Source organism: Mesorhizobium sp. CA4 (assembly GCF_020165075.1).
GTDB lineage: Bacteria > Pseudomonadota > Alphaproteobacteria > Rhizobiales > Rhizobiaceae > Mesorhizobium.
This window is the reverse complement of sequence record NZ_JAIUHK010000020.1, coordinates 1-57,671: the sequence shown is the minus strand read 5'-3', so window position 1 is coordinate 57,671 and position 57,671 is coordinate 1. Positions and strand designations below refer to the sequence as shown.

Sequence of the window (57,671 nt, the reverse complement as noted above, 5' to 3'; positions counted from 1 at the left end):
GCTGCGCCTCGACCTTGAGATCGCGGTCGGCGCGCAGTTCGGCGACCAGTCCGTCGAGCTGCGGCGAGGTATGCCGGTTCATCTTGGCGTCGAAATAAGGGTCGGAGAACACCAGGTTCTCGGTGATGTCGCAGAGCTCGACATTGTCGGCGAACAGCGCCAGGTCGGCCTTGCGCTCCCTCGTTACCATCGACAGATCCGAGCCGCGGAACAGCGTGCGGGCCATGAACAGGCCGATGTCGCGCGCGATATTCGGCAATTCGCGGCCGTCGATCAGCGCCCGCCGCAAGATGACGTGCGGCGGCGCCAGATACTCCATCACGATCAACGCCTGGGTCTCGTCGAAATGGTAGATCGCCGGTACCGAGCCGGGCGCACGGCGCTCCTGCCTGGTCAGCGCATGATATTCAAAGAAGGAGCGTTTGAGCGGCAGCGGCCAGCTGTCGCCGACCAGCCGCACATAGGGCAGCGCCTGCTTGACCACCGCGGCACCCTTGTCGCCTTCGACGATGAAGACGAGGTTGAGATTGCCATCGCCGACCTCCTGTACCTTCCAGCGGCTGGTGTCCTTGCCGATGCGCTCCGTCAGGGCCGCGGTGTCGCCAAGGCGCTTCGGCAGCGTTTCCACCGATAATGCTTCGAACTTCCCGGTCATGCTCTCCCTCCTGCACGTGGTTTCCGACGATAGCGGAGCCACGGCGGCGGGGCCAAGCTAGGAAGCACGCTGGCAAATGTCAATCGTGTTGACAATTGCCGAATGAGCCCATAGCGTCATGATCCGGGAGGAACGGATGGGCGCAGATGCCGTGTTCCATGTGGACGGCCTGAGGAAATCCTTCGGCCAGAACGAGGTGCTTGGCGGCATCTCGCTCGACCTGTTTGCGGGCGAGGTGACCGTGCTCATGGGCGCCAACGGCGCCGGCAAATCCACCCTGGTCAAGATCGTCAGCGGCGTCTATGCGCGCGCTGCCGGCACGATGCGGCTCGCCGGCAAGGCCTTCGACCCGCAAACCCCCGCCGAAGCCATTCGCGCCGGCGTTGTCACCGTGCACCAGAACATCAATGACGGCGTCGTCGCCGACCTCGACGTCGCCACCAATCTGACGCTCGACCGGCTGAGCGGCAAAGGCGCGTCGTTGCTTTTCAAGCCTGCCAATGTCCGAGCCGAAGCCAGGGCTGTCGCCGACCGCATGGGGCTCGTCATCGACCTCAAGGCGCGCGTCAGCGACTTGTCGTTGGCGGATCGGCAGATGGTGGCCATCGCCCGCGCCATGGCGCATCGGCCCAAGGTCCTGATCCTCGACGAGCCGACCTCTTCGCTGTCGAGCGCCGAGGCCGACCGGCTGTTCTCGCTCATCGACCGGCTGCGCGGGCAGGGCGTTGCCATCCTTTATATCTCGCACCGCATGTCCGACATCAGGCGGCTGGCCGACCGCATCGTGTCGATGCGCGACGGCATCGTCTCCGGCGTCTTCGACCGGAAGCCGCTCGACTATGAGGGCGCGGTCAACGCCATGCTCGGCCGCAAGATCCATCTCGACAAGGTGGTTGCAAGAAGCTCGGCCCGAGCCGTCTTCACCGCCGAAGGCCTGCGGCTGGCGCAAGGTTCGCGGCCGATCTCGATGACGCTCGGCGCCGGGGAGGTGGTGGCGATCACCGGCCTGGTCGGCGTCGGCAAGACGGCTTTGGCGGAAACGCTGTTCGGCGTGCGCAGGCCGCTTGCCGGCACCATGCACATGGACGGCAAGCCCTACGCGCCGGGCTCGGCGCGCGAGGCGATCGCCGCCGGCGTCTTCCTGGTCGCCAAGGACCGCGCCGCGAGCGGCATCGTTGGCGGCTTCAACATCGAACGCAACATCAGCCTGCCGTTCCTCAAGCGCATGTCGGGCTTCGGCGTCATGAGGAAGCGCGCCGAGCGCATCGCCGCCCGCCGCCAGATCGACGAGCTCGGCATCGTCTGCCGCTCGGAGGAGGACGAACTCTCCGCGCTGTCCGGCGGCAACCAGCAGAAGGTGATGGTGGCGCGCTGGATGTCGCAGGCCTCGCGCCTCTTCATCCTCGACGAGCCTTTCCAGGGTGTCGACATTTCGGCGCGTCGCGACATCGCCGCCAAGCTGAGGGCAAGCGCCGACGGCCGCGCGACGCTGATCTTCGTCACCGAGCTCGACGAGGCGCTGGAGACCGCCGACCGCATCCTGGTGATGTCGGAACACACGATCGTCGGCGAGCACCGCAACGATGACATCGATCTCGATCGGCTGCTGGCGGAAGTGGCCGGCGGACCGCTGCACAGTGCTGCGTGAGATCGTGAGGATGACGAGACCCGGAGTGCAGGCATGAGTTCCAGTTTGGCGGGCAAGGCAACGGCGCGGGAGCGTTCGATGACACTGCGCGACTACGCCATCCGCTACGGCTTCATCGTCCTGCTGGTCGGGCTGATTGCCTATTTCGCAGTTGCCGCCGATGGTTTTGCGTCGCCTCAGAGCGCCGTCTTCATCTTCCAGTCGGTGGCCATCACCGGCGTGCTGGCGCTCGGCGTCACCGCGACGCTCGTCGTCGGCGGCTTCGACCTGTCGATCGGCTCGGTCGCCACCAGCGCCATGATGGCGGCATCCTATGCCATGGTCGTGCTGGAGCAGAACGCGATCGTCGCCGTCATCGCTTGCCTTGTCATCGGCGTCATCGTCGGCCTGATCAATGGCTGGCTGATCGTCTATATGCGCGTGCCCGACCTGCTGGCCACGCTCGGGATGATGTTCCTGCTACTCGGCCTGCAGCGCATTCCGACGGAAGGCCGCTCGATCGCCACCGGCATGACCATGCCCGACGGCTCGGTCGCCAACGGCAAGTTTTCGGAAGCCTTCCTGGCGCTTGGCCGCCACCGCATCGACTTCTTCATTCCGAACCTGATCCCGGTCTCGGTCGTCGTGCTCGTCGTGCTCGCGGCGCTGATCTGGTTTTTCCTCGAATACACCCGTTTCGGCCGCATGATGTATGCCGTGGGCAGCAACGAGAGGGCGGCCGAACTCGCCGGCGCGCCTGTCAAGGCATACAAAATCTGGGCTTATGTCATTTCGGGAGTTTTTGCCTCGATCGGCGGGATTTTGCTCGCCGCCCGGCTTGGACGCGGCGACATCGCCTCGGGTAATAATCTGTTGCTCGACGCTGTCGCCGCCGCGCTTATCGGCTACGCGGTGCTCGGCGCCGCCAAGCCCAACGCCTTCGGCACGGCCGTCGGTGCGGTGTTCGTCGGCGTCCTGCTGCAAGGCCTCACGATGATGAACGCCCCTTACTACACGCAGGATTTCGTCAAGGGCGCGGTGCTTGTCGTCGCCCTTGTCTTCACCTTCGCCCTTTCCGGCAGGGGCAAGAGATAGTTTCGACCGGGCATTAAGACAAAACGGAGGAAAACGAAGTGAGCATCACAAGAAGACTTTTGGGAAAGGCGGCACTCGGCCTCGCCGGCGCGGCGCTGCTGATGCAGGGCACGGCATTGGCTGCGGACCGCCCGGCGCCGTTCGACAAGCCCGGCGTCAAGATCGCGCTGGTGCGCTATCTGTCGACAGGCGACTTCTTCCAGGCCTATCTCTCCGGCGTCGAGGCGCAGGCCAAGGCGCTCGGCGTCGACCTGCGCGTGCTGGACAGCCGCCAGGATGCCGCGCTCCAGGCCGACATGGTCGACCAGGCGATCGCGCTTGGCGTGCAGGGCATCATCATCCAGCACGGCCTGACGGAATCGATGAAGGACGCCGCCCAGCGCGCGGTCGATGCCGGCATCAAGGTCGTCGCCTTCGACGTCAATGTCGAGAACCCGAAGATCCCGCAGATCGAGCAGTCGGACAAAGACCTCGCCAAGCTGGCGCTCGAGCAGGCGGTCAAGGATAATGGCGAGAGCTGGAAGGCCGGCTATGTCTATGTTGCCGGCATCGCTCCGCTCGACCGCCGCAACGAGACCTGGGTGGAGGTGAAGAAGAAATATTCGGGCATCAGCGAGGTCGCGCAATTCGGTACGCTCGACAATCCGATCGCCAACTCCGTCGCCAATCAGGCGCGCTCGGTGCTGCAGGCGCATCCCGACATCAACGTGATGTTCGCCCCCTATGACGAGTTCGCCAAGGGTGTGAAGATCGCCGTCGATGAGGCCGGGCTGAACAAGAAGATCAAGATCTATTCGGCCGACATCTCGACCTCGGACATCGCCGCGATGCGCGAACCGGACAGCGCCTGGGCGGCGACCGCCGCCACCAATCCCGCGGTGGTCGGCCAGGTCTCGGTGCGCGCGCTGGCGCAGCTGCTTGCCGGGGAGGATCCCGGCCACAACGTCATCGTGCCGCCGACGCTGATCACCCAGAAGGAGCTGATCGACAAGGACATCAAGAACATGGAAGACCTGTCGGCCAAGCTGCCGCAATTCGCCCATGCCGACGTCGCGATGCCTGCCTGGATGCCGAACCCGAACGCCAAGTAAGGTTCTGGCTGTTTCTGATGAAGAGAGCGGTCCAATGGGCCGCTCTCTGTCTTTTCAGCCGGTCCGAGGCGGTCTTATCGCTGCCAGAAGGGCAGCTTGGCGATCTCCGCCTCGACCTCTTTCCTCGTCAGCCCGATGTCGTCGATCAGATGCGGATTGTCTGTCGCCATGCGCTTGAGCTCGAAGCGGAAATAGGCCTGCTTGCGGCGCTCGGCGATGAGGCTGCGCAAAGCTGAGAGGCCGTAGCGCCGGCGGCCCTTCATCTCGGCTGAGCGTGCCGCCAAAGGTGCGCAAGGCGCAAGGATATTGTTCATGGCAACCTCCATGCGGTAGAGGGTTTGAGGACCCGTGACCTGATTGAGATTGCAGTGTGCCGCAGCCGGCTGGCGGCGTAATTAAGCCCTCCCAAATAGTTCTCAAAACTTCCAAATCGTTAGAGCGTTTCACCATTTCACGGAAACGGCGAACCGCTCTATCCCTTTGTTTTTACGCAATTCGGACGGAGGGTTACGGCGAAGTCGCCGAACTTAACCGCTTCACAATTTTCCTGGAATTGCTCTATAGATCGCCGCATGCAGGGATCGCGCTTCGCTTTCGGACCGTTCGTGCTTGATCCGGGCGCCGGAACGCTGCTCCGGGGCGATGTTCCCATCGCCGCCAGTCACCGCGGGCTGAAGCTGCTGGAAGCGCTCGTCGCGCGTCCGGGCGAAATCCTGGCCAAGGCCGAGCTGATGGATGCAGCCTGGCCGGGCACCGCGGTCGAAGAAGGCAATCTCACCGTCCAGATCGCGCAGCTCAGGAAGCTGCTTGGCCCGGCGACCGGTGGCGGCGAGTGGATCGCCACGGTGCCGCGCGTCGGCTATCGCTTCACCGGTACGGTTGAACAGCCCGACGCTACGCGCAAACCCTTGCCGCTGCCCGACAAGCCGTCGATCGCTGTGCTGCCCTTCGTCAATCTGAGCAGCGATCCCGAGCAGGATTCTTTCGCCGACGGCCTGACCGAAGACCTGATCACCGATCTCTCCCGGATCCCGGGCCTCTTCGTCATCGCGCGCAACTCGGTCTTTGCCTACAAGGGCAAGGCCATGGACGTGCGCGCCATCGCCGGGGAACTCGGCGTGCGCTACCTGCTGGAGGGCAGCGCCAGGCGTGCCGCTGGGCGCGTGCGCATCAACGCGCAGCTGATTGACGCGCTGAGCGGCGAGCATCTCTGGGCGGAGCGTTTCGATCGCAGCCTTGAGGACATTTTCGCCGTTCAGGACGAGGCGACGGCCAAGATCGTCGAGGCGCTGCTCGGGCGGCTGCGCGCGCTGCCGGAGCGCAACCGGCCGAAGAACCTCGAAGCCTATGATCTCGTCGTGCGGGCGCGAAAACTGTTCGACGAGTCACCGCAAATGGCGCGCGAAGCGCATCTGATGCTGACGCGCGCGATCTCGCTCGATCCCGACTACGCGGAGGCCTATCGCTGGCTCGCCATGAACCACTGGATGGACTGGGTGCATTGGGGCGAGCCATTCGAGCCCACCCGCAGCACGGCCCTGGAACTGGCGCGCAAGGCCGTGGCGATCGACCCGAACGATGCCGGCTGCCGCTGGGTGCTGGCTAATTTGCTCGCCTATGAACGCGATTTCGAACAGGCCGAAATTGAGTTCGCGAAGGCGATCGAGCTCGATCCGAACGAGGCCGATATTTGGGCGACCCTGTCCGACATCGAGGTGCTGGCCGGGCAGGTGGACTTGAGTCTCGAACACATCCGCAAGGCGTTCCGGCTGAACCCGTTTCCGCCGAGCTGGTATTATTTGACGCTCGGCCAGGCGCAGTATGCGGCTCGCGACTACGAAGCCGCCGTCGAGACGCTGCGCCGCGACGAGACGTACCGCACCTCCTCGCGCCGCTTCCTCGCGGCAAGCCTGGCGCAGCTCGGCCGTCTCGACGAGGCGCGCACCGAGGTCGCGCTGTTCCTCGTCGGCAATCCGCATTTCTCCACGCAGCGCTGGGTCGAGACGGAGCCGTTTCGTGACGACGCGACGCTTGAGCATTTCGTCGACGGCTTCCGCAAGGCTGGCCTGCCGGAGTGACGCGGCGACATGGCCAACTGGCCGCTGCGGAGATTTCGTATCCTCAGGTCTTTTTCACCGGCCGGCGCGCGCCAGCGCATGCGCCACCAGACGGTCGATGACCTCCGGATAGCTGACGCCGCTCGCCGCCATGGCCTTGGCGTACATGCTGATGTTGGTGAAGCCGGGAATGGTGTTGAGTTCGTTGATCAGAAAATTCATGTCCGGCATCAGGAAGAAGTCGACGCGGGCCATGCCATCGCAGCCGAGCGCCCTGAACGCCCTTGCGGCCATATCGCGCATGGCATCCTCGACCTCCTGCGGCAGCTCGGCTGGCACAATCAAGGCCGCGCCATTCTCGTCGATATATTTGGCGTTGTAGTCGTAGAAACCGTGGCTCTCCGCGGGCACGATCTCGCCCGGCCGCGAGACGAAGAGTTCGCCCGCGGGGCTCTCCAGCACGCTGTATTCGATCTCGCGGCCACGGACGAATTCCTCCGCCAGCAGCTTGCGATCATGCTGGAAGGCTTCGGTCAGGGCCCGATCGAATTCCTGGCTGGCGTTGACCTTTGCGACGCCGACCGACGAGCCCTGCCGCGCCGGCTTGATGAACAGCGGCAGGCCAAGCTGGTCTTCCAGTTCGGCGAGCGAAGGCGCCGCACCTTCACCGATCGTCACCGAGCGCGCCACAGGCAGTCCGGCCGCCTTCAGCAGCCGCTTGGCAATATCCTTGTCGAGCGCCGTCGCGGAACCCAGTATGCCGCAGCCGGCGAGCGGCACGCGTGCCACCTCGGCCAGGCCTTGCACCGCGCCGTCCTCGCCATGCAGACCGTGCAGGACCGGAAACAGGATATCAATGGCGGGCAGGTCGTGGGGTGCCCCGCCGGCCGGGATCGCCAGCATCCGCCCATGGCCGCCCGGCACCAGGCAGAGCTGCGTGCCGGCCGACGGCGTCGCCAGCGCGCCATCCTCGAAGCGGCTCTGCAGCCATTGCCCTTCGCGGGTGACGAAGATCGGAACGGCATCGTATTTCGCCGGCTCCAAGGCAGCCATGACGTTGGTTGCTGAAAGCAGCGATACTTCATGCTCGGCGGAGCGCCCGCCGAAGAGCACGCCAATACGAAGTCTTTTCGCCGCCATCTGGAGCTCCACCAATGATCAGGGTTGGAGCCCCGCATGCTAAACACGAGGCGCCCTTAAACTGGCTGAGCAATACGCGAAGGATTGGTGTGGATTTTGACGGGTTCGAGCAGTTCCTCAGCAGAAGCGTGAAAAGCCTCGATCCCAAACTGCGTCAACCAGGGACATGGAGCGGCTCTTCGTTTTCACGAAACGAAGGACCGCTCCAAGGCATGCCTAAATGTTCAGCGCAACGCTGCCGCGATGTTGCCGCCGTCCACTGTCGTCACATTCGCCGTGGTGCGCTCGGCCAGCGCCTGATGCAGGAAGGCCTGCGCGACGTCGTCGGCCGTCACTTCCTGCCCGAGCAGATTGCCGGACATGTATTCCTTTTCAGACACGCCGCGCGCGCCGGAACGGCTGGCGATCATCGCATCGGTCAGAAGACCCGAGCGGATGCGGTCGGCGTTGACCGCATTGGAGCGGATGCCGTAGGCGCCGTAGTCAAGCGCATATTGCCGCGACAGGAACAATGTCGCGGCTTTCGGGATGCCGTAGGCGCCGAATTTCGGGCCGGGATTGATCGCCTGCTTGGAGGTGTTGAAGAGGAGAACGCCGCCCGTGCCCTGTTCCAGCATGATGCGCACCGCGTTCTGCGCCGCCGACTGGTGCGCGAAGAAATTGAGCTCGAAGCTTTTGCGCAGCGTCGCGTCGTCCAATTCACCGATGCGGCCTTCCCAGGCGGCGCCGGCATTCGAGACCAGGATATCGACGCCGCCATAGACCGCGACCGCCTTGTCGAAGGCAGCGCGCATTTCGGCCGGCTTGGTGATGTCGGCGCCGACGCCGATCGAGTTGTTGCCGGCCGCCTTCGCCGCTTCCGCTGCCTTGGCTGGGTCGAGATCGACAATGACGGCATGCGCGCCATTGGCCGCGAACAGTTTTGCCGTCGCGGCGCCGATGGCGCCGGCGCCGCCGGTGATCAGCACGACCTGGCCCGTCAGCGGCTTCGGCTTGTTGGAAGCGAGCTTCGCCTGCTCGAGAGACCAGTATTCGAGCGGAAAGAGGTCGGCCTTGGAGAGCGGATGGAATTTGCCGATCGCTTCGGCGCCGCGCACCGCCTCGATCCACATCTCGCCGACATCCGACGCGATCTTGGCATCCTTCAGCGTGCGGCCATGGCCGAACATGCCGAGGCCCGGCACCAGCGTCAGGCGCGGCATCGGGTCAAGCATGGTGCGCTTGACATCGTCCAGCGCGTCATTGGTCTCGAAATAGGCGGTGTAGTCCTTGACGAAGGCATCGACATGGCTGCGGATGACAGCCTTGTAGTCGCCGAGCTTGTCGGCGTCGGGCGCCGGTACCGCCATCGGTCCGGTCTTGATGCGGATCGACAGGTCCGGGGTCGATACCCCGCGCCCGGCCAACTCGGCGATCTTGGCGGAATTGATGAAGTCGACGATCGCGTCCGAGGTGCGGAAGTCGCTGATCATGCGGTCGAAGCGGCCTTCGCCGCGCGCCACGGCAACGGCGCCGCGCAGCGTCGGCGCGATGTCGCTGGGCTTGGCGAGCTTTGCCGGCAATGCTGCCTTGGCCGGCTGCGGCTTGCCGTTTTTGGCGACATAGTCCTCGGCCATGGTCACATAGTGGATCATGCGGTCGTAGGCCTGTTTGGCATCGTCGCCGAAGGTGAAGATGCCATGCTTGTCGAGGATCAGGCCCTCGACTTTTCGGTCGGCGTCGAAGATTTCCGCCGCAGCCTTGGCGAGGTCGAAGCCCGGCTTGATGTAGGGCACGTAACCCATTTTGTCGCCGAACACCTTTTTCACCAGTGCCTTGCTGTCTTCCTGGTCTACGATGGCGAGGATCGCTGTCGAATGCGTGTGGTCGACGAACTTGTGCGGCAGGAAGGCATGAAGCAGCGTTTCGACCGACGGGTTGGGCGAGGATGGATCGATGAGGTTGGAGCGCTGCAGCGCCACCATGTCCTCGTCGGAGAGCTTGTCCAGGGAGCGCGCCTTGAGCAGCGCGCCCATTTTCACCGCCGGCAGGCCTTGCGGCTCGATGACCGCCATGTCCCAGCCGCTGCCCTTGACGCAGAGCACGTCCCATTCGTCGCCGACGAGATCGGTGGCTTTGGTCTTGCAGGAGGTGTTGCCGCCGCCATGCAGCACCAGGCGCGGCTCGCCGCCGAGCAGGCGGGTCGTGTAGACGCGCAGCGCAAGGTCGCGGCCGACGCCCTTCCTGGCATAGTCGGCAACCATCTTTTCCGCGTCGGCGTCATTCCAAAGGTTTTGCATGTCGATCCGTCCGATTCCGTCTTTTCTTGCTCATGAACAGAAGGCCGCGACGTCGTGATGACAGAAGCGGCGAGGGTGATTTTCTACGAGGCCTTTTTCGTTGCCGCGCCGGCGTGCTGAAGCAGGCGCTCGGCCATATGCGCGCCGACCACCAGATGCGTGCACAGCCCGCCGGCGATGGCCGCAAGCAGCGGCTCGAACTTGCTGTCTTCCTGCACCACCATCAGTCGCTTCTCGATGGCGCGCAGCGAGGCGAGCTCGGCTGAGATGACGCGTCGGTTGTAGCTGCAGTCTAGAATCTCGCCCCTGGCGTCGATGATCTGCCCGGCGATGACGCCGGCCGCACCCTGGCTGCGCAGCGCTTCCATCTCGGCCGGCGACAGCGCGCCGCATTTCACCAGATGGCTGTCGGCGTCGACCGCGCCGACGGAATAGAGCGCCAGATCGCAATCGGCGATGCCGGCCAGCTGATCGCGGATCACCGGCTCGGCGCGCAAGCTTTTCGCCAGCTCTTCCGTCGACAGCACCAGAGGTGCGTAGAAGTTCAGGCCCTTGGCATTGAGCCGGCGCGCGATCTCCATCGTGCACTGGTCGGGCCGATAGGAATAAGGCGCGCCGAGATTGCCGCAGAGCTGCACCACCGTGACGTCCTGCAGGTCGGCAAAGGACATGATGTCAGCGATAGTGTAGACGGTGCGGCCCCAGGCGACGCCGATGCGGTCGCCCTTCTTCGCCAGTTCGAGGAAGACGCTCGCCGCCAGCACCGCGATATCGGTCGAGGGATCGGCGAGATAGGCATTTTCCGGCGCGATCCAGACAGCATCCAGGCCGAAAGCATCCTCCAGCCGCCGCGCCATGGCGTCGTCTGTGAAGAGCTGCGTCGAGGTCGAGATGTTCACGATGCCGGTCTCGCGCGCCTTGCGCAGATACATGGCGACCGAGGCGCGTGAAATGTTGAGCTGGCTCGCCACTTCGTCCTGGCGAAGGCCGTGCGCATAGTAAAGCCAGGCGGCCTTGTGGATGAGCTGTTCTGCCGGTCTGATCGCCATGCCGCCTCCTCGGCTGACATTAGTCACGGCTCTCGACAAAAGTCAAATTTGCTTGCGCGCGTCGCAATCGCCTCGCGGCGCGGCTCAATCCGGATCGCCATTCTACCAAGCCGGCGCAGCATAGCATTTTCAGCCGCGGAAGGGGGATAGCGCGGCGGCGGGCCTACGGTTAGAAAGCTCGAAAAGAACATCGGGGAGAACGGGATGGCCAATCCTTACGAACAGGATCTCGCCAGGAACGCCGCCAATCACCAACCGCTGACGCCGCTCACTTATCTTGAGCGAGCGGCCAAGACCTATCCCGACCACATCGCCATTATTCACGGCAGCCAGCGCATAACCTATCGCGGCTTCTGGCGCCGCTCGCTGAAGCTCGCCTCGGCGCTTGCGAAACGTGGCATCGGCAAGGGCGATACGGTGACGGTGATGCTGTCGAACACGCCGCCGATGCTGGAAGCGCATTTCGGCGTGCCGATGGTGAAGGCGGTGCTGCATTCGCTGAACACGCGCCTGGATGCCGCCGTCATCGCTTTCCAGCTCGACCATGCCGACAGCAAGGTGCTGATCGTCGACCGCGAGTTCTCAGGCGTCGTCAAGGAGGCGCTGGCCTTGGCCAAGGCCAGGCCATTGGTCATCGACTATGACGATCCGGACTATGCCGCCGATGCGCCCTATCCGAAGGGCGAGCGGATCGGCACGCTCGACTACGAAGATTTTCTCGCCGGCGGCGATGAGGCTTTTGCCTGGTCGATGCCCGACGACGAATGGGACGCCATCTCGCTCAACTACACCTCCGGCACGACGGGCAATCCGAAGGGCGTCGTCTATCATCACCGCGGCGCGGCGCTTATGGCCTACACCAACACTATCCATGCCGGCATGGCCAAGCACGCGGTCTATCTCTGGACGCTGCCGATGTTCCATTGCAACGGCTGGTGCTTTCCCTGGACCTTGGCCGTGCAGGCCGGCACCCATGTCTGCCTGCGCTGGGTGCGGGCAAAGCCGATATATGACGCCATCGCCGATCATGGCGTCACCCATCTGTGCGGCGCGCCGATAGTCATGTCGGTGCTGATCAATGCGAAGGACGAGGACAAGCGCCAGTTCGCGCAGACCGTCACCTTCAACACCGCCGCAGCACCCCCGCCGGAGGCCGTGCTTTCCGGCATGGCCGATGCCGGCTTCGCCGTCATCCATCTCTACGGCCTGACCGAGACCTACGGCCCGGCCGTCGTCAACGAATGGCACAATGAGTGGGACGCGCTGGAGAAGGGACCGAGGACGGCGAAGAAGGCGCGCCAGGGCGTGCGCTATGCCGCGCTCGAGGGCCTCACGGTGATGAACCCGGAGACGATGGTCGAAACGCCGGCCAATGGCGAGACCATCGGCGAAGTCATGTTCCGCGGCAACATCGTCATGAAGGGCTATCTGAAGAATCGCAAGGCCACCGACGAAGCCTTCGCCGGCGGCTGGTTCCACTCCGGCGATCTCGGCGTCATGCATCCCGACGGCTACATCCAGCTCAAGGACCGCTCCAAGGACATCATCATCTCGGGCGGCGAGAACATCTCCTCCATCGAGGTCGAGGATGCGCTCTACAAGCATCCCTCGGTTGCATCCTGCGGTGTGGTTGCCCGCGCCGACGAGAAATGGGGCGAGGTGCCGGTCGCCTATGTCGAGCTGAAACCCGGCAAGACCGCGACCGAGGCCGAGATCATCGAGCATTGCCGAGGGCTGCTCGCCCGCTTTAAGGTGCCGAAGGCGGTGGTGTTCGCCGAAATCCCGAAGACCTCGACGGGGAAGATCCAGAAGTTCAGGTTGCGGGAAATGGCGAAGGGGGCGTGAGCGCAGCCCCCAGGACTCCGACAATTTTCGCCGGCCCCTGTGAGGTCGTCATCCTAGGGTGGAGCAGTCGCGACGCGACGCGCGGAAACCCTAGTATCGATTACGCTTCGCTCTTGCTCCGCCCGTGGATGACGACGTCACAGCCGCAGTATGCAACCGCCAACATCGCTCATCGCATGCTTGTTCTGTCACCATCTGTCACCAAATTATACGCGTACGTCGATTTCGCGTTGACTCCGCTCTGCTTTCGTTTTACGACTGACGAAAATTGAAATTCGTCACTCATCAAACGAAAGTGCCATGTCCGAAGCCGGCAACATCGTGGCAGACCCCGCCAGAAAGGAGAATGTGACCCGCATTCTCGACTGCGCCGAGCGGCTGTTCCGCCACTACGGCTACGGCAAGACCAACGTTGCCGACATCGCCCGCGAGCTTGGCATGTCGCCGGCCAACATCTACCGCTTCTTTGCTTCCAAGGTCGAAATCCACCAGGCCGTATGCGGCCGCATGCTCGGCGCCAGCTACAACATGGCCTACGAGATCATGCATCTCCCGGTCAGCGCCGAGGAACGGCTGCGCCGCTACATCCATGCCCAGTACAAGATGACGCTGGAGGTTATGCTGGACCAGGAGAAGGTGCATGAGATGGTCATTGTCGCGCTGGAGCGGGACTGGTCCGTCATCGACAAGCATGTCAACAGCATCCACGACCTCTTCGCCGAGGTGATCCGCGAAGGCATCGAGGCCGGCGAGTTCAGGCAGCAGGATCCTGCAACCGCCGCGCGGTGCTTCGGCGCCGCCACCGTCATTCTGTGCCATCCGCAGATGGTGGCGCAGTGCCTTGCCAAGACCAACCGGGCAATGCCCGACGAACTTATCGACTACGCCATCAGAGCCTTGAAATAGAAACCGTCCGCCGGGTGCGGTCGATAAATCATCTCCAGTTCGGGAGTGCTAACGTGTCTTTGTCCAGTTCCATCCTCCCTAGTTCCATCGTTCGAAGGCTGCCGGCCGCTGGCCTCCCAACCGCCGCCGTCATCGCAGCAGTGCTCGGCCTTGCCGGCTGCAGCCAGGAAAAGGCGGAGGTCGTCCAGGAAGTCCTCCGACCGGTGAAGGTGGTCGAGATCGGCGAGGCGCAGACCACGCGTCAGCTCGATTATTCCGGCTCGGTGCGCGCCCGCACCGAGATGAATCTCGGCTTCCGCATCGCCGGCAAGGTCACCGAGCGTCTGGTCGATATCGGGCAGCATGTGAATGAGGGCGATGTGCTCGCCCGCGTCGATCCTGCCGATTACGAGCTGTCGGTCAAGAGCGCTGCGGCCAGCCTCGACGCCGCCGAGCGCCAGGTCGAGACAGTCGACCTCGCCAGGAAGCGCGCCGAGCAACTCTATGCCAAGAATTTCGCGCCGAAGTCGCAGCTCGACCAGGCGCGACTGACCTACGACCAGGCGGTGGCAACCCGCGACGCCGCCCGCTCGGCGCTGGCCCAGGCACAGAACCAGGTTCAATACGCCGATCTGAAAGCCAGCAAGAACGGCATCATCACCGCCATCTCCGCCGATGTCGGCCAGGTGGTCGCCGCTGGCACCCCGGTCATAACGGTCGCGGTCGACGGCGAGAAGGAAGTATCGATCGCGGTGCCGGAAATGGACATCGCCGGCTTTAAGCCCGGCAAGGAGGTCAAGGCGAGCTTCTGGTCGGAGGAAGGGCTGACGCTTGACGGAAAGGTCCGCGAGGTCGCCGGCAGCGCCGATCCGCAGTCGCGCACCTTCGCTGTCCGGGTCTCGCTGCCCAACGACCCGCGCGTGCTGCTCGGCATGACCGCCAATGTCCAGGCGACCGTCGGCAGCAAGACGCAGCTCGTCTCGATCCCGCTGACGGCGATGGCCGAGAAGGACGGCAAGCAGATCGTCTGGACGGTCGATCGCGCCTCCGACACGGTGCATCCGCGTCCGATCAAGGTGGCCAATTTCACCGTCGACGGCGTTGCCGTTGCCGACGGCCTGAAACAGGGCGACGTCGTGGTCGCGGCCGGCACCCAGTTCATGACCGACAATCTGAAGGTCAAGCTTTCCGGCGACGCCCAGCAATCCGCCTCGGCGGAGAACGACGTCGCTACGACCGGCAGCCTGCACTGATGCTTGTCGCCCAAAAGTGCGAAGCGGTTTTGGGACAACGACATGCATCGAATTAAGACCTGAAGTCAGGCGCAACAGACGCCTTTCCCGCTCTCGCTGGCGTCAGCCGCGAGCCGGGGGAGGCATGGGTTCCGGGCGGCGGACGCCCGATCGTGAGATGCCGGCATGTTGGCTCCCCCGCAGCAGTGCCGCGTCCAGCGCGATTTGCGAGTCTCTCTCCGCTTGAGGGGTCTCGCCGCCCGGAAGCCCACCGAACTAGAAGCGGCATGCCAAGCGAGCGTGCCTTGCCGATCAATTGGACTGGACGTGTGCCATGACCACCACCGACAGCAGCACTGAAAAGCGGCCCTTCAATCTTTCGCGTTGGGCGATCGGACATCCGAGCATCGCGCGCTTCCTGTTCGGGTTGATCATCCTTGCCGGCGTGCTCGGCCTGATGCGCATGGGCCAGAAGGAAGACCCCGACTTCACCTTCCGCGTCATGGTGGTGCAGGCGATCTGGCCGGGCGCCTCGATCCAGGACATGGAGGACCAGGTCGTCAATAAGATCGAGCGCAAGCTGCAGGAAACGCCGCATCTGGATTTCGTGCGCTCCTACACCCGCGCCGGCAGCGCCATCATCACGCTGCAGGTCAAGGGCGACACCAATGCCGAAGAGGTGAAGGACGCCTTCTACCAGGTGCGCAAGAAGGTCGGCGACATTTCCAACGAATTGCCGCAAGGCCTGCTCGGTCCCTATTTCAACGACGAGTTTGGCGACACTTTCATCACGCTGCATTCGATCAGCGGCGACGGTTTCACCTATCCGGAGCTGAAGAAATTCGCCATCCAGGCGCGCGACATGCTGTTGACGACGCCGGGCGTCGAAAAGGCCGTCATCATCGGTGACCAGCCGGAGAAGATCTATATCGACGTCTCGTCCAAGGCGCTGGCCGAGCGCGGCCTGACCATCCTTGACCTGCAGAACGCCGTGAAGGGGCAGAACGCCGTCGATCCGGCGGGCTCAGTCGACACCGGTCTGCGCTCGGTGCGCATCTCGGTCGAGGGCGACGTGACCAAGGCCGCCGACATCCGCGAGCTGAGGCTGCGCTCCGGCAACCAGGTGACGCGCCTCGGCGACATCGCCACCGTCTCTTCCGGCCTCGAGGATCCTTATGAGCGAAAATACCGCTTCAACGGCCATGAGAGCGTCCAGGTCGGCGTCGTCATGGCCAAGGGCTTCAATGTCAGGGATGTCGGCAAGGATGTCGAGGCGACCTACCAGCGCTTCGAGGCCGGACTGCCCTATGGCGTTTCGGTCGACCAGATCTCCGACCAGCCGGAGGTCGTGAAGGACGCCGTCAACGAGTTCATGGAGGCGCTCGGCGAAGCGCTGCTCATCGTGCTTGCAGTCTCGCTGCTGTCGATCGGTTGGCGCTCGGGCCTGGTGATCGCCATCGCCATCCCGCTCGTCTTGGCCGCCACCTTCGCCATCATGTACGAGATCGGCATCGACCTGCAGCGCATCTCGCTCGGCGCGCTCATCATTGCGCTCGGTCTTTTGGTCGACGACGCCATGATCGTCGTCGAGATGATGGAGCGAAAGCTGGAGGAGGGACTGGTCAAGATCGAGGCGGCAAGCTTCGCCTACACCTCGACCGCTTTCCCGATGCTGACCGGCACGCTGATCACCACGGCTGGCTTCATCCCGGTCGGCTTCGCCGCCTCCACCGCCGGCGAATATGTGCGCACGCTGTTCTACGTCGTCGGCATCGCGCTGGTCGTGTCGTGGTTCGTCGCGGTCTATTTCACGCCGTGGCTGGGCTACATGATCCTCAAGCAGCGCAAGCATGCCGGCACCCATCACGACGTCTTCGACACTCGTTTCTACCGGCGCCTGCGCGCGACGGTCGCCTGGGCCGTGCGCCATCGCATCATCGTTTTGGTGATGACGCTGGTCACCTTCGCCACCAGCCTGTGGGCCTTCCAGTTCATCCCGCAGAACTTCTTTCCGCAATCCTCGCGCCCGGAAATCCTGGTCGACCTGTGGCTGCCGGAAGGCACCTCGATCAAGGATGTCGAAAACCAGGCCAGGTCGTTTGAGGGCAAGATGGCGGACGATCCGGACAAGCGCTTCATCGCCACCTATATCGGCGAAGGCGCGCCGCGCTTCTTCCTGCCGCTCGACCAGCAGCTGCGCAACCCGAACTTCGCCCAGCTGCTGGTGATGGCCAAGGACGAGCCGGCGCGCGAGCGGCTGATAGTCAAGATGCGCAAGATCCTGGCGCAGGACTTCCCCTCGATCCGGGGCAAGGTCGACCGCCTCTTCCTCGGTCCGCCGACCGGCTGGCCGGTGCAGATGCGCGTCATGGGCCCGGACCGCAAGGAGGTGCGCCGTATCGCCGACGAGGTGAAAGCGAGGTTCCAGGCCAATCCGCTGCTCGGCGCCATCCACGACGACTGGCTGGAACCGGTGCCGGCGATGAAGCTGGTGATCGACCAGGATCGCGCCCGCGCGCTCGGGGTTACCTCGCAGCGCATCCGCCAGATGCTGCAGGCCACCATGTCCGGCGCGCCGCTAGACGATTTCCGCGACGGCGAGGAGACGGTCTCGATCGTCGCCCGCGAGCCGGAGGCGACCCGTCACCTGCTCTCTTCGGTCGACTCGGTCTACATCCCGACCGACTTCGGCGGGTCGGTGCCGCTCTCGCAAGTGGCCAAGGTCGTGCCGGTGATGGAGCAGGGCGTCGAATGGCGGCGCGACCGCCTGCCGACGATCAGCGTGCGCGCCACGCTGCCGGACGGCGTGCAGTCCAACGACGTCGTCACCAAGATGTACAACGACATGAAGGATCTGCGCGCCGGTCTCGCACCCGGCTACAACGTCGAGATCCAGGGCGGCGCCGAGGACTCGGCCGAAAGCCAAGCCTCGATCGCCGCCAAGGCGCCGATCATGCTCGCCGTCATCGTCGTGCTCCTTATGGTCCAGCTGCAGCATTTCGGCAAGTCGATGCTGGTGCTGGCCACGGGACCGCTCGGCATCATCGGCGCCGCAGCGGCGCTGCTGATCAGCGGCGCGCCGTTCGGCTTCGTCGCCATCCTCGGCGTCATCGCGCTGCTCGGCATCATCATGCGCAACTCGATCATCCTGGTCGATCAGATAGACCAGGATATCGCCGCCGGCATGGAGCGATCGGAAGCGATCGTGGGTGCAGCCGTGCGCCGCTTCCGGCCGATCATGCTGACGGCGCTGACCGCGGTCCTGGCGCTGATCCCGATCTCGCGCGGCGTTTTCTGGGGGCCGCTGGCCTACGCCATGATGGGCGGCATCCTCGTCGCCACCGTGCTCACCATCCTGGTGCTGCCGGCCGGCTACGCCCTGTTCTTCGGCCACGCGCCGAAGAAGGCCAAGACCGACGAGCAGGCGCCCGAGCCGGAGAACGTCGAAGGCATCGAAAGACCGCAGCTGGCCTTGGCTGCGGAATAAAAGGTGGCAACCTTGGATCATCCGCCATCGGCGAAAGCCGGTGGCGGATGATCCGCGTCAAGGTCCGCGGGGCGGAAAAATGCGCTGTGGCAAGGCTTCCGCAAAACAGAATTCTTTCTCAGCAACGCCATAAAGGTTCGACGCTGCGCGAGAATCTCGGCCTGAAGCGTCCAGAAAATCGGCTCTTTGTAAGCGAGGCGGTCCGAAAGGCCGGCTGATGTCGGGACGGGCGATCGCAAAAAAGAACGGGCGCGCCGAGGCGCGCCCGTCTATTTTCAAGGCTGCCGCGTCAGATGACGAACACCCAGTTGGCGATCAGCATCACCACCACGCCGGCAATCAGCGTCAGGTAAGGCAGCATGCCCGCCTTCTTGACCGAGAGGTCGGCCCCCGCCATGCCGAGGTCTGCCAGCATGTGTTCGGGGAACTTGCCCTTGTCCTGGACGTAGTGGCGGAAGCAGAACACCGGGATGATCAAGGCAGCGGTGATCAGGCCGGCCCACAGCGCCATCGGGTTCCACACCTTGGCGCCGGCGCCCATGAAGATGGCGTTCACATAGGCGAAGATCGCGCCGATGCCAAGCAGCCAGGTCGGCGCCTTCCAGGGGCGGTTGATGTGGCCATTGTCGACGCGATGGATCCAGCCGGCGTTGAGGTTGAGGAAGTTGAAGATGATGTAGCCGCAATTCGACACGGCAAGGATGAAGAAGAAGCTCGTCGCGTCGGCCGAGGCGATGGCCAGCACAATCAGGTTGAAGCAAAGGTCGGTCCACATCGCCCGCGTCGGCGCGCCATGCTCATTGACGTGGCTGAGATAGCGCGGCAGCCAGCCGTCGACCGAACCCTGGTAGAGCGTGCGCGAGGAGCCGGCCATCGCCGTCATGATGCAGAGCACCAGGGCCAGGATCATCAGCATGACCAGCAGGCTGTGGATGATCTTGCCGCCGCCGACCATGCCGGCCAGCGCGTCGGCGACGCCCGAGCCGTCGACGATCGGCGTCGCCAGCATGCCGTTCAGGCCGAGCACGCCCTGGAAGGTGAAGGGCACCAGGATGAACAGCAGCATGCAGAGCAGGCCGGAATAGAAGATCGCTTTGAACGTGTCGGTGCCGGGGTTCTTGAACTCCGACGTGTAGCAGACGGCCGTCTCGAAGCCGTAGGTCGACCATGCCGCGATGAACATGCCGCCAAGCACCAGCGTCCAGCCGGCGATGTTCCACGAACCCGGGTCGGGCGCGTAGGCGGCCGCCAACGGCACCAGCGGCGAGAAGTTCGCCCAGTCGATCTGGCCGGTGAAGATCGGCACGACGCCGACGATCAGCATCGGGACGATGACCAGCAGGCCGATATATTTCTGCACATTGGCCGTGCCGAGGATGCCGCGATGCTGGATCGCGAAGATGATCAGCATCAGCACCGCGCCGATGAAGAAGGTGGCGTTGAAGGTGAAGGACACTGGACCCAGCGTATGGCTGAACAGCGACCAGGTGCGGATCGCGGGCGTGGCGGCAGCCGCCACCGCGGCGATGGCGTCGGCGGGCGCCGTTCCGGCATGCGCGGCGATGTAGGCGACGACTTCCGGCGATGTCTCGGTGAAGGCCGGGATCGGCGCCAGCGCGTTGAGGATGTATGCGGCGGCGATCGAGCAGCCGAGCGACAGCACCGGCGACCAGGCGAACCAGTTGCACCACACCGATAGCGGCGCGATGAACTTGGAATAGCGCAGCCATGCCGTGGCGCCGTAGATCGAGGCACCGCCGGATTTGTTCGGGAACAGGCCGGCGATCTCGGCATAGGTGAAGGATTGCAGGAAACCCATGATCATGGACACCGTCCAGATCAGGAAGGCCAGTGTTCCGGTCGTACCGGCAATGCCGCCGATCGAGAACAGGACCAGCGCTGGAACGCCGCTTGCCACCCAGAAGGCGCCACGCCAGTCGATATGCCTGAGCAGCTTGCTTTCGACAGGCTGCTCGAGGGCCGTGCTTATCGTGCTCATATCTTGTGTCTTCCCCTTTTTGTTGTTCCCCGCCAGCGATGCTTCGGCTCTTGCGAAGCTTGCTCCCCGGCAAATCGGCGTCGGCCTGTCGTGTTTCCACTCAGTCGTATTTTTTTCTTAAGAGTGAAGATTGATCCGACGTGCTTTCGCGTCAAGCGTTTTGTGGATGTCATGCACATCCCGCTTGCGAAACATGCTCTTTCCTTCTCCCCTTTGTGAGAGAAGGTGGATCGGCGCGTAGCGCCGAGACGGATGAGGGGTGTTCCAGCGGAGTGAGAGGCGGGTGTCTTCTGGAACACCCCTCATCCGACCGAACTTCGCTCTGCCACCTACTCCCACAACGGAAGAAGGCAAGGGTTGCCGCTATCAGGAACGCGGCCTGGTCTTCTGCGGATCGTAATGGGCGAAGCCCACGACACGCGCCGGCAGCCGCTTGGCGTGGCCGTCCAGCTTGCCGATCTCGACCTCCGTGCCGATCTCGGCGTGAGTGACGTCGAGCCGTGCCAGCGCGATGGTCTTGCCGAGCACCGGCGAGCGCATGCCGGAGGTGACGACGCCGATCTGGGCGCGGCCGACATGGACGCAGTCGCCGTGGCCGACGGCGACATTGGCATCGATGTCGAGGCCGACGAGCTTGTGCTGCGGATGCTCCTTGCGCCGGATCAGCGCATCGCGGCCGATGAAGTCGTCGGCCTTGGTCTTGAGTGGCACGGTGAAGCCAATGCCGGCCTCGAACGGATCGGTCTGGTCGGAGAATTCGTAACCGGCGAAGATCAGTCCCGCCTCGATGCGCACCATATCGAGCGCCTGGAGGCCCATCGGCTTCAGCCCGTGCGGCTGGCCGGCCTCCCAGACGGCGTCGAACACTTTTTCGGCGTCGCGCGGATGGCACCAGATCTCGTAACCGAGTTCGCCGGTGTAGCCGGTGCGTGAGACGACGACGGGCACGCCATTGCCGCCGCCAATGCGCGCGACGGCGAAGCGGAACCATTCGAGCTCGCCGATCGATGGCTGCACGGGCGAGGTCCAGACCACTTCCTTCAATATGTCGCGGCTCTTCGGCCCCTGGACGGCGATGTTGTGCATCTGGTCGGTGGAGGAGCGCACCAGCACGTTGAGGCCGAGTTTTTTCGCCGTCTCGCGCAGCCATTCGCCGGAAAGATCGTCGCCGCCGACCCAGCGAAAATTATCCTTGCCGAGCCTGAGCAACGTCCCGTCGTCGATCATGCCGCCATGCTCGTAGCACATAGCGGTATAGACGACCTGGCCGACCCCAAGCTTCTTGACGTCGCGGGTCAGCGTGTATTGCAGCAGCGCTTCGGCATCCGGACCGGTGACCTCGAATTTGCGCAGCGGCGACAGGTCCATGATCACCGCGGCCTGCCGGCAGGCCCAGTATTCGGCGATGGGGCCTTCCTTGGCGAAGGAATTGGCGAGCCAATAGCCGCGATATTCGACGAAGTCGCGCGTGTGCTTGGCAAAGCTCGAATGAAAGGCTGTCTCGCGGGTCATCTTCGGTTCCGAGTCGGGCTTCATGCGTCTGGCGATCGCTCGCGAGAATTTGTGCTGGCCTGAATAGGCGCGCACATGGATGTCGGTGAGGTCCCAGCCATTGGCGGGCGTGGTGTCGTCCGGGCAGGCCGAGGAGACGCAGACGATGTCGGTCAGGGCGCGCAAGAGCACATAGTCGCCCGGTCGCGACCACGGCTCGTCCGACACCATCACGCCATGCGCGTCGATCGCCGTGTTGAAGAAGAAGTTGATCGCCATCCAGCCGGCGCGGGGCGTCACACCCTTGTCCGACAGCGCCTTGTTGAAATTCTCCGAGCAGTTGGTGTGTCCGGGATAGCCGATGTCGTCGTAATATTTGGCGGCGCAGGCAAGCGCGAAGGCGTCGTGCCGGCCGCATGTGTCCTGCACCACCTCGACCAGCGGCTCCATGTCCTGGTCGTAATATTTCGAATGCAAGCCGGGCATCGGATAGGCCGAACCCATGAGCGTGCGGGTCGTCGTCACGTCGAGCGGCAGGTCGCGCCCCTTGTCCAGCTTGCGCGCGGAAAAACACTGGAAGTCGGTGCATTGCCGGCCATCGACATCGATGATCTGCAAATAGTCGCCGGCCTTGACGAAATAGGCCTCGGCGGTCGCCGACTTCACCCGAAGATCAAGCACCGGATCGGCAAGCGGATCGGGAAGCTGCGACCTGTTCTTCAGGCGGATCGTGGCGCGCCGCACCCGGACGGTCAGCGGCGTCGCGGTGTTGTGTCCGTCGACCAGCATCGGCCCGCCGGGCGCCGCGATCAGCAGCGCGCCGTCGCGCTGGATGGCAAAGCTCTGCTCGGTGCCGGCGGGCGTGGCGCCGCCGAACACACGCACGGCCTTCGGTTGGTCGAGCTCCACCTTGCGGCGCTCAAGGCTGAGACGCAGCGCCGAGAGGCTGTCGTCGCCCTCGGCAAGCAGCGCCTTGATGCCGGCGGCGTTGCTGTTCGACCGCTCGCCGAAAATGCCGGGATCGGTCGCGCCTGATTTGTCCCAGGCCAGCAGCTCGCAAGGCTGGCCGCCCTCGACATTGCTCACGCTGACGCTGTCGCCCGCCTCGACGTCGATGAGCACTGCGCCATTGCCCTGGACAGTATATCGTTCCACGCCCGGCGGCAGGCTGATCTCGCCGGGCCTCAGGATCAGGCTCGGACGCGGCGGTCCGGACAGGACGGCAGGGTAGGGCGACCGGCTCATCTCAAACCCTCCTCCGAGCGAGAAACAAGTTTGCCTGTGTGTGAAATTATTTTAGCAGCAAGAATAGCAGGGCGATGGCGTTTGGCAAGCACCGGCCCCCCTTCTCCCCTTGTGGGAGAAAGGGGCCGCGAAGCGGCCGGATGAGGGGTGCTCCAGGGAAAACCAGCGTCTCACTCCGCTGGAACACCCCTCATCCGTCTCGGCGCTATCGCGCCGATCCACCTTCTCCCACAGGGGGAGAAGGGGGAGCCTGCGCACTGCTACGCCAACTCCTCGGAATGGGTAATCGTCACGCCATATTCCGCGGCCGAGCCCAAGATCGTATGCCACAGGCTCTCGGCGAAGGTCGCGAACACCAGCAGGTTGAACACCGCCTGTCGATCCGCCCGATCCTTGGCGCGCCAGAGTGTGACGCTGGTATGATCCACCGACGTGGCCGCCGCGACACCCACGGCAAACACATCGGGATGCAGGTCGATCGACGACAGCTTGGCGAGCGTCGCGCGCGCCTTCTCTCCGGATATGCTGATCAGCACCCTCGCGTGCGATTGGTCGGAAAGCGAGGCCGAACCGGCAAAGACAGAGCCAAGCGCCTCAATCGAGTGCCTGCCGCCCTTGGACAGCACGAGGAATTGATCGGGCCCCGACCAGATCAGCGTCGCGTCGGCAGTGCCGACCGCCTTGGGCCTCTCCGGCGCGGCGATGCCGAAGCGCGCCTGCGCGGCCTTCACCATCTCGGCCGCCTTGCCGCGCCGCGCCATCACTTGCACGAGATCGAAATCGCGGATCTCGGTCAGCGACACGCCGGCGTCGCCTTGCGCGCCATAAGGGCCAGCGACCAGCGCACGGTCGAGCGGGCTGCGGATGTCCCAGGAAAAATCAGCCACGCTGGCGCCCTCCATCCGGATCGTAGAAGACGGAATTGCAGAGCTCGACATCGTAGTCCTCGCCGCGCAGCGGGTCGTGCGCGCGCACGATCTCGCCGATGCGCTCGCGCCCGCGCTCGACAAGGCCGAGCCCGATCCACTGGTCGAGCACCGGCGAGAAGCAGACCGAGGTGACATAGCCCTGGTCGTTGCCGGGGCCAGGTGTCTCGCCTTTCGGGATGATATGCGCGCCGGAACGCAGGCGGCGCGCCTTGTCGGTGGGCTTGATGCCGACGACCACTTGCCGGTTCGGCGCGGTGAGCGCCTCGCGTCCGGCCATGACGCGGCCGATGAAATCCTTCTTGGTCGACATCATCTTGCCGAGGCCGAGATCGCCCGCGGTGGTGGTGCCGTTGAGCTCCGGCCCGGCAACATGGCCTTTTTCGATGCGCATCACGCCGAGCGCCTCGGTGCCGTAAGGCGTGACGCCGAACGGCTTGCCGGCAATCATCAGATTGCGCGCCGTGGCCTCGCCATAGCGCGCCGGCACCGAAATCTCGAACGCCATCTCGCCGGAGAAGGAGATGCGGAACAGCCTTGCCTTCAGACCGCCGCGCAGCTTGACCTCGCGCGCGCCCATGAAAGGGAAACCTTCGTTCGACAGGTCCTCGGACGGATCGACGATCTCCTTGAGCAGGTCACGCGTCTTCGGTCCGGCGATCGAGAACTGCGCCCACTGGTCGGAGACCGAGGTCAGTTGCACGTCGAGCTCGGGAAACAGCACCTGGCGGCAGAATTCCAGATGCTGCATCACCAGTCCGGCCTTCGCCGTCGTGGTGGTGAGGAAGTAATGGTCCTCGGCCAGCCGCGAAGTCGTGCCGTCATCATAGACGATGCCGTCTTCGCGCAGCATTAGCCCGTAGCGCGCCTTGCCCACGGCAAGGCTGGAGAAGGCGTTGATATAGACGCGGTCGAGGAAGATGCCTGCGTCGGGGCCGTGCACGTCGATCTTGCCGAGCGTCGAGACATCGCAGAAGCCGACGCCGCTGCGCACCGCCTTGACCTCGCGGGTGACCGATTCCAGCCAGTCCTTCTCGCCCGCGCGGGGGTACCACTGCGCGCGCTTCCACAGGCCGGTGTCGACGAAGATGGCGCCCTGTTCGGCCGCCCAATGATGCGAGGGCGTCAGCCGGGTCGCATGGAAATTCTCGTCGCGGTGATGGCCGGCGAAGGCGCCGATGGCGACCGGAACATAAGGCGGCCGGTAAATCGTCGTGCCGGTCTCGGGAATGGATTTGCCGCTGACCGCCGCCATGTTGGCGAGGCCGGCGACGTTGGACGTCTTGCCCTGGTCGGTCGCCATGCCGAGCGTCGTGTAGCGCTTCAGATGCTCGACCGATTCAAAACCCTCGCGCTGCGCCAACTCGACATCGGACGCGGTGACGTCGTGCTGCTGGTCGACGAAGGCCTTGCCCTTGCCGGCGACATGCCAGAGCGGAGTGAGCGAAAAGGCCTCGTCGTCGGCGACCGGCATCGATCCGATATTGCCGCTGCGGCCGGCGTCGCGTGCTGCGGCAGCGCCGGCTTCAAACCCTTCGCGCAGGCAGGCGCCAAGTCCGAATGCGCCGTTGGCAGCACCTGCCGCCATCACGCCGGGCGGCGCGCCGTCCGGCACGAAGGCGGCAATGTCGTCACGCCATTTCGGCCTGCCGCGATGGTAGGAGGTGAGGCCGACCGCCGGGTTCCAGCCGCCCGAGACGGCAAGCCCGTCGGCCTCGACCTCGGCGCGCGCGCCGCCGGTCAGCGAGACGGAAATCTTGCGCACGCCGCCCTTGCCGCCGTCGACGCCGGCGACAGCGCCTTGCAGCACCGGAAAGCCACCTTTGCCGGCAAACGCCCGATGCGCCGGCGAAACGTCCGGCCGCGCGTCGATCACGGCGGCCACCTGCAGTCCGGTGGCGATCGCCGTTTCCGCTGTGCGCCAGCCATCCTCATTGTTGGTGAACAGCGCGATGCGCCTCGCCGGCGTGGCTGCGTAGCGGTTGATGTAGCTGCGCATGGCCGACGCCATCATCACGCCGGGCGTGTCGTTGCCGGCAAAGACGATCGGACGTTCGATCGCGCCGGCCGCGACGACGCAGCGCTTGGCCACGATCCGCCACAGCCGCTGGCGCACCTGATGCTTCGGCGGCACCGGCAGGTGGTCGTTGACACGCTCGATCGCGCCATAGGTGCCGCCGTCATAGACACCGAACAAAGTCGTGCGCGTCATGATGCGCACATCGAGCATCGCCGAAAGCTCGGCGACGGTGCGCGCGATCCATTCGGATGCCGGCAGACCGTCGATGGTGCCGCCATCGGCGAGCAGGCGGCCGCCAAGGGCAAAATCCTCCTCGCACAGGATGACGCGCGCGCCGCTGCGACCCGCGGCAAGGGCTGCGGCGAGACCGGCCGGTCCGGAACCGGCGATCACCACGTCGCAATGGGCCCATGCCTTGTCGTAGTGATCGGGGTCGGAAACGCCTGCAGCGCGGCCGAGACCTGCGGCGCGGCGGATCGCCGGTTCGTAGATCGCTTCCCAGAACTTCGCCGGCCACATGAAGGTTTTGTAGTAGAAGCCGGCGACGAAGATCGGCGCGAACAGCTGGTTGATCGACATGACGTCGAAATTGAGCGACGGCCAGCGGTTCTGGCTGGCGGCTTCGAGGCCGTCATAAAGCTCGGCCGTTGTCGCTTTTGTGTTTGGCTCGCGCCTTGCGCCGCTGCGCAATTCGACCAGCGCATTCGGCTCTTCCGAGCCCGCGGTCAGGATGCCGCGCGGGCGATGATATTTGAACGAGCGGCCGACGAGCTTGACGCCGTTGGCGACCAGCGCGGAAGCCAGCGTGTCGCCCTTGAAACCCGAGAACGTCTTGCCGTCGAAGCGAAAGCTGAGCGGTGCCGAGCGGTCGATCAGACCGCCATTATTCAGCCGGTTTGCCTGATCGCCGCGCATCACGCACCAACCTCGGCGGCGCCGGCGCCCGCCGCCGGCTCCACGGCCGAAATCTCATGCGTCAGCGTGTTGCGGGTGACCTTCAGCCAGGCCCGGCAGCCGCCGCCGTGGTACCAGTGCTCGCTCATCGGGCCGGCGATATTGTCGCGCAGATAGACGTAGTCGTAGACCGCGTCTTCGCCGGCATCGGCCGCCGGGCGTTGCGGCTTTGCATCGCCGAGAAAGGTGAACTCGCCGAGTTCGCGTTCGCCGCAGAAGGGACAGACTATGCGCATGGCTGGGTCTTCAGAGCATGATGCCAAAAAGTGTGAAGCGGTTTTTGGATAACATTCGCTCTATCCCTAATGGAGGTTCGGTTGGGCGCCCTGGCCCTTCTCGTCGATCATGGCGCCGCGCTGGAAACGGTCGAGGCGGAAAAGCGCGGCTTCCTTGTGCGATTGATCGCGGGCGATGAGGTGGGCGAAGACGAAGCCCGAGCCGGGCGTCGCCTTGAAGCCGCCATAGCACCAGCCGGCATTGATGTAGAGACCGTCGACCGGGCTCTTGTCGATGATCGGCGAGCCGTCCATCGACATGTCCATGATGCCGCCCCACTGGCGTAAGAGCCGCACGCGACCGATCATCGGGATCAGCGCCATGCCGCCTTCGCAGACATCCTCCACCACCGGCAGATTGCCGCGCTGGGCGTAGGAATTGTAGCCGTCGATGTCGCCGCCGAAGACCAGCCCGCCCTTGTCCGACTGGCTGACATAGAAGTGTCCGGCGCCGAAGGTCATGACCCCGGGGATCAGCGGCTTGATCGCTTCGGAGACGAAGGCCTGCAGCACATGGCTTTCGATCGGCAGCCGCAGCCCCGCCATGGCCGCCACGCGCGACGAGGAGCCCGCCACCGCCATGCCGACCTTGCCGGCGCCGATCTTGCCGCGCGACGTCTCGACGCCGGTCACCTTGCCGTTGGCCTCGCGCATGAAGCCGGTAACCTCGCAATTCTGGATGATGTCGACGCCGAGTTCGCTCGCCGCGTGCGCGTAGCCCCAGACCACAGCGTCGTGCCGTGCGGTGCCACCACGGCCTTGCAGCAGTCCGCCTTGCACGGGGAAACGCGCATTGTCGAAATTCAGGAACGGCAGCATTTTCCTGAGCGCCGCCTGGTCGAGCAGCTCCGCATCGATGCCGTTGATGCGCATGGTGTTGCCGCGCCGGGCGAAAGCATCGCGCTGCGCGTCGGAGTGATAGAGGTTGAGCACGCCGCGCTGGCTGACCATCGCGTTGTAGTTGAGGTCCTGCTCCATCGTCTCCCACAGCTTCATCGACAATTCGTAGAAGCCGGTGTTGCCGGGGAGCCCGTAATTGGAGCGGATGATGGTGGTGTTGCGACCGGCATTGCCGGAGCCGATCCACCCTTTTTCCAGCACCGCGACATTGCGGATGCCGAACTCGCTGGCGAGGAACCAGGCGGTAGCGAGGCCATGGCCGCCGCCGCCGATGATCACCACGTCATAGCGGTCCTTGGGCGCTGCGTCGCGCCAGGTCGGCTGCCAGTTCTTGTGGCCGGAAAGGGCGGCGCGGGCGAGCGAGAAGATCGAATATTTCATCAGTTCATTCCGAGGTCGCTCGCACCGCCGAGATATCAGATATCCAGCGTGTGGTCGCGCTCCCACTGCGTGAAGTGCGAAGCATAGGAATTCCATTCCTGCTGCTTCAGCTTTAGATATGCCGACGAAAATTCCTCACCCAGCGCCGCCTTCAACGATTTATCCTTGTCGAACTCGCGCAGCGCATCGAGCAGGTTGAGCGGCAGTTTCGGCGCATCCGTCACAGTGTGGCCGAGCTGGTACATGTCGATGTCGTAGCGCTTGCCGGGGTCGGCCTTCGAGCGGATGCCGTCGAGGCCGGCGGCGATGATGACGGCCTGCAGGAGGTAGGGATTGGCGGCACCGTCGGGCAGGCGCAATTCGAAACGGCCGGGCCCGGGCACGCGCACCATGTGCGTGCGGTTGTTGCCGGTCCAGGTCACTGTGTTTGGCGCCCAGGTGGCGCCCGAAATGGTGCGCGGCGCGTTGATGCGCTTGTAGGAATTCACCGTCGGATTGGTGATCGCGGCAAGCGCGGAGGCATGCTTCATGATGCCGCCGAGGAAGTTCCTGCCCTTGGCCGACAGGCCGAGCTCTTGCGAATTGTCGGCAAAGACATTGGTCTTGCCGGTCTCGTCCCACACCGAGATGTGCGCATGGCAGCCATTGCCGGTCAGGCCTTGGAAGGGCTTGGGCATGAACGTCGCGCGCAGGCCATGCTTTTCGGCGATAGACTTGACCATGAACTTGAAGAAGGAGTGCTTGTCGGCGGTCGCCAGCGCGTGATCGAAGGTCCAGTTCATCTCGAACTGGCCGTTGGCGTCCTCGTGGTCGTTCTGGTACGGGCCCCAGCCCAACGCCAGCATATGGTCGCAGATTTCGGCGATGACGTCGTAGCGCCGCATCACCGCCTGCTGGTCGTAGCAGGGTTTCGAGGCTGTATCATATTCGTCGGAGATCGCCTTGCCGTCGGGCGAGATCAGGAAGAACTCGGCCTCGACGCCGGTCTTGACATGCATGCCGTCGCGGGCGGCTTCGTCGATCAGCCGCTTCAACGTGTTGCGCGGCGCCTGATTCACCTCCTTGTCGTCCATGATGCAGTTGGCGGCTACCCAGGCGACGTCCTTCTTCCACGGGAGTTGGATGACCGAAGCCGGATCCGGCACCGCCAGCATGTCGGGATGCGCCGGCGTCAGGTCGAGCCATGTCGCGAAGCCGGCGAATCCTGCACCGTCCTTCTGCATGTCGGCGATCGCCTGCGCCGGCACCAGCTTGGCACGCTGCCCGCTGAACAGGTCGGTGTAGGAGATCATGAAATATTTGACGCCGTTCTCCTTGGCGAATGCGGCGAGATCGTTCCCCATTATGTAGTTCCTCGCTTATGTGTCTTGGATTTTGTCCTAGAAGCCGTTCTTCCCCGGTATCCAGTTGGTGCCGGCCAAAGGCACGCCGGCCATTGCGGCGGCTTCGATCGAGAGCGCGACGAGATCCTCGGGCTCGAGATTGTGCAGGCTGTTCTTGCCGCAGGCGCGGGCAATTGTTTGCGCTTCGAGCGTCATCACCTTGAGGTAGTTTGCCAGGCGCCGTCCGGCCGCGATCGGGTCGACCCGCTTCATCAATTCGGGGTCCTGCGTGGTGATGCCGGCCGGGTCGCGGCCCTCGTGCCAGTCGTCATAGGCGCCGGCCGTGGTGCCGAGCGCATTGTAGTCAGCCTCCCAGCGTGGATCGTTGTCGCCAAGCGCGACGAGCGCCGCCGTGCCGATCGACACCGCGTCGACGCCGAGCGCCAGCGCCTTGGCGACATCGGCGCCGTTGCGGATGCCACCGGAAACGATGAGCTGCACCTTGCGGTGCATGCCGAGGTCCTGCAGCGCCTGCACCGCCGGCCTGATGCAGGCAAGCGTCGGCTGGCCGACATTCTCGATGAACACTTCCTGGGTGGCAGCGGTGCCGCCCTGCATGCCGTCGACCACGACGACGTCAGCGCCGGCCTTCACCGCAAGTGCCGTGTCATAGTAGGGGCGCGCGCCGCCGACCTTGACGTAGATCGGCTTTTCCCAGTCGGTGATCTCGCGCAGCTCGAGGATCTTGATCTCGAGATCGTCCGGCCCCGTCCAATCAGGATGACGCGAGGCCGAGCGCTGGTCGATACCCTTGGGCAGCGTGCGCATCTCAGCGACGCGGTCGGAGATCTTCTGTCCGAGCAGCATGCCGCCGCCGCCGGGCTTGGCGCCCTGGCCGACGACCACTTCGATGGCGTCGGCGCGGCGCAGGTCGCGCGGATTCATGCCGTAGCGCGAGGGCAAGTACTGATAGACCAGCGTCTTGGAATGCCCACGCTCTTCCTCGGTCATGCCGCCGTCACCGGTGGTGGTCGAGGTGCCGGACAGCGTGGCGCCGCGTCCGAGTGCCTCCTTTGCCGGGCCGGAGAGCGATCCAAAACTCATGCCGGCGATTGTGATCGGGATCTTCAGCTCGATCGGCTTCCTGGCGTGGCGCGAGCCGAGCACCACCGAGGTGTCGCAGCGCTCTCGATAGCCTTCGAGCGGATAGCGCGAGATCGAAGCGCCGAGGAACAGCAGGTCGTCGAAATGCGGCAGCTTGCGCTTGGCGCCGGCGCCGCGGATGTCATAGATGCCGGTCGCGGCCGCGCGGCGGATTTCGGAAAGCGTGTAGTCGTCGAAGGTCGCGGATTTGCGCGGCGTCGTCGGCGGGTTGCGGTAGGTCATCTTGCCTCAATACGCGTCGGCGTTATCGATGTTGAAATTGTAGAGTTTACGGGCCGAGCCGTAGCGCTTGAACTCCGACGCCTTGACGCCGGTCACGCCGGCCTTGGCGAGCAGGGCCTGCAGCAATTCGATATGCTCGGGCCGCATCTCCTTGGCGATGCAGTCGGCGCCGAGGCTCTCGACCTTGCCGCGCACGAAGAGCCGCGCCTCGTAGATGGAATCGCCCAGCGCATCGCCGGCGTCGCCCAGCACCACGAGGTTGCCGGACTGCGCCATGAAGGCCGACATGTGGCCGATATTGCCATGCACGACGATGTCGATACCCTTCATCGAAATGCCGCAACGCGACGAGGCATTGCCCTCGATGACCAGCAAGCCGCCGCGGCCTGTGGCGCCGGCATACTGGCTGGCGTCGCCTTTGATGACGATCGAGCCCGACATCATGTTCTCGCCGACGCCGGGGCCGGCCGAGCCATGCACGGTAATCGCGGCCCCATCATTCATGCCGGCGCAGTAATAGCCGACGCTGCCGCGCACATGGATGGTGATCGGTTGATCGACGCCGACGGCGACCGAATGGCTGCCCTTCGGATTGAGCACTTCCCAGGCGGTCTCGTTCGAGCCGGGTGTAAGGCTGTGCAGCGCCTGGTTCAATTCGCGCAGCGAATGTTCGGACAAGTCGAAGACGCGTGATGCCTGACTATGGGCATGGCCTTGCTCGCGCTCGGCTTTCGACATCGGGGTTGCCGGCATGAGCTCAATGCTCCCAGAAATAAACGGTTGCGGGCTCGGGCTCCCAGACCCGCGCATTGTCGATGCCGGGAAGCTTGGTCAGCGCGCGATATTCGGAGCCGAAGGCGACATACTGGTCGGTCTCGGCCATCACGGCCGGCTTGCAGGCGATCGGATCGCGCACCACGCCGAAGCCGTTCTTGGTGCCGACGACGAAGGTGAAGAAGCCGTCGAGGTCGGAGAGCGTGCCTTCCAGCGCCTCACCGAGATTCTTACCATGCGCCATCCGGTTGGAGAGATAGGCAGCGGCCACCTCGGTGTCGTTCTCGGTCTCGAAGGTCATGCCATCGCGGATCAGCTCGCGGCGTACATTGTTGTGATTGGAGAGCGAGCCATTATGCACCAGGCACTGGTCGGCGCCGGTCGAGAACGGATGCGCGCCCATCGTCGTCACCGCCGATTCGGTCGCCATGCGGGTGTGGCCGATGCCATGCGTGCCGGTCATCGCGCGTACGTCGAAGCGATCGACGACGGCTTCGGGCAGGCCGACTTCCTTATAGATCTCCACCGCTTCGCCGGCGCCCATGATGCGGATGTCGGGCCGGAGCGTCTGCAGCGCCTCGCGCGCGACGTCAACCTTGTCCGGCGTGGTCCGGATCACCGCATGCGTCGATTTCACGGCGATGCTCACCGGTGCGCTGATCGCCTTGGCAAGTTCGGCGTCGAGGCCGCGAAAATCGCGATCGGGCTTCGGCGACTGCACGGTGATCTTGGCTTCATTGCCGGTGCCCGCGCCGTAGATGGCGATGCCGGCGCTGTCCGGTCCGCGGTCGCTGAGCGACACCAGCATCTCTGACAGCATGGCGCCGAGCTTCGGCTCCAGCGCCTTGTCCTTCAAGAAAAGTCCGACGATTCCGCACATGCCAGCCTCCAACGTTTTTTGGCTCTCAGATGATGTACCCAATGAGTGAGCCGAATTCAATTGGTATGAAAGAAATTTTCCTGTGATTACATATTAGACGGCGCATTGCCCTTGGCACTATCGCCGTCCGGGCGCGCCTTGTGAACCCAGATCGCATGGCGGATACGCGCAATCCGGTAGGCGTCGAGGATAGAGAAGGCATAGATCAGGAAGCCGCCGGCATGGCGCCCGATGAAGCTGGCGTCGGCTGGCGCCAGCTTCATCGTTATCCAGCCAAGGATCACCATGAAGAACAGGAACTGCAGGCCGCGCGCCGGCATGCCGAGCATGACATGGCCGCTTGCCGGCAAGACGATCGCGGCGCCGAGCACGAGATAGGGATTCACGGGAGCAGGGGTGGCGGTTTCGTCGCTCATGCGGCCCGCCTTTCACGCCGGTTGATGGCTTGGCGAAGCGTCGAGGTTGCCTCGAGCAGCCGTTCGATCAACGCCGGATCGATCCCGGCATCGCCGAAGGCGGCCTGCCGGAACACGCCGTAGCGTGCGCGCTCGGCCTCGGCCAGCAGCCACACGATGCGCATGCCCTTCGGCGTGATCAGCAATTCCTTGGCGCGGCTTGCGGCAAAGATGCCTGTATGCGCGGCGATCAGATCCTGCGGGAAGGCGACGCCTCTGCGGTCCGTCCTGAGCACCGCGTCGGCGGGAAAGCCGAGCACCTTTGGCAGCGTGTGCGGCAGATGATCGAAGTTGGAGAATGTCGTCGCCGAATTCGGCCGCATCATCATGTCGAAGACACCCGGCACCGAGACCGGCTCGGTGATCGAAACGCTGAGCCAGCGCGTCGGCAGCTTTCGTGTCGCCAGCGTGTCAATGATGGTGCGCAGCTGAACGTGCTGGCCGTTCCAGCAACCGACCCAGGTGACGACGCCGGCCGTGCCGTCGGAAATGTCTGCGGCATCCGCAACGACGCTGCGGATGCTCGCCATATCGGCGGCCAAAGCCGCCTTCGCCCTGTTGCGGCCGGCCCGCGCCAGCCAGGCAATGTGAGCGGCGACGGCCAATGCGATCGCCCCGGCAAGCAGTACTGACGTCAGTTCCGACATTTCGACACGCCACGGCCCGCCGTGAACAGGCGGGCCTTACTCCACTCAATAACCCTGCGGCTTCGGCCACGGCATGGAGAACTGGTCGCCGCGCCGCACGAACTTGTAGCGGTAGAAGTGGAACCAAAGCGAGATCAGGAAATAGAAGACCGTCATCGCGATCAGCTGTGAGCCGAAGCCGAGGAAGATGGCGAAGAACGTCACCATGCACAGGCAGAACAGCACGATCGCCGGCAGCGGATGAAAGGGGTGCGTGTAGCCGCGGCGGATCGTGCCTAATGGCCACTTCTTGCGGAACATCATGATGTTGATGCTCATGAAGGTGTATTGCAGCACGCCCGACAGGATCGAGAAGGTGATCGCCTGGTTGAGGTCGGCGATGAAGGCGAAGGCCAGCGCGATCGGCAGCAGGAACAGGATCGAGCGATAGGGCGTGCGGTATTTCGGATGCACCGCCGAGAACCAGCTCGGCAGATAGCGGTCGCGGCCGAGCGAGAACCAGGCGCGCGCCGCGTCGTTGATGCAGCCATTGGCCGAGGCGAGCGCTGCCAGCAGCGTCGCGATGAAGAGCAGGTTTTCGAGCAGCGGGCTGCCCGTCAGCTTGCCGGCGTCCCACAGCGGGTAATAGGTGATGCCGAGATATTCCCAGGGCATCAGCGAGGCGCAGACATACCAGGTCATCGCGGCGGCGATCAAAAGCGTGATCATTCCGGCCATGGTGCCGTAGGGCAGGGAGCGCGCCGGCGAGCGCACTTCCTCGGCTGCCTGGGTGGTGCCCTCGATGCCGAGATAATACCAGATGCCGAACTGGAAGGCGGCGATGACGCCGATCCAGCCATAGGGCAGCGCGTTGCCGGGGGTGACCAGCTCGTTGAGCTTCAGAACCGCGCCTTGCGTCCACGGGCTGACGAAGAAGAACAGGATCACGATCGAGACATAGGCGATCGCGGTGATGACGAAATTGACGTTGAGCGTCATCAGCACGCCGCGATAATTGAGCCAGGCGAGCACCACGATCGTGGCGGCGATGAAGGAATTGTGCGTCAGCCCCTCGATGCCGGCCTTGGCGACGATCGTGTCGCCGAGCAGGATCGCGTCCGACACTTCGAGCATGGTGTAGGCAAACACCAGGAACAGCGCGACGTTGAAGGCCATCAGCGGTCCGACGATATGCTTGGCCTGCGCATATTGGCCGCCGGCGGCCGCGACGGTGGACGTCACCTCCGAATCGATCATGGCGACCGAGGTGTAGAGCAGTCCGACGACCCAGCAGACGATCAGCGCGGCGAGCGCGCCGCCCTTGTCGGCGGAGAAATTCCAGCCGGTGAACTCGCCGACCAGCACGATGCCGACGCCGAGTGCCCACACATGCGCCGGGCCGAGCACCCGAAGCAGCGAGACCCTATCGCCTTGGATTGTCGTCGTTTGTCCCGTTTCAACCGCAGCCGTCATATCAGTCCCCACTCAGATCCGGTGTTTTTCGGAAACGGCTTCAAGCTCACCCTCACGGGAAGACGTCAAAGTCTCCTCGGAATAGGTCGTATCGACCTTGAACCAGTCGTAGAGCATCCACGCCGCAAGCACGACCGAGATGCCCCAGCAAACGTAAGACAGTCCCATCCACATGATGTTTTCCCCGGTCTCTTGTCGTCAAAAGTCTCTTTGGTCGTCAAAAGTTTCTTTGTCGCCGAAGCCTATTTGTCGTTGAACTTCTCGTTGATGACCTCGCGATATTCCTTGTCGGAGGCGCGGAACAGGAAGACGAAATAGGCGATCAGCACGATCGCCATGATGATCAGCGTCGGCCAGTCGATGATGTAGTGGAAGCGGTTCTGGATGATGTCATGCGCCGTCTCCGGCGTGTAGCCGAGCTTCTCCCAGATGGAGGCCATGGTGGCGTTCTGGCCGAGCGCGTCCCAGGTCTTGGCGTCGAGCGGGTCGATCGACTTCGCCGCCCCGGCGAGGCCGAGCTTGAGCGGCAGCCAGAGCGCCACGAAGATAGCGACGACCACGACCGCGATGTCGAGGATCTGTCCGGCCTTGTTCTGCTCCGGCGGGATATAGCGGGCCATGGTTTCCCCCTTCAGGATTGACGGTTGCGGGCCGCGTCGGCGTTCTTGATGTCGAGCCCGTAGATGAAGTCCTTGTCTTCCTTGTAGTGGTTGAGCATGGCGAGGATCGCGGCGGTGTTGAAGATCAGCACCGCGGCGGCTGCAACCGCCACCACGAGCTTGATGCCGCTGTGCGGAATGTATGGCCATGTCATCAGGAGGACAAAGAGGATCGTCGCCCACAGGCAAACGATCAGGAGCACGGATCCGCGCACGTCGGAACGGTACAGCGCCTCGATGCGCTGCTGCAGGTCGGACATCGTTTTTTCCCCTTCTGGCGACGTCCGGCCCTGAAAAGACCGGGCGTCCACTCTTTCAACAGAGTGAAATTTTTTTCATAAATTCTGCCCGATTCCCGAAATTGTCAAGCCGGATTTACGCATCGCAAACCGTTTGTCCCCAGGCAAGAAATTTGCCTGACAATGAAATTATTTGCTTCAAGGGGATTGCAGGGCTCCGTCGTTTGCGGTCAATATTCGAGCAAGCTCCGCCACCAAGCAGGAGCAGGGAACAGCAACGGCTTAAATCGACGGAGGACGATCGGATGACGGCATCCTGGAGATTCTCGACCCTGGCGGATCGCCATCGCGCGCTCGGCTCGAAACTCGAGGACTGGAGCGGCATGGGCACCGCCTGGACCTACGACAAGGATGCCGACGAGGAATATATCGCGATCCGCACGAAGGCCGGGCTGATGGACGTCTCCGGCCTGAAGAAGGTCCACATCACCGGGCCGCATGCCTCGCATCTGATCGACCTCGCCACGACGCGCGACGTGGAAAAGATCTATCCCGGCAAGTCGGCCTATGCCTGCATGCTGAACGAGGCCGGCAAGTTCACCGACGACTGCATCCTCTATCGCATCAGCCCGAACTCGTGGATGGTCGTGCACGGCTCCGGCACCGGCCATGAGGAACTGCAGCGGACGGCGACGGGCCGCGATGTTTCGCTGCGCTTCGACGACAATCTGCACGACCTTTCGCTGCAAGGCCCGACTGCGGTCGACTATCTCGCCAAGCATGTGCCGGGCATCCGCGACCTCAATTATTTCCATCACATGCAGACGCAGCTCTTCGGCTTTCCGGTGATGATCTCGCGCACCGGCTACACCGGCGAGCGCGGCTACGAGATCTTCTGCCGCGGCCAGGATGCTGGCACGATCTGGGACAAGATCCTCGAGGAGGGCAAAAGCGCCGGCATCATTCCCTGCCGCTTCACCACGCTCGACATGCTGCGCGTCGAGAGCTACCTGCTCTTCTACCCCTACGACAATTCCCAGAAATATCCATTCGAGAACGAAGGTCCCGGCGACACGCTGTGGGAGCTCGGCCTCGACTTCACCGTCAGCCCCGGCAAGACCGGCTTCCGCGGCGCCGAGGAGCATTATCGGCTGAAGGGCAAGGAGCGCTTCAAGATCTATGGCGTGCTGCTCGACGGCAAGGAGCCGGCGGACGAGGGCGCGCCCGTCTACCGCGACGGCAAAAAGGTCGGCGTGGTGACCTGCGCCATGTATTCGCCGCTGGTCGAGAAATCGATGGGCATCGCCCGTCTCGACGTCGACTGCGCGGTCAAGGACACCAAGCTCGAGATTCGCAACCGGAGCGGCTCCATCAAGGCGACGGCGCAGCCCTTGCCGTTCGATGATCCGAAGAAGACCAAGCGCACCGCCAAGGGTTGAGGCATCATCAGCGGGGAGGGATTTCGAGGCACTAGAGCATGATTCCGAAAAGTGGGAACCGGTTTTCGAAAAAGATCATGCTCCAACTGATCTAAGGAAGAATGGCAGCCAAGACGATCATCAGCCGGCCGGTTTACGGAACGCTCTCTCCGCAGCCTGGCAAGCATCATCTCTTCATCGCTGACGCGGAAGGCGCGCTGGCGATTACCGACATGGGCAACAAGGCGCCGCTCGGCTTTTTCGACGGCGCGGAAATCGTCTTTATTCCGGGACCCGAGGGCAAGCACGTGGCGGCTTTCGAAGCGCTGAAGCCCGCGCAACTCCATATTGCGCCTTCCTTCGCCAGCCTCTTGCCGCGGCTCAAGCAGATGCTGACCAACGCCCATATGGGGCTGCGCCTTTATCTTGCCGGCACCGAGGGCCTGATCGGCCAGGCCATGCAGGTGGCGCTCGAAGCCGGCATCGACCACACCTCCATCGAGACCGAGCATCGCGGCTCGCTGGCGCGCCGCGTGCAATGCGTGCACTGCAAGGGCATCACCGAGAACGTGACGACGCAGCCGGCGCTATGCTCACATTGCGGGCTGCTGCTTCTGGTGCGCGATCACTATTCGCGGCGTCTCGCCGCATTCCAGGGCGTGTGCATCAACGCCGAGGATCGCTCAGAGAGTCCTCCCATGGAGGACATTTTCCGATGAGCACCGGCACCACCAAGCTCGACGTCGTCGTCAGCGACGTCGTTCCCGTCAACGAGCTGGTCACGCGTTTTCATTTCCGCCGCCGCGACGGCGAGCTGCTGCCGACCTTTTCCGGCGGCGCCCATGTCGTGGTCGAGATGCGCGACGGCGACCGCACCAGGCTCAATCCCTATTCGCTGATGGGCTCGCCGCTCGACACGCGCGAATACACGATCTCGGTGCGCCGAGATGATGCCGGCCGCGGCGGCTCGCTGTTCATGCACCGGCAGGTCAAGCCCGGCTTGGGGATGGTGATCAGCTATCCGGTCAATCTGTTTTCGCTGGATCTCAGGGCGAAGAAGCACCTGATGCTGGCCGGCGGCATCGGCATCACGCCTTTCATGGCGCAGATGTCGCAGCTGGCAGGCGCCAGCGGCAATTTCGAATTGCACTACACCTGCCGCACGGCTTCGCTGGGCACCTATGCCGATGTCTTGCAGCAGCGCTATGGCAACCGGGTCAGGCTCTACCACGACGACCGCGAGGAGCGCATCGACCTCGACCGGCTCTTGTCCTCGCAGCCGCTCGGCACGCATCTCTATGTCTGCGGCCCGGCCGGCATGATCAACTGGGTGCGTGACCGCGCGGCTAGCCTCGGATGGCCGCCGGAGACCGTGCATTTCGAGCATTTCGCGGCCCCGCAGCCCGGCGCGCCGTTCGACGTGACCTTAGCCGTCAGCGGCAAGACGATCCGCGTCGGCGAGCAGCAGAGCCTGCTCGAGGCGATCGAAGCCGCTGGCGTCGACCCGCCCTATCTCTGCCGCGGCGGCGTTTGCGGCCAGTGCGAGACCAATGTGATCTCCTCCGACGGCAAATTCATCCACAACGATCACTGGCTGAGCGAGGAAGACCATCGTTCCGGCTGCAAGATCATGCCTTGCGTCTCGCGCTTCGAGGGCAAGTCGCTGGTCCTGGAAAGATAGGAGGCGTCAATGGGCATCACCTTTCGCAAGGAAACGTTTCGCGACGACTACACCTTCAGGAATAGCCCGGAGCATATCCGGCGCTTTCCCTTCCCGTTCAACGAAGACTCCTACATGTACGCAGTCAACATCGAGCCGCATGTGGTCGGGCCGAAAGGCAGCGTGCTCGAGAACCTGATCGACGTCGACGAGCACTATGTCGCCGAGATGCAAGACCGCGCGCTGGTGCTGGCCGAGGATCCGCTGCGCTGCCAGTCGCTACCGCACATGACGCTGGCCGGCTGGGACCTGCTCGAGCTTCTGATGGAGCAGCAGGCGCTCGGCTACCCCGAGCATTTCACACTGGAGCGAAACGGCGATCGCTGGCGCTGGATCAACCGGCCGCTCGGCATCGACGACACCTTCACCTTCGGCGACACCTCGACGCTGCCCTACGGGCCGATGGAATACATCACCCGCCAGAGCCAGGGCGATTTCTGCATTCTCGACCAGCGCGACGGCAATTTGTGGATGGATGCCGGCATGGTCACCACTCAGGCCGACTGGTCGCTCGACTTCGACATCGGCATGAATTTCTTCGAATGGCACGCGCCGGTGCCGCTGGCGCATGAGAAGGGCATTTTCACACGCGCGCTGAAATTCCTCACCAACATCCAGCAGGGCAAGCCGGCACGGCGCCTCAACTGGACGATGACCATCAATCCGCGCCTCGACACCAGCCCCGAGAACTATCACAAATGGGGTCCAGACCGCGCCACGGTCACGCCGGAGAATGTCGGCCAGAAGGTGCATCTGCGCGTCGAGCTGCAAAGCTTCTGGCGGCTGCCGCGTTCCAACGCCATCGTCTTCCCGATCCGCTGCTACCTGATCAAGATGGACGAGCTGGTCACGCAGCCGAAATGGGCGCGCCGCCTCCACCGCGTCATCCGCGACCTGCCCGAAGAGCTCGCCACCTATAAGGGCCTGACCCGCTATCGCCCGACGCTGGTCGAGTGGCTATCCAGGCTCGACGACGGCAGCCCGACGAGCCCGGGGTTTGGGCCGGATTAGGCGGAGGCCCCCTCATCCGGCCGCTTCGCGGCCACCTTCTCCCCGAGGGGGGAAGAGGCCAGCCGAGACGCTCGCGATCTCCTCTCCCCCCTCGGGGAGAGGTCGGATTGCCCCGAATTGCTCTTTGCAATTCGGCCTTGGCAATCCGGGTGAGGGGGCTGCGACGGCCCGACTCACCCCGCGCTGTTTTGCGGATAGCAGATGATCGACAGATACCGCATCGGCAGCCGCGTCAGCTCTTCCGGGCCGTGCGGTGCATCGGCGTCGAAGAACAGGCTGTCGCCCGGCTTCATCGGATAGAGATTGTTGCCGTGCCGGTAAACGACCTCGCCTTCGAGCATGTAAAGGAATTCCATGCCCGCATGCTGGAAGGTCGGGAACACGTCCGAATTCTCGGTCAGCGTGATGAGATAGGGCTCGACGACGACGCCGCTGGTGTTGGCGCCGATATGGCCGAGCAGGTTGTATTGATGGCCGGCGCGGGTGCCGCGCCGCTCGACATCGACCCCTTCGCCGGCCTTGACGAAAACGGCGCTGTGCTCTTCCTCGAAGCGCCGGAAGAACGCGGTCACCGGAACGCCCAGCGCTCGCGACAGCGCCTGCAATGTCGTCAGCGACGGCGAGGTGATGCCGTTTTCGATCTTCGACAGCATGCCGAGCGAAATGTCGGTGGCGGTGGCGAGATCGGCGACAGTGATGCCGAGCTTCTTGCGGAACGCCCGCACCTCATGCCCGATCGCCACTTCCAGCACCTTCTCGCGCGTGTCGCGAATGGCGTGCGGGTTCTGCGTCAGCGGCGTGCGGATCGTGCGACCGTCGGCCGAAACGCGCTTCGGCGGCGCCTTGCCCTTCGCTGCCGTATCGGTGGACTTGGTGCCGGACTTCTTGTTCGCCATGTCGCCCCCGACTCTCGCGGATTTATTTCACTCAAGGTGAACATATTCGGTGGCGATACAAGAGCGCAACCGCGACAGCAAGCCGCTGGGGTGTTGCAGGGCGCGCCTGCGTCGCCGCCTTTGCACGGAAAAACCGTTTCACGCAAACGCCGTCGCGGCAGATGTTTGTTGACAGCACCAAAGAGCCAATTACTGTCACTGTGAGTGAAATTTGTTTCGTGAGAGCAATTCCAGGAACGTGTCGAACCGTTTTCCGTCCGGAATTGCGACAAGAAAAAAGTCGAAACCAAAAAAGGAGGAGGCCCGCAATGAAATCTCGTGTCGCCGTCATCGGAGCCGGACCGTCGGGCCTGGCCCAGCTAAGGGCCTTCAAGTCGGCTGCCGATAAGGGCGCCGAGATCCCGGAGATCGTCTGCTTCGAGAAGCAGAGCGACTGGGGCGGGCTGTGGAACTACACGTGGCGCACCGGTCTCGACGAGCATGGCGATCCGGTGCATGGCTCGATGTACCGCTATCTCTGGTCGAACGGCCCGAAGGAATGCCTCGAATTCGCCGACTACACCTTCGAGGAGCATTTCGGCCGGCCGATCGCCTCTTATCCGCCGCGCGCCGTGTTATGGGACTACATCAAGGGCCGCGTCGAGAAATCCGGCCTGCGCGAATGGGTGCGCTTCAACAGCCCTGTGCGCATGGTGACCTATTCCGACGAGACCAAGAAATTCACCGTCACCGCGCATGATCGCACCAACGACGTGACCTATTCGGAGGAATTCGACAACGTCGTCGTCGCGTCCGGCCATTTCTCGGTGCCCAACGTGCCTTTCTTCGAAGGCTTTCCAACCTTCAACGGCCGCATCCTGCACAGCCATGATTTCCGCGACGCGATGGAGTTCAAGGGCAAGGACATCTTGATCATCGGCCGCTCCTATTCGGCCGAGGACATCGGTTCGCAATGCTACAAATACGGCGCCAAATCCATCACCTCCAGCTACCGTTCCAAGCCGATGGGTTTCAAGTGGCCGGAGAACTGGAAGGAAGTGCCGCTGCTGCAGAAGGTCGTCGGCAAGACGGCGCATTTCAAGGACGGCACGACCAAGGATGTCGACGCCATCATCCTGTGCACCGGCTACCTGCATTCCTTCCCCTTCCTCACCGACGACCTCAAGCTCAAGACCGCCAACCGCATGTGGCCGCTCGACCTCTATGAAGGCGTCGTCTGGGAGAAGAACCCGAAGCTTTTCTACATCGGCATGCAGGACCAGTTCTACACCTTCAACATGTTCGACGCGCAGGCCTGGTACGCGCGCGACGTGATGCTTGGCCGCATCAAGCTGCCCTCCGCCGAGGTGATGGCCGAGCACAGCGCCAAGTGGCGTGCGCGCGAAGAGACCCTCGAGGACGCCGAGCAGATGATCTGGTTCCAGGGCGACTACACCAAGGAGTTGATGGATCAGACCGACTATCCGGGCTTCGATGTCGAGGCGGTCAACCGCACCTTCATGGAGTGGGAACACCACAAGATGGAAAGCATCATGACCTTCCGCGACAACGCCTATCGCTCGCTGATGACCGGCACCATGGCGCCGTTGCACCACACGCCGTGGCTGCAGGCGCTGGACGATTCGATGGAGAGCTATCTTGAGGTGAAGGGCATGGCGGCGGAGTAGCACGGCACGCTCAGGCCAACGTTCCTGTCGTGAAATCGGGTGTCCCGCGGGACACCCATCGGTCACCAGCAGACGTAACCGCCGTCGACGATCAGGTCGAGGCCGGTCACGAAGCTGGATGCGCGGCTGGCCAGGAACACCGCCGGTCCGACCATTTCCTCCGGCGCTGCCATGCGGCCCATCGGCGTGTCGCGTTTGAACACCTTCACTTCTTCCGCGACCTCTGGCCGTTTGTTCATCGGCGTCAACGTGTAGCCCGGACTGATGACGTTGACGCGCAGGCCGCGATCAGCCCACTCCATGGCCAGGCTCTTCGACATGTGGATGACGGCAGCCTTGGAGGAGTTGTAATGCGCCTGCGTCAGCCCCCGGTTGACGATGGTGCCTGACATCGAGGCGATGTTGATGATGGAGCCCGTGCGTCGAGGCAGCATCACGCGCGCCTCTGCCTGGCAGGACAAAAATGCGCCCGCGACATTGACCTCGTGCACGTTGCGCCATTTTTCCAGCGACATGGTCTCAGCCGCGTCCGAGCCGGCAATGCCGGCGTTGTTGACAGCGACGGTCAGGGCGCCGAGCTCGGCTTCGACCCGGCCGATCGCCATGGCCAGGTCGGCCTCGGACGTCACACTGCCTGTCAGCACCAGCGCCTTGCGGCCGAGCGCCCTGACCTTCTCGGCCGTCTGCTCGAGTCCGCCGTTCGAGGCATGACCGAAACAGGCGACATCGGCGCCGGCCTCGGCAAGCCCGATGGCGATCGCCTGGCCAATGCCGCTGCCGGCGCCCGTCACCAACGCCACGCCGCCGTCCAATTTGAAAAGATCCATCGCACCCTCCCTGACTGCAGGAAGCTATGCGCTGAATGGGGCCTCAATCAAGCGGCTCCATTTGATTGGGCGAGGTCCTTTCAGAAATAGCCGTCGGACACGGCAGTCGCTTCTTCGGGATATCCGCCAATGGCGGGCGGACAGCGTTTTGATCACGCCGGCTCCACCGCCTTTGGCTTTTGCAGCCTTGCCAGTTCCGCATAGGGAATATGGCAGCGAATCGTGTGACCTGGCTGGGCCTCGGTGAGGTCAGGCTCCTGCGTCTCGCAGATCGCGCCGATCTTGCGCGGGCAGCGCGTGTGGAAGACGCAACCCGTCGGCGGGTTGGCGGCGCTTGGGATCTCTCCGTCGAGGCGGATGCGCGAGCTTTCGGTCCGGTCGAGCTTCGGCACGGCCGAGAGCAGCGCTTCGGTATAGGGATGGTGTGGGCCGGAAAAGACCGCCTCCGATGGCCCGAACTCCATGATGCGGCCGAGATAAAGCACGGCGATCTTGTCGGAGAGATAGCGCACCACGCCAAGGTCGTGCGAGATGAAGATATAGCTGACGTCCTGCCTTGACTGCAGGTCGGCCAGAAGGTTGAGGATCGCCGCCTGCACCGAGACGTCGAGCGCCGAGGTCGGCTCGTCGCACACGACGATGCGCGGATCGCCGGCGAAGGCTCGCGCGATCGCCACGCGCTGCTTCAGGCCGCCAGACAGCTGGCGCGGCTTGACCGCCAGATGCCGGTCGGTGAGCCGCACCGAGCGGACGAGCTCTTCGAGCCGTGTATCCAGCGTCTTGCCGGTAAGCCCGCCCAACCGCTTCAGGGCGCGGCTGAGGATATGCCGGATCGAATGCGAGCGGTTGAGCGCCGAGTCCGGGTTCTGGAAGACGATCTGCACCGCCTTGACCTGGTCTTCCGAGCGGCTGGCGAGCCGTGGCGCGAGCTTCTTGCCTTCGATCTCGATCGAGCCGCCCTCATCGGGCGCGACAAGGCCAAGCAGCAGCCTGGCGAAGGTCGTCTTGCCGCTGCCGGATTCGCCGACCAGGCCCAGTGTCTCGCCGGGCGTCAGGCTGACAGAGACGTCCTTCACCGCCCGCAGCGGACGACCGTGGCTGGCATAGGTCTTGTTCAACCCTTCGACCTGCAGCACCGGCGGCGCCTGCTTTGGCTGGGCGGCAGCAATCTCGGCGGGCGTCGCGCGCGGCAGCGACTGCGCCTTGTCATGATAGTGGCAGCGCGACAGGCGGCCGTCGCCCAGCTCGTAGAGCGGCGGCGGCTCGGCGCGGCAGCGTTCGGTGGCGAGCGCACAGCGGTCGGCGAAGGCGCAGCCGACGATATTGGCGCCGATGCCGGGCAGGAAGCCCGGGATAGTGTCGAGCCGGCCCTGGTCCTTGCGCTGGCCGCCGCGCGGCAGGCAGCGCAGCAGCGCCACCGTGTAGGGATGGCGCGGGTCGTTGAACACGTCCCTGGTCGAGCCTTCCTCGACCAGCATGCCGGCATAGAGCACGCCGACGCGGTCGCACATATTGGCGACGACGGCGAGGTTGTGGCTGATGAACAGGATCGAGGCCGACAGCTCGCGCCGCAACTGTCCGATCAGGTCGAGCACTTCGGCTTCGACGGTTGCGTCGAGGCCGGTGGTCGGCTCGTCGAGGATCAGCATCGAAGGGTCGTTGGCCAAGGCCATGGCGATCGCCACGCGCTGCTGCATGCCGCCGGAGAGCTGGTGCGGATAGCGCTGCATGACGCTCGCCGGGTCGGAGATACGCACCCGGTTCAGCATGGCGAGCGCCTTGTCTTCCGCTGCCTGTCCGGTGATGCCGGCAAGCTCGAAGATCTCGGTCAGCTGGCGGCCGATGCGCAGCGACGGGTTCAGGGCCTTGCCGGGGTCCTGATAGACCATGGACACGCTGTCGGCGCGGGCGCGCCTGAGCGCCTCGCTGTCGAGCTTCATCACATCCTTGCCGTCGAGCGCGATCGAACCGCCGGTGATCGAGCCGTTGCGCGGCAGATAGCGCACCACCGAGAGCGCGACAGTCGACTTGCCGCAGCCGGATTCACCGACCAGCCCATAGGCCTCGCCGACCTTGATGGTGAGGTTGACGTTGCGCAGCACAGCGCGGTTGCGGCGGCCGACGCGATAGGCGACCGAAAGGTCCTTCAGCTCCAGAGCGTTGGCGGCCTGGCCAGGCTCAGTCATTGAACGCTCCATGCACGCCGTCGGCCACCAGGTTGACGCCGATCACTAGCGAGGCGATGGCCAGGGCATCGAACAGCACCGTCCACCAGAAGCCGCCGCCGATCATGCCGTAATTGGAGGAGATCGACAGGCCCCAGTCGGGCGAGGGCGGTTGGATGCCGAATCCCATGAAGGAGAGCGTGGCCACCGCGAAGATCGCATAGCCCAGCCGCACCGTCGTCTCGACCAGGATCGGCGGGATGACGTTGGGCAGGATCTCGACGAACATCGTGTGCAGGGCGCCCTCATGGCGCAGCTTTGCCGCGGCCACATAATCGAGCTCGCGTTCGGCCAGCACCGCCGAGCGCACTGTCCTGGCGATGATCGGCGCGAAGCTCAGGCCGATGACGACGATGACGGTGATCTTCGACGTGCCGAGCGCAACGATGGCGAGCAGCGCGATGATCACCACCGGGATCGCCATGAAGGCTTCGAGCACGCGGCTGACGATGTCGTCAACGATGCCGCGGAAGTAACCGATGACGAGGCCGAGCGCCGTACCTGCAATGGTGGCAAGAATGGTTGCCAGCGGCGCCACGGTGAGGATGTCGCGCGAGCCGATGATGACGCGCGAGAAGACGTCGCGGCCGAGCTGGTCGGTGCCGAACCAGTGATCGGCCGCCGGCGGCGTCAGCGCGTTGATGATGTCGCTTGCCAGCGGATCGTAGGGAACGAAGTGCTGGCCGAACAGCGCGCAGGCGATCCAGAAGACGACAATCGCAAGCCCGGTGAGAAAGGTGCCGGACCTGGAGAGCGAATGCAGAACCTCGCCCCAGGGGCTGCGCTGTGCGGCGTCGGGCGTCGGCAGACTAATGGGGGTGTCGGTGACGCTCATTGCTCTGCTCCCAGCCGGATGCGCGGATTGAGCACGGAATAGAGGAAATCGGCGATAAGCGTGGCCACCGCATAGACGATGCCGATGGTGAGAATGCCGGCCTCCAGCATCGGAAAGTCCTTGCCGCGCGCGGCGGTGAAGATCAGCGAGCCGATGCCCTGGTAACGGAACAGCGTCTCGATGACGACCAAGCCGCCGATCAGATAGCCGGTCTGGGTGGCGATCACCGTGATGGTCGGCAACAGCGCGTTGCGCAGCACGTGACGCCAGATCACCGTGCGCCACGGCAGGCCCTTCAGCACGGCGGTGCGCGTATAGTCGGAATCGAGCGCCTCGATCATGCCGGAGCGCGCCATGCGCGCGATATAACCGAACAGCACCAGGAACAGCGGCAGCGAGGGCAGGATCAGGTAGTAGAGCTGGGTGAAGACGCCGGCGCCTTTCGGCCAGGCGGCGGCGATCGGCAGCCAGCGCAGCCACACCCCGAAGATCAGGATCAGGATGATGCCGGTGACGAACTCCGGCAGCACCGTCACCGACAGGCCGCCGAGGCTGATGATGCGGTCGAGCGGCCGGTTGAAATTGAGCGCGGCGATCACGCCGCCGAGGATGCCGATCGGCACCACCAGCACGAAGGCGACCAGCGCCAGCTTCATCGAATTGCCCAAGGTATCAATGACGAAGGGGGCCACCGGCGCGCGGAACACATAGGACGTGCCCATATCGCCGTGCAGAAAATTCCAGATCCAGCTCCCGTACTGCACAAGCAGTGGCCGGTCGACGCCGAGCGAATGGTTGAGCGCATCGACCGCGCGCTGGTCGGCGAACGGCCCCAATATTGCCCGCCCTACATTGCCCGGCAGCACCTGGCCGCCGAGGAACACCATGACGCTGAGCAAAAACAGCGTGACGAGCGACAGAGCCAGGCGCCGGGCGAGGAAGGAAAGGATGGCGAATACTCCTGTTGGAGCCGGCTCTCGGAAAAGAGAGCCGGCTGTTTGGAGGATTGTTCTTCTCCGCCTAGGCCTTCGACGCCTTCTCGAGGAACAGCTGCGACATGGCGGTGGGCTGCACGCCCGTCACGCCCTTCGCCGTCGCCGTCAGGTAGTCGTAGAAATAGCCGAAGATCACCGGCGTTTCCTCGAGCAGCAGCTTCTGGATCTTGCCGGCGGTGGCCTTCTGCGCCTCGAGGTCGAGCGCCGCGATATAGCTCGCCGCCATCTGGTCGTAGTCCTTGTTCTTGAAATGGGCGGCATTCCACGTGCCGTCGCTCTTCAAGGGTGCGGCGAGATAGACATTGGGCACGCCGCGGTGGCCGTAGTCGGTGATGCCCATCGCCGAATCCAGCCAGTTCGACTTGCCGAACACCGCATCGCCGTAATAAGCGCTCTGGTCGAGGATGTTGAGCTCGAGCTCGATGCCGATTTCCTTGACCCAGTTCTGGATGAGCTGGGCGTATTCCGGGATTTCCAGATAGCGCTCGGTGGTGAGCGTCATCTTGAAGCCCTTGCCGGCGCCCGCCGCTTCCATCAGTTGCTTGGCCTGAGCGATGTCCTGCTTGCGCTGCGGCACGCTGGTGTTCGTCGAGGGGTAGACGGGGGCGAATGGGCTGTCGTTGCCGAGTGCCGAACGCCCCTTCATCAGGCCGGCGGCGAGTTTCTCGCGGTCGAGGCAGAGCGCGATGGCGCGACGCACGCGAGCGTCCTTGGTCGGGCCCTCATCGCAATGCATATGCAGCTGCTGATGCGCGGACGACTTCAGGCTGATGACGTCGACGTTCGGGTCATTGAGCACGGCGACGCCCGCCAGCACCGGCATCTGGTTGATGATGTCGATCTGGCCGCCCTGCAGCGCCAGGATCTGCGGCTGGATGTCGGTGAAGAAGGTGAATTCGGTGCGGTCCGGCAAGGCCTTGTCGCCCCAGTAGTCGTCGTTGCGCACGAAGGAGGCGCCGACCTTGGGCGTGTATTTCTCGAGCTTGAACGGGCCGGTGCCGTCGAAGCTCTGCTCATAGCCGCCCTTGTAGCTCGCCGGGATGATGACGGCGTTGTAGTTGTCCGACGAGACCATGTAGGGAAAGTTGCCGTTCGGCGCGTCGAGGTGGAATTCGACCGTGTAGTCGTCGACCTTCTTGGTCGCGCCCTTCTGCAGGATGCCGCTGAACACCGACAGCGCGTTGGACGAATTGGCGGGGTCAGCGAGCCGGTCGATGCTGGCGACCACGTCTTCGGCCTTCATCTCGCCGCCAGAATGGAATCTCACGCCCTTGCGCAGCTTGAAGGTCCAAACCGTGCCATCGGTGTTGGGCGACCAGCTTTCCGCCAGTGCCGGCTTCAGCACCAGGTCCGGACCGTCGACGCAAAGGAACTCTGCGACCTGCTGCATGACCAAAAGGCCGCCGGCGTCCGCGATGGTGACCGGGTCGATCGCCGCGGCCGGCACACTGCTGCCGACGCGGATGGTGGCGCCGGGCGCGCCGGCGCGAGCGAGCGAGGGCGCCGCGCCGAAGCCGGCCGCCATGCCGATGCGGCCGAGCAGCGGCAGCGACAGGCCGAGCAGGCTGCCGTGGCGCACGAATTCGCGGCGGCTGATGCGGCCGTCGACCAGGCCGTCGATCAGGTGGTTTTCGAGTGGCGTGCGGCCGCGCCGGAGAAGATCGAGAATGCGATGGTTCTTGCTCATGGGTCTAAGCCCTTTCCCCTTGTTGTGATTGGCGAGTGCATTCAATTTGCGAGTTCCGTGGAGTTCTCCTGTTCCCGGCCTCGTCGATATCGGTCGACTTACAGTAACATGCGGTTCCGACCGGTCCATCCGCTCGTTGGAACAGAAAAGTCAGATTTTCTTGATCAATTGTCTGTCGGCCGGGCGACTTGTGGCCGCCTTTTTCCAGATAAGTCCTGCTAGCTTTTCGACATCCTCCTAATTCAGCGGCAGTCTGCGGTAGTTCCCGGGTTTTTCCGGATCATGATACTTGTTGCAGGGGCCGTTTTCGACGAAATCGAGCCGTCGAGCTCGCCGAAGACCCAGACGTAAGGGGCCCTCCAGCCGGTAGTTGATCGGTGTCGCCTTGACGCGCCTGATCTTCATCTCAGCCGATCTCGAAGAAGCGTTCGCCGAGCAGGGCGGGATCCACATCGATGCCGAGGCCGGGGCCGTCGGGCACGCCCATATGGCTGCCGGTCACCGGTGGCACATTCCTGGCCGTGCGCACCGTCACCCATTCGTGGAAGGCGATCGCGTGCAGCCGGCGCTCCGCCGGCGTCGACAGCGACAGATGCGCCATGGCCGCCGTGTCGATCTCGGCGCCGCCCGTGTCCTCGACCGTGATCATGAAGCCGAGATCGACGGCGACGTCACGGATCAGGCGGGTCTGGGTTACGCCGCCCAGCCGTGAGATCTTCAGCGTCAGCCCGTCGGCAGCGCCGAGGCGGTGGATCTCCAGCATCTCGCCCAGCGAGGTGACGGATTCGTCCAGCACCATCGGCTTGTCCAGCATCCGGCGCACCGACATGTTCTCCTCGAGCGTCGTGCAGGGCTGCTCGAACGTGTAGTCGATCGCTCGCGTGGCATCGGCGAATTGGCGCGCCTGATAGGGCGTCCAGCCGGCATTGGCATCGCAGAAGATCACCGTGCCTTTCGGCACCGCCGAGGCCACCGCCGTGACCCGCCCGATGTCGTCATGCACATTGCCGCCGACCTTGACCTGGAGGCGCCGGCAGCCTTCGGCGATGATCCTCTTGGCCAGCGCCGCCATCTGATCGAGCGTGCCGTGCGTGACGACCCGGTAGGTCTCCGCCATATCGCTTTCGCGGCCGCCGAGCATGGTCACCAGCGGCACGTCGGCCGCGCGTGCGGCGAGATCCCAACACGCCATGTCGAGCGCCGATTTGATATAAGGATGGCCCTTGAACACCGTGTCCATCAACCGGCCGATGCCGGCCAACCCGCGCGGGTCCTGGCCGATGAGATGCGGGGCGATTTCCGGCACGCCGGCGCGCGTTCCCGCCGGAAAGGCGGCCGAATAGAAATTGCCGAGCGGCGCCATCTCGCCCCAGCCGGTCACGCCGCTGTCGGACGTGATGGCGACGATCACCGCGTCGAAACAGTCGGCGACGCGTCCCTTCGACATGCGGTAGGGCCCGTCCACGAAGGGCTGCACGACATGATAGGCCTTGATCCTCTTGATCTTCATGTTGTGTCCGTTGTCGCGAGGTCAGTTCTTCGACGCGCGCTTTTCGAGGCCGCGCGCATAGGCAAGAAGCTCTTCGAAATCGATTTCGATATGCTCGCGCGCATGGCGCTGGGCAGCGCGCATGTCCGCGCCTTTGAGCAGCGCCACATAGGTCTCGTGCACGCCCTCGGCCGGAACCGGCTCGTTTAGCGCCCGCTGATGCAGGGCGAAATACATCTGCAGCCGGCTGGTCAGCCGCTGCCAGGTTTCGAGCAGCACCGAATTGTCGGCCCATTCGTAGATCAGTCCATGGAGTTGCAGGGCGGTTTCGATCTGTCGGGTGGTATCGACGGCGCGGGTCGCCTGTTTCACCGCCTCGTGGCGGCGGTCGAGCTCGTCGAAGAAGCGCTGGTCGCGCTGCGGCCAGGCGAGTTCGATGGCGAATTCATCGAGCACTTTGTTGAGCGAATAGGCATCGATGATGTCCTTGGCGGTGACGTCGACCACGAAAGTCCCGGCATAAGGAATGCTGGTCAGGATGCCTTCCTGCACCAGCTCGCGCATCGCCTCTCGCAACGGCGCGCGGCTCACCCGCATCTGCTCGGAAATCCTGAGCTCATTGAGCTTCTGCCCCGGCTCCAGCTGTCCGGTCAGGATGGCGCGCCGCAGCAGGGCGACGATCTCCGCCCTGCGCGTCGTATCCGCTATCGGACCGAAATCCAGCTTTGCCATGGTCGACTCCCGATAGGAACTTCTGCAAGACAAGCAGATTGTCGACAATCCAGCAAGAGGGTGGCGGCCCGATTCGGACTGCGCCGCCTAACAAAACGGCGCCCTCGACGTGGGTATCGAGGGCGCCGTCGGACCGGAAACTGATGGGGGTTATCAGCTGGCCGGTTTCGGTTGCGGCAAGGGAGAAACCGGCATTCCGGGTCCGATCTTCTGCAGATTGCCCGTGATCACCTGATCGTTCTCCGAGATGCCGGAGGTCACGGAAATCAGGTCGCCGTCGGCAGGCCCAAGCGACACCAGCTTCTGGTCGACGGTGTTGCCCTTGCCGATGACATAGAGATATTTGCCAAGCTGGCTGGAGCCCAGCGCCACCTGCGGCACCATCAGCGTGTTTGGCTGCTCCTTCACGTGCAGCCGCACCCGGACATATTGTCCGGGCAGCAGCATGAACTTGGCATTGCCGATCGTGGCGCGCGCGGTGATCGTGCCGGTCGAGTGGTCGATCGTGTTGTCGATGAAGGTCAGCTCGCCTTTCTGGCTGGGCACCGTATCGCCGGGCAACAGCACGTCGACGGCGATCGGACCGTTGGCCTTCGCCTGCTCGATCTGCACGAGGTCGGTCTCGCTCGGATTGAAGGTCACATAGATCGGATCGAGCTGCACCAGCGTGTTGAGCACCGTGCCGGCGACGCTAACAAGCGTGCCGACCGAAGCCTGATTGCGGCCGATGCGGCCCGAGAAGGGCGCCTTGATCTCGGCATAGCCGAGGTTGAGCTCGGCCGTCCGCACCGCCGCCTGGTCGACGGCAAGGGCGGCCTGGGCCGCGCGCAGATTGCTGGTGCGCTGGTCGAAGCTGTCCTTGTCGAGATAGCCGGCTTTGGCAAGGTCGGTGCCGCGGCCGAGATTGGACTTTGCATATTCGAGCGTCGCGGTATCGCGTTGTACCTGCGCCTTCGCCTGGTCGAGCGCTGCCTGATAGTCGTCGGGGGCGATACGGTAAAGCAGATCGCCCTGCTTGACGTCGCTGCCGTCGGCCGCCGTCTGTTCCTGCAGATAACCCGGCACGCGCGCCTGCAGCGTGATGCTGCGGATCGACTCCACCCGCGCGGCGTAGTCGAGATAGATCGGCAGCGTCTTCTTAACGACATTCACCACCGGCACCGGCATCACGAAAGCCGCCGGCGCTGGCGCAGCACCCGCTGCGCCGCCGCTCAAATTGCCCATGTCGAGAAAGTGCACGCTGGCCACCGAGATCGCGCCCAGCGCGACGGCCGTTCCCAAGGCGATTTTCCATCTACGCATAATTGATCTCCAATCTTATTCGGCCACCTGGGCGAGCTATTCAGCCGCCTGGGCGAGCGGCTGAAGCGCCGGCTCGGCGGTCGGTTCAATTTTGTCTTGCTGAGGCGCATCGTCGTGCGCCTTGGCAGGTTCCCTTTCGCCGCGTTCGCGCAACTGCTCGATCACGGCGTAGAAGACAGGCACGAAGACCAGCGACAGGATCGTCGCCGCCACCATGCCGCCGAAGACGGTGGTGCCGATCGACTGCCGGCTGGCGGCCCCAGCACCGGTCGCAAACATCAGCGGCAGCACGCCGAGGATGAAGGCGAAGGCGGTCATCAGGATCGGCCGCAGTCTCAGCCTTGCCGCTTCCATCGCCGCTTCGACAATGGTGAGCCCTTCCTCGCGCCGGCGTCTGGCGAACTCGACGATCAGGATCGCGTTCTTCGCCGCGAGGCCGATCAGCATGACGAAGCCGATCTGTGAGTAGACGTCGATCTGCATGCCGCGCAGCAGGAGCACGATGAAGGCACCGAACAGAGCGAGCGGCACGGCGAGCAGCACCATGAAGGGCATCGCCCAGCTTTCATACTGCGCCGCCAGGATCAGGAAGACGAAGACAATCGCCAGCCCGAACACGACCGATGCGATCGATCCGGCCTTGAGTTCCTGGAAGGTGATGCCGGTCCATTCATAGCCGAAGTCGCGCGGCAGCACGTTGGCCGCCGCCCGCTCCATGGCCGCCACCGCCTGTCCGGACGAGAAGCCTGGGGCAGCACCGCCATTGATAAGGGCAGACGCGTTGTTGTTGTAATGCGGCACGGTCTCCGGACCCACGATCGGCACCAGTCTGCCCAGCGTGCTCAGTGGCACCATGCCGCCCGACGCGTTGCGCACATAGAGTCTCGAGATGTCGGTCGCGTCGGCACGCGCATCCTTGTCGGCCTGAATGGTCACGCGGAAGGTGCGGCCGAACAGGTTGAAGTCGTTGACGTAGAGCGAGCCGAGATAGATCTGCAGCGTATTGAAGACGTCCGGCAGGTTGAGGCCGAGCAGCTTCGCTTTGCTGCGGTCGAGGTCGTAGTTGAACTGCGGCGTCGAGGTCGAGAAAGACGAGAACAACTGCTGCGGGTTGAGCTCCGGCTGCTTGCGCGCCTCGGCGATCAGCGCCTGCGTGACGTCGTTCAGCGCAGCGCTGCCGCGACCGGACAGGTCCTCGACCTGGAACTCGAAACCACCGGTAGTGCCTATCCCCGGGATCGATGGCGGGTCGAAGGAGAGCGCGAACGCATCCGGCATCTGCAACAGCTTGCCGCGCACCTGCTCGACCAGTTTCGACGCGCTCTGGTCAGGCCCGCGCTCGTCCCAAGGCTTCAGAATGGCGAACTCCACCGCCGAATTTGACTGCGCGGCGCTGGTCAGGAAGTTCAGGCCGCTGATCGAGCCGACAATGTCGACGCCGGGCGTGTTCTGCAGGATGTCGCGCGCTTTCTGCGCCACCGCGTCGGTGCGTTCGAGCGAAGCGCCGTCCGGCAGCTGGATGACCACGAAGAAATAGCCCTGGTCCTCGACCGGCAGGAAGGTCGAGGGTAGTTTCTGCCAGACGAAATAGGTGGCGACGAGGCCTGCCGCGAACAGGCCAAGCATGATCCAGCGCAGCTTGATCAGGAGGCGCACGCCATGTGCATAGGCATGCGACAGCCAGTCGAAGCCGGCGTTAAACCAGCGGAACAGCACGAACTGGGTTTCGCCGCGATGGCGCAGGAAGGCGGCGCTCAGCGCAGGCGAGAGCGTCAGCGAGTTGAAGGCCGAGATGCCGACCGAGATCGCCACGGTCAGCGCGAACTGATTGTAAAGCCGGCCCGAGACGCCCGGGATGAAGGCGACGGGAACGAACACCGCCATCAGCACCGCGGTGGTGGCGATGATCGGTCCGGTCACCTCGGCCATCGCCGCGCGCGTCGCGGCCAGCGGCTTGAGCCCGGCTTCGAGCTGTCGCTCGACATTCTCGACCACGACGATCGCGTCGTCGACGACGAGGCCGATCGCCAGCACCATGCCGAGCAGCGACAGCATGTTGAGCGAAAAGCCCAGCATATACATCACCGCCAGCGTCGCGATCAGGGAGACGGGAATGGCGATGGTCGGGATGATGGTGGTGCGCCAGCTCTGCAGGAAGATGAAGACGACAGCCACCACCAGCACCAGCGCTTCGCCGAGCGTGATCAGCACGTCATGCATCGAGGCCGAGACGAAGCGCGTCGTATCGTAATGCATGGCGTAGCTGACGCCCTTCGGGAAACGCTGCGACAGCTCCTGCATCTTGTCCTTGACCCGCTGCTGCAGGTCGAGCGCATTGGAGCCGGGCATCTGGTAGACGGCCAAAACCACGGTCGGGTCCTTGCCGAAGAAGGCGGAGGACGAATATTGCAGCGCGCCGAGTTCGATGCGGGCGACGTCGCGCAGCCGCACAAGCGAGCCGTTCTGCGAATTGGCGCGCACGACGATGTCGCCGAATTCCTTGGGGTCGCTGAGGCGGCCCACCGCATTGACCTGCATCTCGAAGGAGGTGCCGGCCGGCGCCGGCGACTGGCCGATCTTGCCGGCCGCGACCTGCACGTTCTGTTCGGCGATGGCATTCTGCACATCGACGGCGGTGATGCCGAGATTGGCCAGCTTGTCCGGGTCGAGCCAGACGCGCATCGAATAGCGGCGCTCGCCGAAAATCTGCACGTCGCCGACGCCGGGCAGGCGCTTCAGCGGATCGACCACCTGCAGATAGGCGAGGTTGCTCAGTGCCACCGGATCGACCGAGCCGTCGGGCGAGGTCAGGTCGACGATCAGCACGAAATTGGGATTCTGCTTCTTGATCGTCACGCCGCCCTGGTTGACGATGGCCGGCAGGGAGGACGCCGCCTGGCTGACGCGATTCTGCACGTCGACCGCCGCCGTGCTCAACGGATAGCCGACATCGAAGGTGATGGTGATGGTGGACGAGCCGTCATTCGAGCTCGTCGACGACATGTAGGTCATGCCCTGCACGCCGTTGATCTGCTGCTCGAGCGGCGTGGTGACCGTATCGGCAACGACCTGCGCGCTGGCGCCCGGATAGTGCGCGCTGACCACGACCTGCGGTGGCGTGATGTCGGGGAATTGCGAGACCGGCAACAGGAAATAGGCGATTGCGCCGGCGAGCACCATGATGATGGCGATCGCCGACGCGAAGATCGGGCGGTGGATGAAGAAGCTCACCATGATGCGGATGCCTCGCCGAACGGGTTTGCGAAATGGCGCAGGCGCCGGGCCCGGCCGGAGCCGGAATCCTGCAGGAAGGATGGCGGGATGTTGCCCGACGCCCGGTCGGCCGCGCGCTGGCGCAGCATCCGCTCGAAGGCTTTGGGGTCGATCCCATCCGCCTTCATCACCAGCCGGATCATCGGATCCCGGATGGCTTCGTCGATCGTCAGGTCTTTGCGCTCTTGCATAGGAGTGGCTCCTTGCTCGGCCCGCATCGCTTGATCACGGACCGCTTTTTCTCGAATTCACCGGCCGAAGCCGCATGACAGGCAGGTTTTGCGTCCTATCTCACTCTGGCAGGGCTTATCGGAGGCCTTGTCGTTTGACGGCGAGTGATATAGGTGTTACCAGTAAGTAACATGCTGGAAGTTACAGACCGGTAACACCCTAGTCAAGAGGTGGCGACGGTTTTTTTGGAAACGACGAAAGGAGATCATGATGACTGACGGCGTCGCGGAGCGTTCCCGCCCCCGGGATCGAATCCTGGAGACGGCGCAGGACATGTTCCACAAGCACGGCATCAAGGGTGTGGGCGTCGACGCCATCACGGAGGCTGCCGGCACGAACAAGATGACGCTTTACCGTCATTTCGAATCGAAGGACGAATTGATCGTCGAATGCCTGCGCGCCACGGCGGCGAAGGCTTCAAGGATCTGGGACGAATTCGAGGCCAAGCATCCCGGCGACAAGCTCGCCCAGTTGCATGCCTGGGTCCAAAAGGCTTCTGAACTGCTCAGCGCCGATAGCCGCGGCTGCGATATGGCCAATGCCGCCGTCGAGCTCACCGAGACCGATCACCCGGCAAGGCGCGTCATCAAGGAACTGAAGGAAGCCCAGCGCGAAAAGCTGGTCGCGCTTTGCCGCGATGCTGGCATCGGCCAGGCCGAGCTTCTTGCCGACACACTGTCCCTGCTGCTCGAAGGCGCGCGCGTCTCGATGCAGAGCGTCGGCGCCGAAGGTCCGAGCGCGCAATTCGTGCGCATGGCCGAAAGCCTGATCGCTTCGTTCCGGGCGCGCTGATCTCTTCGCCTCGTCCTGACTCTGTTATGCTGTTCCGGAAACGGGCGCTAGACGTCATGTTCCGAGGCGGAGATCGGTGGCCCGCCCTTTCGTGCGATTAAAAGACGAGGGTTGCTCGGATGGG

At 63.9% G+C, this 57,671-nt stretch carries 47 protein-coding genes (1 of these 47 running past the window's edge); 15 read left to right on the top strand and 32 right to left on the bottom strand.

All coding sequences use genetic code 11. The features are described 5' to 3' along the window. Positions 1-655: the 5' portion of an S-methyl-5-thioribose kinase gene (mtnK, locus tag LB528_RS17470; RefSeq protein WP_224715697.1), read on the bottom strand. 614 nt of this gene lie to the left of the window's left edge; 655 of the gene's 1,269 nt are visible here — the first part of the coding sequence; the start codon lies at positions 653-655; its stop codon lies off the left edge, out of view. A gap of 136 nt (positions 656-791) precedes the next feature. Between mtnK and LB528_RS17465 the strand changes: the two genes are divergently transcribed. The 3 genes from LB528_RS17465 (at position 792) to LB528_RS17455 (ending at position 4,468) form a co-directional block, all read left to right on the top strand. After that, positions 792-2,303, top strand: coding sequence for a sugar ABC transporter ATP-binding protein (locus LB528_RS17465; protein ID WP_224715696.1), 1,512 nt, complete (start codon positions 792-794; stop codon positions 2,301-2,303). A gap of 78 nt (positions 2,304-2,381) precedes the next feature. Next, positions 2,382-3,377, top strand: coding sequence for an ABC transporter permease (locus LB528_RS17460; RefSeq protein WP_224517907.1), 996 nt, complete (start codon positions 2,382-2,384; stop codon positions 3,375-3,377). 38 nt (positions 3,378-3,415) lie between these two features. Next, complete coding sequence (locus tag LB528_RS17455; protein ID WP_224517894.1) at positions 3,416-4,468, top strand: substrate-binding domain-containing protein; 1,053 nt, start codon at positions 3,416-3,418, stop codon at positions 4,466-4,468. Between the two features lie 74 nt (positions 4,469-4,542). Here LB528_RS17455 and LB528_RS17450 read toward each other — a convergent pair whose 3' ends face one another. Then, the gene (locus LB528_RS17450; RefSeq protein ID WP_224517895.1) at positions 4,543-4,782 is read right to left on the bottom strand and encodes a DUF1127 domain-containing protein; all 240 of its coding nucleotides are present in this window, start codon (positions 4,780-4,782) and stop codon (positions 4,543-4,545) included. Positions 4,783-5,040: 258 nt separating this feature from the next. On the opposite strand from LB528_RS17450, the gene LB528_RS17445 reads away from it, so the two are divergent. After that, positions 5,041-6,546 (top strand): winged helix-turn-helix domain-containing tetratricopeptide repeat protein, encoded by a 1,506-nt coding sequence (locus tag LB528_RS17445; RefSeq protein ID WP_224517896.1) that lies wholly within the window; start codon positions 5,041-5,043, stop codon positions 6,544-6,546. Between the two features lie 54 nt (positions 6,547-6,600). On the opposite strand, the gene LB528_RS17440 is transcribed toward LB528_RS17445, so the two are convergent. From LB528_RS17440 to LB528_RS17430, 3 genes are all read right to left on the bottom strand, one after another. Continuing rightward, complete coding sequence (locus LB528_RS17440; protein ID WP_224715695.1) at positions 6,601-7,665, bottom strand: D-alanine--D-alanine ligase family protein; 1,065 nt, start codon at positions 7,663-7,665, stop codon at positions 6,601-6,603. A gap of 224 nt (positions 7,666-7,889) precedes the next feature. Further along, entirely contained in the window at positions 7,890-9,944 is a 2,055-nt protein-coding gene (locus tag LB528_RS17435) for a bifunctional aldolase/short-chain dehydrogenase (RefSeq protein ID WP_224517898.1), read from the bottom strand. An 83-nt stretch (positions 9,945-10,027) separates the two neighbouring features. After that, complete coding sequence (locus LB528_RS17430; protein WP_224517899.1) at positions 10,028-10,993, bottom strand: sugar-binding transcriptional regulator; 966 nt, start codon at positions 10,991-10,993, stop codon at positions 10,028-10,030. A 204-nt stretch (positions 10,994-11,197) separates the two neighbouring features. Between LB528_RS17430 and LB528_RS17425 the strand changes: the two genes are divergently transcribed. From LB528_RS17425 to LB528_RS17405, 5 genes are all read left to right on the top strand, one after another. Further along, positions 11,198-12,838 carry an acyl-CoA synthetase gene (locus LB528_RS17425; RefSeq protein WP_224715694.1) on the top strand — a complete coding sequence of 547 codons (1,641 nt, stop codon included), beginning with the start codon at positions 11,198-11,200 and terminating at the stop codon, positions 12,836-12,838. Positions 12,839-13,138: 300 nt separating this feature from the next. Continuing rightward, complete coding sequence (locus tag LB528_RS17420) at positions 13,139-13,744, top strand: TetR family transcriptional regulator (protein ID WP_224715693.1); 606 nt, start codon at positions 13,139-13,141, stop codon at positions 13,742-13,744. A 98-nt stretch (positions 13,745-13,842) separates the two neighbouring features. Further along, positions 13,843-14,976 carry an efflux RND transporter periplasmic adaptor subunit gene (locus tag LB528_RS17415; RefSeq protein WP_411962201.1) on the top strand — a complete coding sequence of 378 codons (1,134 nt, stop codon included), beginning with the start codon at positions 13,843-13,845 and terminating at the stop codon, positions 14,974-14,976. A 313-nt stretch (positions 14,977-15,289) separates the two neighbouring features. Continuing rightward, positions 15,290-18,442 (top strand): efflux RND transporter permease subunit, encoded by a 3,153-nt coding sequence (locus LB528_RS17410; RefSeq protein ID WP_224715692.1) that lies wholly within the window; start codon positions 15,290-15,292, stop codon positions 18,440-18,442. 47 nt (positions 18,443-18,489) lie between these two features. Beyond that, on the top strand, positions 18,490-18,660 hold the full coding sequence (locus LB528_RS17405) for a hypothetical protein (protein ID WP_224715690.1): 171 nt from the start codon (positions 18,490-18,492) through the stop codon (positions 18,658-18,660). Positions 18,661-18,731: 71 nt separating this feature from the next. Here the strand turns inward: LB528_RS17405 and LB528_RS17400 are convergent, their stop codons facing one another. The 16 genes from LB528_RS17400 to LB528_RS17325 all read right to left on the bottom strand — a co-directional run bounded on the left by LB528_RS17400 (position 18,732) and on the right by LB528_RS17325 (position 36,468). Beyond that, positions 18,732-20,441, bottom strand: a complete 1,710-nt coding sequence (locus tag LB528_RS17400) for an APC family permease (RefSeq protein ID WP_224715689.1) — start codon at positions 20,439-20,441, stop codon at positions 18,732-18,734. A gap of 366 nt (positions 20,442-20,807) precedes the next feature. Continuing rightward, positions 20,808-23,177, bottom strand: a complete 2,370-nt coding sequence (locus LB528_RS17395) for a DUF1989 domain-containing protein (RefSeq protein ID WP_224715688.1) — start codon at positions 23,175-23,177, stop codon at positions 20,808-20,810. A 260-nt stretch (positions 23,178-23,437) separates the two neighbouring features. Continuing rightward, positions 23,438-24,064, bottom strand: coding sequence for a sarcosine oxidase subunit gamma (locus LB528_RS17390; RefSeq protein ID WP_224715686.1), 627 nt, complete (start codon positions 24,062-24,064; stop codon positions 23,438-23,440). Further along, complete coding sequence (locus LB528_RS17385) at positions 24,057-27,038, bottom strand: sarcosine oxidase subunit alpha (RefSeq protein ID WP_224715685.1); 2,982 nt, start codon at positions 27,036-27,038, stop codon at positions 24,057-24,059. The genes LB528_RS17390 and LB528_RS17385 overlap by 8 nt, the downstream gene beginning before the upstream one ends. Then, positions 27,038-27,313 (bottom strand): sarcosine oxidase subunit delta, encoded by a 276-nt coding sequence (locus LB528_RS17380; RefSeq protein ID WP_224715684.1) that lies wholly within the window; start codon positions 27,311-27,313, stop codon positions 27,038-27,040. Before LB528_RS17380 ends, LB528_RS17385 begins: the two co-directional genes overlap by 1 nt. A gap of 66 nt (positions 27,314-27,379) precedes the next feature. Further along, positions 27,380-28,633: a sarcosine oxidase subunit beta family protein gene (locus LB528_RS17375; protein ID WP_224715683.1), complete on the bottom strand. Its 1,254-nt coding sequence runs from the start codon at positions 28,631-28,633 to the stop codon at positions 27,380-27,382. A 35-nt stretch (positions 28,634-28,668) separates the two neighbouring features. Then, positions 28,669-29,976: a type III glutamate--ammonia ligase gene (glnT, locus tag LB528_RS17370; protein WP_224715682.1), complete on the bottom strand. Its 1,308-nt coding sequence runs from the start codon at positions 29,974-29,976 to the stop codon at positions 28,669-28,671. Between the two features lie 36 nt (positions 29,977-30,012). Beyond that, positions 30,013-31,341: an FMN-binding glutamate synthase family protein gene (locus LB528_RS17365; protein WP_140844228.1), complete on the bottom strand. Its 1,329-nt coding sequence runs from the start codon at positions 31,339-31,341 to the stop codon at positions 30,013-30,015. A 6-nt stretch (positions 31,342-31,347) separates the two neighbouring features. After that, on the bottom strand, positions 31,348-32,079 hold the full coding sequence (locus LB528_RS17360; RefSeq protein WP_224715745.1) for a GXGXG domain-containing protein: 732 nt from the start codon (positions 32,077-32,079) through the stop codon (positions 31,348-31,350). Positions 32,080-32,098: 19 nt separating this feature from the next. Further along, a complete protein-coding gene (locus LB528_RS17355) occupies positions 32,099-32,995 on the bottom strand; it encodes a class II glutamine amidotransferase (protein WP_224715681.1) in 897 nt (298 codons plus the stop codon). An 86-nt stretch (positions 32,996-33,081) separates the two neighbouring features. Further along, positions 33,082-33,411, bottom strand: a complete 330-nt coding sequence (locus tag LB528_RS17350) for a hypothetical protein (RefSeq protein WP_224715680.1) — start codon at positions 33,409-33,411, stop codon at positions 33,082-33,084. Beyond that, positions 33,408-34,097: a hypothetical protein gene (locus LB528_RS17345; RefSeq protein WP_224715679.1), complete on the bottom strand. Its 690-nt coding sequence runs from the start codon at positions 34,095-34,097 to the stop codon at positions 33,408-33,410. Before LB528_RS17345 ends, LB528_RS17350 begins: the two co-directional genes overlap by 4 nt. A gap of 45 nt (positions 34,098-34,142) precedes the next feature. Continuing rightward, a complete protein-coding gene (locus tag LB528_RS17340) occupies positions 34,143-35,549 on the bottom strand; it encodes an APC family permease (protein WP_224715678.1) in 1,407 nt (468 codons plus the stop codon). 12 nt (positions 35,550-35,561) lie between these two features. Further along, positions 35,562-35,723: a hypothetical protein gene (locus LB528_RS17335; protein ID WP_095768770.1), complete on the bottom strand. Its 162-nt coding sequence runs from the start codon at positions 35,721-35,723 to the stop codon at positions 35,562-35,564. A gap of 68 nt (positions 35,724-35,791) precedes the next feature. Continuing rightward, positions 35,792-36,169 (bottom strand): hypothetical protein, encoded by a 378-nt coding sequence (locus LB528_RS17330; protein WP_224715676.1) that lies wholly within the window; start codon positions 36,167-36,169, stop codon positions 35,792-35,794. Between the two features lie 11 nt (positions 36,170-36,180). Beyond that, positions 36,181-36,468: a hypothetical protein gene (locus LB528_RS17325; RefSeq protein WP_224715674.1), complete on the bottom strand. Its 288-nt coding sequence runs from the start codon at positions 36,466-36,468 to the stop codon at positions 36,181-36,183. Between the two features lie 284 nt (positions 36,469-36,752). On the opposite strand from LB528_RS17325, the gene LB528_RS17320 reads away from it, so the two are divergent. From LB528_RS17320 to LB528_RS17305, 4 genes are all read left to right on the top strand, one after another. Continuing rightward, positions 36,753-37,886 carry an aminomethyltransferase family protein gene (locus LB528_RS17320; RefSeq protein WP_224715673.1) on the top strand — a complete coding sequence of 378 codons (1,134 nt, stop codon included), beginning with the start codon at positions 36,753-36,755 and terminating at the stop codon, positions 37,884-37,886. A gap of 101 nt (positions 37,887-37,987) precedes the next feature. Next, complete coding sequence (locus LB528_RS17315; RefSeq protein WP_224715672.1) at positions 37,988-38,584, top strand: dimethylamine monooxygenase subunit DmmA family protein; 597 nt, start codon at positions 37,988-37,990, stop codon at positions 38,582-38,584. Continuing rightward, complete coding sequence (locus LB528_RS17310; protein ID WP_224715671.1) at positions 38,581-39,546, top strand: PDR/VanB family oxidoreductase; 966 nt, start codon at positions 38,581-38,583, stop codon at positions 39,544-39,546. Before LB528_RS17315 ends, LB528_RS17310 begins: the two co-directional genes overlap by 4 nt. Positions 39,547-39,555: 9 nt before the next feature. Further along, positions 39,556-40,596, top strand: a complete 1,041-nt coding sequence (locus tag LB528_RS17305) for a heme-dependent oxidative N-demethylase family protein (RefSeq protein ID WP_224715670.1) — start codon at positions 39,556-39,558, stop codon at positions 40,594-40,596. 173 nt (positions 40,597-40,769) lie between these two features. Here the strand turns inward: LB528_RS17305 and LB528_RS17300 are convergent, their stop codons facing one another. Then, the gene (locus tag LB528_RS17300; RefSeq protein ID WP_224715669.1) at positions 40,770-41,492 is read right to left on the bottom strand and encodes a helix-turn-helix domain-containing protein; all 723 of its coding nucleotides are present in this window, start codon (positions 41,490-41,492) and stop codon (positions 40,770-40,772) included. Between the two features lie 308 nt (positions 41,493-41,800). On the opposite strand from LB528_RS17300, the gene LB528_RS17295 reads away from it, so the two are divergent. Further along, positions 41,801-43,159, top strand: a complete 1,359-nt coding sequence (locus LB528_RS17295; RefSeq protein WP_224715668.1) for an NAD(P)-binding domain-containing protein — start codon at positions 41,801-41,803, stop codon at positions 43,157-43,159. A gap of 62 nt (positions 43,160-43,221) precedes the next feature. Here LB528_RS17295 and LB528_RS17290 read toward each other — a convergent pair whose 3' ends face one another. The 10 genes from LB528_RS17290 to LB528_RS17245 all read right to left on the bottom strand — a co-directional run bounded on the left by LB528_RS17290 (position 43,222) and on the right by LB528_RS17245 (position 56,715). Further along, on the bottom strand, positions 43,222-43,986 hold the full coding sequence (locus tag LB528_RS17290; RefSeq protein ID WP_224715667.1) for an SDR family oxidoreductase: 765 nt from the start codon (positions 43,984-43,986) through the stop codon (positions 43,222-43,224). Positions 43,987-44,138: 152 nt separating this feature from the next. Continuing rightward, positions 44,139-46,172 carry an ABC transporter ATP-binding protein gene (locus LB528_RS17285; RefSeq protein WP_224715666.1) on the bottom strand — a complete coding sequence of 678 codons (2,034 nt, stop codon included), beginning with the start codon at positions 46,170-46,172 and terminating at the stop codon, positions 44,139-44,141. Next, positions 46,165-47,046, bottom strand: coding sequence for an ABC transporter permease (locus LB528_RS17280; protein WP_224715665.1), 882 nt, complete (start codon positions 47,044-47,046; stop codon positions 46,165-46,167). The genes LB528_RS17285 and LB528_RS17280 overlap by 8 nt, the downstream gene beginning before the upstream one ends. Beyond that, the gene (locus tag LB528_RS17275; RefSeq protein ID WP_224715744.1) at positions 47,043-47,996 is read right to left on the bottom strand and encodes an ABC transporter permease; all 954 of its coding nucleotides are present in this window, start codon (positions 47,994-47,996) and stop codon (positions 47,043-47,045) included. The genes LB528_RS17280 and LB528_RS17275 overlap by 4 nt, the downstream gene beginning before the upstream one ends. A gap of 70 nt (positions 47,997-48,066) precedes the next feature. Next, positions 48,067-49,728: an ABC transporter substrate-binding protein gene (locus LB528_RS17270; RefSeq protein ID WP_224715664.1), complete on the bottom strand. Its 1,662-nt coding sequence runs from the start codon at positions 49,726-49,728 to the stop codon at positions 48,067-48,069. 406 nt (positions 49,729-50,134) lie between these two features. Next, positions 50,135-51,238 carry a mandelate racemase/muconate lactonizing enzyme family protein gene (locus LB528_RS17265; protein ID WP_224715663.1) on the bottom strand — a complete coding sequence of 368 codons (1,104 nt, stop codon included), beginning with the start codon at positions 51,236-51,238 and terminating at the stop codon, positions 50,135-50,137. Between the two features lie 21 nt (positions 51,239-51,259). Then, positions 51,260-51,949 (bottom strand): GntR family transcriptional regulator, encoded by a 690-nt coding sequence (locus tag LB528_RS17260; RefSeq protein WP_224715662.1) that lies wholly within the window; start codon positions 51,947-51,949, stop codon positions 51,260-51,262. A gap of 153 nt (positions 51,950-52,102) precedes the next feature. Next, complete coding sequence (locus LB528_RS17255; protein ID WP_224515848.1) at positions 52,103-53,251, bottom strand: efflux RND transporter periplasmic adaptor subunit; 1,149 nt, start codon at positions 53,249-53,251, stop codon at positions 52,103-52,105. 36 nt (positions 53,252-53,287) lie between these two features. Continuing rightward, entirely contained in the window at positions 53,288-56,485 is a 3,198-nt protein-coding gene (locus tag LB528_RS17250; RefSeq protein WP_224515851.1) for an efflux RND transporter permease subunit, read from the bottom strand. Then, the gene (locus LB528_RS17245; RefSeq protein ID WP_224715661.1) at positions 56,479-56,715 is read right to left on the bottom strand and encodes a hypothetical protein; all 237 of its coding nucleotides are present in this window, start codon (positions 56,713-56,715) and stop codon (positions 56,479-56,481) included. The genes LB528_RS17250 and LB528_RS17245 overlap by 7 nt, the downstream gene beginning before the upstream one ends. A 250-nt stretch (positions 56,716-56,965) precedes the next feature. Between LB528_RS17245 and LB528_RS17240 the strand changes: the two genes are divergently transcribed. Beyond that, complete coding sequence (locus LB528_RS17240; RefSeq protein WP_140544202.1) at positions 56,966-57,547, top strand: TetR/AcrR family transcriptional regulator; 582 nt, start codon at positions 56,966-56,968, stop codon at positions 57,545-57,547. The last annotated feature ends 124 nt before the right edge of the window (positions 57,548-57,671 follow it).

Coding starts and splice junctions, on each gene's coding strand:
- LB528_RS17350 (WP_224715680.1), bottom strand. CDS start 33,411: ATGAGCGACGAAACCGCCACCCCTGCTCCCGTGAATCCCTATCTCGTG.
- LB528_RS17335 (WP_095768770.1), bottom strand. CDS start 35,723: ATGTGGATGGGACTGTCTTACGTTTGCTGGGGCATCTCGGTCGTGCTT.
- LB528_RS17300 (WP_224715669.1), bottom strand. CDS start 41,492: ATGGCGAACAAGAAGTCCGGCACCAAGTCCACCGATACGGCAGCGAAG.
- LB528_RS17425 (WP_224715694.1), top strand. CDS start 11,198: ATGGCCAATCCTTACGAACAGGATCTCGCCAGGAACGCCGCCAATCAC.
- LB528_RS17395 (WP_224715688.1), bottom strand. CDS start 23,177: ATGAGCCGGTCGCCCTACCCTGCCGTCCTGTCCGGACCGCCGCGTCCG.
- LB528_RS17295 (WP_224715668.1), top strand. CDS start 41,801: ATGAAATCTCGTGTCGCCGTCATCGGAGCCGGACCGTCGGGCCTGGCC.
- LB528_RS17330 (WP_224715676.1), bottom strand. CDS start 36,169: ATGGCCCGCTATATCCCGCCGGAGCAGAACAAGGCCGGACAGATCCTC.
- LB528_RS17270 (WP_224715664.1), bottom strand. CDS start 49,728: ATGAGCAAGAACCATCGCATTCTCGATCTTCTCCGGCGCGGCCGCACG.
- LB528_RS17245 (WP_224715661.1), bottom strand. CDS start 56,715: ATGCAAGAGCGCAAAGACCTGACGATCGACGAAGCCATCCGGGATCCG.
- glnT (WP_224715682.1), bottom strand. CDS start 29,976: ATGGGGAACGATCTCGCCGCATTCGCCAAGGAGAACGGCGTCAAATAT.
- LB528_RS17260 (WP_224715662.1), bottom strand. CDS start 51,949: ATGGCAAAGCTGGATTTCGGTCCGATAGCGGATACGACGCGCAGGGCG.
- LB528_RS17305 (WP_224715670.1), top strand. CDS start 39,556: ATGGGCATCACCTTTCGCAAGGAAACGTTTCGCGACGACTACACCTTC.
- LB528_RS17380 (WP_224715684.1), bottom strand. CDS start 27,313: ATGCGCATAGTCTGTCCCTTCTGCGGCGAACGCGAACTCGGCGAGTTC.
- LB528_RS17435 (WP_224517898.1), bottom strand. CDS start 9,944: ATGCAAAACCTTTGGAATGACGCCGACGCGGAAAAGATGGTTGCCGAC.
- LB528_RS17340 (WP_224715678.1), bottom strand. CDS start 35,549: ATGACGGCTGCGGTTGAAACGGGACAAACGACGACAATCCAAGGCGAT.
- LB528_RS17355 (WP_224715681.1), bottom strand. CDS start 32,995: ATGTGCGGAATCGTCGGACTTTTCTTGAAGGACAAGGCGCTGGAGCCG.
- LB528_RS17280 (WP_224715665.1), bottom strand. CDS start 47,046: ATGAGCGTCACCGACACCCCCATTAGTCTGCCGACGCCCGACGCCGCA.
- LB528_RS17420 (WP_224715693.1), top strand. CDS start 13,139: ATGTCCGAAGCCGGCAACATCGTGGCAGACCCCGCCAGAAAGGAGAAT.
- LB528_RS17360 (WP_224715745.1), bottom strand. CDS start 32,079: ATGTCGAAAGCCGAGCGCGAGCAAGGCCATGCCCATAGTCAGGCATCA.
- LB528_RS17345 (WP_224715679.1), bottom strand. CDS start 34,097: ATGTCGGAACTGACGTCAGTACTGCTTGCCGGGGCGATCGCATTGGCC.
- LB528_RS17240 (WP_140544202.1), top strand. CDS start 56,966: ATGACTGACGGCGTCGCGGAGCGTTCCCGCCCCCGGGATCGAATCCTG.
- LB528_RS17265 (WP_224715663.1), bottom strand. CDS start 51,238: ATGAAGATCAAGAGGATCAAGGCCTATCATGTCGTGCAGCCCTTCGTG.
- LB528_RS17365 (WP_140844228.1), bottom strand. CDS start 31,341: ATGACCTACCGCAACCCGCCGACGACGCCGCGCAAATCCGCGACCTTC.
- LB528_RS17450 (WP_224517895.1), bottom strand. CDS start 4,782: ATGAACAATATCCTTGCGCCTTGCGCACCTTTGGCGGCACGCTCAGCC.
- LB528_RS17460 (WP_224517907.1), top strand. CDS start 2,382: ATGACACTGCGCGACTACGCCATCCGCTACGGCTTCATCGTCCTGCTG.
- LB528_RS17310 (WP_224715671.1), top strand. CDS start 38,581: ATGAGCACCGGCACCACCAAGCTCGACGTCGTCGTCAGCGACGTCGTT.
- LB528_RS17290 (WP_224715667.1), bottom strand. CDS start 43,986: ATGGATCTTTTCAAATTGGACGGCGGCGTGGCGTTGGTGACGGGCGCC.
- LB528_RS17285 (WP_224715666.1), bottom strand. CDS start 46,172: ATGACTGAGCCTGGCCAGGCCGCCAACGCTCTGGAGCTGAAGGACCTT.
- LB528_RS17405 (WP_224715690.1), top strand. CDS start 18,490: ATGATCCGCGTCAAGGTCCGCGGGGCGGAAAAATGCGCTGTGGCAAGG.
- LB528_RS17320 (WP_224715673.1), top strand. CDS start 36,753: ATGACGGCATCCTGGAGATTCTCGACCCTGGCGGATCGCCATCGCGCG.
- LB528_RS17315 (WP_224715672.1), top strand. CDS start 37,988: ATGGCAGCCAAGACGATCATCAGCCGGCCGGTTTACGGAACGCTCTCT.
- LB528_RS17440 (WP_224715695.1), bottom strand. CDS start 7,665: ATGGCGGCGAAAAGACTTCGTATTGGCGTGCTCTTCGGCGGGCGCTCC.
- LB528_RS17400 (WP_224715689.1), bottom strand. CDS start 20,441: ATGAGCACGATAAGCACGGCCCTCGAGCAGCCTGTCGAAAGCAAGCTG.
- LB528_RS17255 (WP_224515848.1), bottom strand. CDS start 53,251: ATGCGTAGATGGAAAATCGCCTTGGGAACGGCCGTCGCGCTGGGCGCG.
- LB528_RS17375 (WP_224715683.1), bottom strand. CDS start 28,633: ATGAAATATTCGATCTTCTCGCTCGCCCGCGCCGCCCTTTCCGGCCAC.
- LB528_RS17250 (WP_224515851.1), bottom strand. CDS start 56,485: ATGGTGAGCTTCTTCATCCACCGCCCGATCTTCGCGTCGGCGATCGCC.
- LB528_RS17385 (WP_224715685.1), bottom strand. CDS start 27,038: ATGCGCGGCGATCAGGCAAACCGGCTGAATAATGGCGGTCTGATCGAC.
- LB528_RS17410 (WP_224715692.1), top strand. CDS start 15,290: ATGACCACCACCGACAGCAGCACTGAAAAGCGGCCCTTCAATCTTTCG.
- LB528_RS17445 (WP_224517896.1), top strand. CDS start 5,041: ATGCAGGGATCGCGCTTCGCTTTCGGACCGTTCGTGCTTGATCCGGGC.
- LB528_RS17430 (WP_224517899.1), bottom strand. CDS start 10,993: ATGGCGATCAGACCGGCAGAACAGCTCATCCACAAGGCCGCCTGGCTT.
- LB528_RS17465 (WP_224715696.1), top strand. CDS start 792: ATGGGCGCAGATGCCGTGTTCCATGTGGACGGCCTGAGGAAATCCTTC.
- LB528_RS17325 (WP_224715674.1), bottom strand. CDS start 36,468: ATGTCCGACCTGCAGCAGCGCATCGAGGCGCTGTACCGTTCCGACGTG.